47 protein-coding genes and 3 pseudogenes (2 of these 50 cut by a window edge) are annotated in these 57,671 nt (G+C 65.7%); 28 read left to right on the top strand and 22 right to left on the bottom strand.

The window, feature by feature from the left end:
• Nucleotides 1-825, bottom strand: partial view of an MFS transporter gene (locus tag ACT54R_RS03855; protein ID WP_476323873.1) — the 5' portion only. Its footprint begins 546 nt before the window's first position; the window shows 825 of its 1,371 coding nt (coding positions 1-825); it begins with the start codon at nt 823-825; its stop codon lies beyond the left edge, outside the window.
• 335 nt (nt 826-1,160) lie between these two features.
• Here ACT54R_RS03855 and ACT54R_RS03850 point away from each other — a divergent pair, with 335 nt between their 5' ends.
• On the top strand, nt 1,161-1,907 hold the full coding sequence (locus ACT54R_RS03850; protein WP_476326362.1) for a FadR/GntR family transcriptional regulator: 747 nt from the start codon (nt 1,161-1,163) through the stop codon (nt 1,905-1,907).
• A 15-nt stretch (nt 1,908-1,922) separates the two neighbouring features.
• Here the strand turns inward: ACT54R_RS03850 and ACT54R_RS03845 are convergent, their stop codons facing one another.
• The gene (locus ACT54R_RS03845; protein ID WP_476323871.1) at nt 1,923-3,452 is read right to left on the bottom strand and encodes an aldehyde dehydrogenase (NADP(+)); all 1,530 of its coding nucleotides are present in this window, start codon (nt 3,450-3,452) and stop codon (nt 1,923-1,925) included.
• Between the two features lies 1 nt (nt 3,453).
• Complete coding sequence (locus tag ACT54R_RS03840; protein ID WP_476323869.1) at nt 3,454-4,254, bottom strand: NAD-dependent epimerase/dehydratase family protein; 801 nt, start codon at nt 4,252-4,254, stop codon at nt 3,454-3,456.
• Between the two features lie 266 nt (nt 4,255-4,520).
• Here ACT54R_RS03840 and ACT54R_RS03835 point away from each other — a divergent pair, with 266 nt between their 5' ends.
• From ACT54R_RS03835 to ACT54R_RS03800, 8 genes are all read left to right on the top strand, one after another.
• Nucleotides 4,521-5,219 carry a FadR/GntR family transcriptional regulator gene (locus ACT54R_RS03835; RefSeq protein ID WP_476323867.1) on the top strand — a complete coding sequence of 233 codons (699 nt, stop codon included), beginning with the start codon at nt 4,521-4,523 and terminating at the stop codon, nt 5,217-5,219.
• 65 nt (nt 5,220-5,284) lie between these two features.
• Nucleotides 5,285-6,190 (top strand): 5-dehydro-4-deoxyglucarate dehydratase, encoded by a 906-nt coding sequence (kdgD, locus tag ACT54R_RS03830; protein ID WP_476326360.1) that lies wholly within the window; start codon nt 5,285-5,287, stop codon nt 6,188-6,190.
• Nucleotides 6,191-6,199: 9 nt separating this feature from the next.
• Entirely contained in the window at nt 6,200-7,336 is a 1,137-nt protein-coding gene (locus ACT54R_RS03825; RefSeq protein ID WP_476323865.1) for a mandelate racemase/muconate lactonizing enzyme family protein, read from the top strand.
• Between the two features lies 1 nt (nt 7,337).
• Nucleotides 7,338-8,246, top strand: coding sequence for an amidohydrolase family protein (locus tag ACT54R_RS03820; protein WP_476323863.1), 909 nt, complete (start codon nt 7,338-7,340; stop codon nt 8,244-8,246).
• Between the two features lie 49 nt (nt 8,247-8,295).
• Nucleotides 8,296-9,270: a TRAP transporter substrate-binding protein gene (locus tag ACT54R_RS03815; protein WP_168459731.1), complete on the top strand. Its 975-nt coding sequence runs from the start codon at nt 8,296-8,298 to the stop codon at nt 9,268-9,270.
• 88 nt (nt 9,271-9,358) lie between these two features.
• Complete coding sequence (locus ACT54R_RS03810; RefSeq protein ID WP_168459730.1) at nt 9,359-9,907, top strand: TRAP transporter small permease; 549 nt, start codon at nt 9,359-9,361, stop codon at nt 9,905-9,907.
• The gene (locus ACT54R_RS03805) at nt 9,898-11,178 is read left to right on the top strand and encodes a TRAP transporter large permease (RefSeq protein WP_476323860.1); all 1,281 of its coding nucleotides are present in this window, start codon (nt 9,898-9,900) and stop codon (nt 11,176-11,178) included. Before ACT54R_RS03810 ends, ACT54R_RS03805 begins: the two co-directional genes overlap by 10 nt.
• A gap of 52 nt (nt 11,179-11,230) precedes the next feature.
• A complete protein-coding gene (locus tag ACT54R_RS03800; RefSeq protein WP_476323857.1) occupies nt 11,231-11,692 on the top strand; it encodes a nuclear transport factor 2 family protein in 462 nt (153 codons plus the stop codon).
• 278 nt (nt 11,693-11,970) lie between these two features.
• Here ACT54R_RS03800 and ACT54R_RS03795 read toward each other — a convergent pair whose 3' ends face one another.
• Together ACT54R_RS03795 and ACT54R_RS03790 are read right to left on the bottom strand one after the other, a co-directional pair.
• Nucleotides 11,971-13,263, bottom strand: a complete 1,293-nt coding sequence (locus ACT54R_RS03795; RefSeq protein ID WP_168459727.1) for an MFS transporter — start codon at nt 13,261-13,263, stop codon at nt 11,971-11,973.
• Between the two features lie 20 nt (nt 13,264-13,283).
• Nucleotides 13,284-14,051, bottom strand: a complete 768-nt coding sequence (locus ACT54R_RS03790; protein WP_476323853.1) for an IclR family transcriptional regulator — start codon at nt 14,049-14,051, stop codon at nt 13,284-13,286.
• 102 nt (nt 14,052-14,153) lie between these two features.
• Between ACT54R_RS03790 and ACT54R_RS03785 the strand changes: the two genes are divergently transcribed.
• Nucleotides 14,154-15,284 carry an extracellular solute-binding protein gene (locus ACT54R_RS03785; protein ID WP_476323850.1) on the top strand — a complete coding sequence of 377 codons (1,131 nt, stop codon included), beginning with the start codon at nt 14,154-14,156 and terminating at the stop codon, nt 15,282-15,284.
• Nucleotides 15,285-15,692: 408 nt separating this feature from the next.
• On the opposite strand, the gene ACT54R_RS03780 is transcribed toward ACT54R_RS03785, so the two are convergent.
• From ACT54R_RS03780 to ACT54R_RS03765, 4 genes are all read right to left on the bottom strand, one after another.
• Nucleotides 15,693-16,382: a nucleotide-binding domain containing protein gene (locus tag ACT54R_RS03780; RefSeq protein WP_476323847.1), complete on the bottom strand. Its 690-nt coding sequence runs from the start codon at nt 16,380-16,382 to the stop codon at nt 15,693-15,695.
• 372 nt (nt 16,383-16,754) lie between these two features.
• Complete coding sequence (locus ACT54R_RS03775) at nt 16,755-17,561, bottom strand: oxidoreductase (RefSeq protein ID WP_476323844.1); 807 nt, start codon at nt 17,559-17,561, stop codon at nt 16,755-16,757.
• Between the two features lie 46 nt (nt 17,562-17,607).
• A complete protein-coding gene (locus ACT54R_RS03770; protein ID WP_476323841.1) occupies nt 17,608-20,718 on the bottom strand; it encodes an efflux RND transporter permease subunit in 3,111 nt (1,036 codons plus the stop codon).
• Entirely contained in the window at nt 20,715-21,833 is a 1,119-nt protein-coding gene (locus tag ACT54R_RS03765) for an efflux RND transporter periplasmic adaptor subunit (RefSeq protein ID WP_476323838.1), read from the bottom strand. The genes ACT54R_RS03770 and ACT54R_RS03765 overlap by 4 nt, the downstream gene beginning before the upstream one ends.
• Before the next feature lie 85 nt (nt 21,834-21,918).
• Between ACT54R_RS03765 and ACT54R_RS03760 the strand changes: the two genes are divergently transcribed.
• From ACT54R_RS03760 to ACT54R_RS03695, 14 genes and pseudogenes are all read left to right on the top strand, one after another.
• Entirely contained in the window at nt 21,919-22,524 is a 606-nt protein-coding gene (locus ACT54R_RS03760; protein WP_476323835.1) for a TetR/AcrR family transcriptional regulator, read from the top strand.
• Between the two features lie 103 nt (nt 22,525-22,627).
• Nucleotides 22,628-25,096: a 2Fe-2S iron-sulfur cluster-binding protein gene (locus tag ACT54R_RS03755; protein WP_476323832.1), complete on the top strand. Its 2,469-nt coding sequence runs from the start codon at nt 22,628-22,630 to the stop codon at nt 25,094-25,096.
• Entirely contained in the window at nt 25,093-26,127 is a 1,035-nt protein-coding gene (locus ACT54R_RS03750; RefSeq protein ID WP_476323829.1) for an enoyl-CoA hydratase-related protein, read from the top strand. The genes ACT54R_RS03755 and ACT54R_RS03750 overlap by 4 nt, the downstream gene beginning before the upstream one ends.
• 44 nt (nt 26,128-26,171) lie before the next feature.
• Nucleotides 26,172-26,786 (top strand): TetR/AcrR family transcriptional regulator, encoded by a 615-nt coding sequence (locus ACT54R_RS03745; protein ID WP_476323826.1) that lies wholly within the window; start codon nt 26,172-26,174, stop codon nt 26,784-26,786.
• A 172-nt stretch (nt 26,787-26,958) separates the two neighbouring features.
• Nucleotides 26,959-27,126: pseudogene (locus ACT54R_RS03740) on the top strand (transposase); the annotation flags it as partial.
• Nucleotides 27,127-27,136: 10 nt separating this feature from the next.
• Nucleotides 27,137-27,328, top strand: a pseudogene (locus ACT54R_RS03735) (IS5/IS1182 family transposase); the annotation flags it as partial.
• 229 nt (nt 27,329-27,557) lie between these two features.
• Nucleotides 27,558-28,073: an RNA polymerase sigma factor gene (locus tag ACT54R_RS03730; protein ID WP_476323823.1), complete on the top strand. Its 516-nt coding sequence runs from the start codon at nt 27,558-27,560 to the stop codon at nt 28,071-28,073.
• Nucleotides 28,074-28,248: 175 nt separating this feature from the next.
• On the top strand, nt 28,249-29,244 hold the full coding sequence (locus tag ACT54R_RS03725) for a FecR family protein (protein ID WP_476323820.1): 996 nt from the start codon (nt 28,249-28,251) through the stop codon (nt 29,242-29,244).
• Nucleotides 29,245-29,387: 143 nt separating this feature from the next.
• Nucleotides 29,388-31,823, top strand: a complete 2,436-nt coding sequence (locus tag ACT54R_RS03720) for a TonB-dependent siderophore receptor (protein ID WP_476323817.1) — start codon at nt 29,388-29,390, stop codon at nt 31,821-31,823.
• A gap of 3 nt (nt 31,824-31,826) precedes the next feature.
• On the top strand, nt 31,827-32,738 hold the full coding sequence (locus ACT54R_RS03715; protein ID WP_476323814.1) for an ABC transporter substrate-binding protein: 912 nt from the start codon (nt 31,827-31,829) through the stop codon (nt 32,736-32,738).
• Complete coding sequence (fhuB, locus tag ACT54R_RS03710) at nt 32,731-34,746, top strand: Fe(3+)-hydroxamate ABC transporter permease FhuB (protein ID WP_476323811.1); 2,016 nt, start codon at nt 32,731-32,733, stop codon at nt 34,744-34,746. The genes ACT54R_RS03715 and fhuB overlap by 8 nt, the downstream gene beginning before the upstream one ends.
• Nucleotides 34,743-35,444: a siderophore-iron reductase FhuF gene (gene fhuF, locus ACT54R_RS03705; RefSeq protein WP_476323808.1), complete on the top strand. Its 702-nt coding sequence runs from the start codon at nt 34,743-34,745 to the stop codon at nt 35,442-35,444. The genes fhuB and fhuF overlap by 4 nt, the downstream gene beginning before the upstream one ends.
• Nucleotides 35,441-37,081, top strand: a complete 1,641-nt coding sequence (locus ACT54R_RS03700) for a cyclic peptide export ABC transporter (protein ID WP_476323805.1) — start codon at nt 35,441-35,443, stop codon at nt 37,079-37,081. Before fhuF ends, ACT54R_RS03700 begins: the two co-directional genes overlap by 4 nt.
• A complete protein-coding gene (locus tag ACT54R_RS03695; RefSeq protein ID WP_476323802.1) occupies nt 37,081-37,899 on the top strand; it encodes an ABC transporter ATP-binding protein in 819 nt (272 codons plus the stop codon). Before ACT54R_RS03700 ends, ACT54R_RS03695 begins: the two co-directional genes overlap by 1 nt.
• A 133-nt stretch (nt 37,900-38,032) precedes the next feature.
• On the opposite strand, the pseudogene ACT54R_RS03690 reads toward ACT54R_RS03695, so the two are convergent.
• From ACT54R_RS03690 to ACT54R_RS03665, 6 genes and pseudogenes are all read right to left on the bottom strand, one after another.
• Nucleotides 38,033-38,141 (bottom strand): annotated as a pseudogene (locus ACT54R_RS03690) (IS21-like element helper ATPase IstB); the annotation flags it as partial.
• A gap of 9 nt (nt 38,142-38,150) precedes the next feature.
• Nucleotides 38,151-39,638, bottom strand: a complete 1,488-nt coding sequence (locus ACT54R_RS03685; RefSeq protein ID WP_476323799.1) for an aldehyde dehydrogenase family protein — start codon at nt 39,636-39,638, stop codon at nt 38,151-38,153.
• Between the two features lie 91 nt (nt 39,639-39,729).
• Complete coding sequence (locus tag ACT54R_RS03680) at nt 39,730-41,112, bottom strand: MFS transporter (protein ID WP_476323796.1); 1,383 nt, start codon at nt 41,110-41,112, stop codon at nt 39,730-39,732.
• An 89-nt stretch (nt 41,113-41,201) separates the two neighbouring features.
• Nucleotides 41,202-42,149, bottom strand: coding sequence for an amidohydrolase family protein (locus ACT54R_RS03675; RefSeq protein WP_476323793.1), 948 nt, complete (start codon nt 42,147-42,149; stop codon nt 41,202-41,204).
• 84 nt (nt 42,150-42,233) lie between these two features.
• The gene (locus tag ACT54R_RS03670; protein ID WP_476323790.1) at nt 42,234-43,070 is read right to left on the bottom strand and encodes a polysaccharide deacetylase family protein; all 837 of its coding nucleotides are present in this window, start codon (nt 43,068-43,070) and stop codon (nt 42,234-42,236) included.
• 31 nt (nt 43,071-43,101) lie between these two features.
• Nucleotides 43,102-43,983: a fumarylacetoacetate hydrolase family protein gene (locus ACT54R_RS03665; RefSeq protein WP_476323787.1), complete on the bottom strand. Its 882-nt coding sequence runs from the start codon at nt 43,981-43,983 to the stop codon at nt 43,102-43,104.
• A gap of 161 nt (nt 43,984-44,144) precedes the next feature.
• On the opposite strand from ACT54R_RS03665, the gene ACT54R_RS03660 reads away from it, so the two are divergent.
• Nucleotides 44,145-44,816, top strand: a complete 672-nt coding sequence (locus tag ACT54R_RS03660; RefSeq protein ID WP_476323784.1) for a GntR family transcriptional regulator — start codon at nt 44,145-44,147, stop codon at nt 44,814-44,816.
• Nucleotides 44,817-44,941: 125 nt separating this feature from the next.
• Here ACT54R_RS03660 and ACT54R_RS03655 read toward each other — a convergent pair whose 3' ends face one another.
• Both ACT54R_RS03655 and ACT54R_RS03650 read right to left on the bottom strand, forming a co-directional pair.
• A complete protein-coding gene (locus ACT54R_RS03655) occupies nt 44,942-47,416 on the bottom strand; it encodes an arylsulfatase (RefSeq protein WP_476326358.1) in 2,475 nt (824 codons plus the stop codon).
• A 226-nt stretch (nt 47,417-47,642) separates the two neighbouring features.
• Nucleotides 47,643-49,751, bottom strand: coding sequence for a HEAT repeat domain-containing protein (locus tag ACT54R_RS03650; protein WP_476323781.1), 2,109 nt, complete (start codon nt 49,749-49,751; stop codon nt 47,643-47,645).
• 688 nt (nt 49,752-50,439) lie between these two features.
• On the opposite strand from ACT54R_RS03650, the gene ACT54R_RS03645 reads away from it, so the two are divergent.
• Complete coding sequence (locus ACT54R_RS03645) at nt 50,440-51,612, top strand: glycosyltransferase family 4 protein (protein ID WP_476323778.1); 1,173 nt, start codon at nt 50,440-50,442, stop codon at nt 51,610-51,612.
• Nucleotides 51,613-51,835: 223 nt separating this feature from the next.
• Here ACT54R_RS03645 and ACT54R_RS03640 read toward each other — a convergent pair whose 3' ends face one another.
• The 4 genes from ACT54R_RS03640 to ACT54R_RS03625 form a co-directional block, all read right to left on the bottom strand.
• The gene (locus tag ACT54R_RS03640) at nt 51,836-52,288 is read right to left on the bottom strand and encodes a tetratricopeptide repeat protein (protein ID WP_476323775.1); all 453 of its coding nucleotides are present in this window, start codon (nt 52,286-52,288) and stop codon (nt 51,836-51,838) included.
• Nucleotides 52,285-53,070, bottom strand: a complete 786-nt coding sequence (locus ACT54R_RS03635; protein WP_476323772.1) for an ABC transporter ATP-binding protein — start codon at nt 53,068-53,070, stop codon at nt 52,285-52,287. The genes ACT54R_RS03640 and ACT54R_RS03635 overlap by 4 nt, the downstream gene beginning before the upstream one ends.
• 20 nt (nt 53,071-53,090) lie before the next feature.
• Nucleotides 53,091-53,942, bottom strand: a complete 852-nt coding sequence (locus ACT54R_RS03630; RefSeq protein WP_476323769.1) for an ABC transporter permease — start codon at nt 53,940-53,942, stop codon at nt 53,091-53,093.
• Nucleotides 53,943-54,026: 84 nt separating this feature from the next.
• On the bottom strand, nt 54,027-55,130 hold the full coding sequence (locus ACT54R_RS03625; RefSeq protein ID WP_476323766.1) for an ABC transporter substrate-binding protein: 1,104 nt from the start codon (nt 55,128-55,130) through the stop codon (nt 54,027-54,029).
• Between the two features lie 173 nt (nt 55,131-55,303).
• On the opposite strand from ACT54R_RS03625, the gene ACT54R_RS03620 reads away from it, so the two are divergent.
• Both ACT54R_RS03620 and ACT54R_RS03615 read left to right on the top strand, forming a co-directional pair.
• Nucleotides 55,304-56,143, top strand: coding sequence for a transporter substrate-binding domain-containing protein (locus ACT54R_RS03620; protein ID WP_476323763.1), 840 nt, complete (start codon nt 55,304-55,306; stop codon nt 56,141-56,143).
• Nucleotides 56,083-57,213, top strand: a complete 1,131-nt coding sequence (locus ACT54R_RS03615; protein ID WP_476323760.1) for a cytochrome-c peroxidase — start codon at nt 56,083-56,085, stop codon at nt 57,211-57,213. Before ACT54R_RS03620 ends, ACT54R_RS03615 begins: the two co-directional genes overlap by 61 nt.
• Before the next feature lie 3 nt (nt 57,214-57,216).
• Here the strand turns inward: ACT54R_RS03615 and ACT54R_RS03610 are convergent, their stop codons facing one another.
• Nucleotides 57,217-57,671 carry the 3' portion of an ABC transporter ATP-binding protein gene (locus tag ACT54R_RS03610; RefSeq protein WP_476323757.1) on the bottom strand. The gene runs 361 nt beyond the window's last position, so only the last 455 of its 816 coding nucleotides appear in the window; its start codon lies off the right edge, out of view — the gene reads right to left on this strand; the stop codon is at nt 57,217-57,219.

Genomic DNA, 57,671 nt, shown 5'->3' with positions numbered 1-57,671 from the left:
GGTGAGGAAGAAATAGGTAAGAACGTTGACACAGAACTGGAAGATATAGAGGCCTAGCAGCATGCGATTGCCCAGCAATTCCCTGATGCATGCCAAAGTGTTCACTTCCTTTGGCTGCTCGGTCGCGGTCTTGCCGTCCAGTTCGACCAGCGCTCCGCCGGCCCGGATGTAGTCGATCTCAGCCTGGTTGACGCGAGGATGGGCGAGAGGCCCGTAGATCACCCGGCCCCACAGAGTGGCCATGACGAGGCCGAGCGCGCCCATGACATAGAACACCGCCTGCCAGCCGAAGCTGTGCACGATCCACCCCATGATCGGGGCAAAGAAGGCGGTCGCGAAATACTGGGCCGAATTGAAGATGGCCGAGGCGAGCCCGCGTTCGCTTGCGGGAAACCAGGCGGACGTGATGCGGCCATTGCCGGGGAAGGACGGTGCCTCCGCAGCGCCGACGAGGAAGCGCAGCAGGAACAGCACCGTCACCGCGAGGCCGCCGGTGAGGAAACCCACGGCGCCCTGGAACATGGTGAAGAGAGACCAAAGAACGAGGCCGGCACAGTACGTGGTCTTGGAGCCGAAGCGGTCGAGCAGCCATCCGCCGGGAAGCTGCGCCAGGACATAGGACCAGGCGAATGCCGAGAAGATGTATCCCATCTGCACCGGCGAAAGCGCCAGCGCTGACCTGAGGTCGGGCCCCGCAATAGAGATGGTGGCGCGGTCTGCGTAATTGATGGTGGTGACGGCGAAGAGCATGGCGAGAATGCTCCAGCGCACGCGCGTGGGCACAAGTGTCCGCGCCGCCGCCGCTGTCGCGGTAGCGAAATCCATGGCGTTTCCTTTCAGTCCCCGTTCAGCGAATCGCGGATGGCGTGTGGCGTGCGCACCCGCAAATCGACTCGCGCCCGGCCAAGAAGCTGGCGTCGTCGCGTCGCGGGTCAGAACCGGACGCGATGCCAAGCGGATGTCGATATTTGTATTTATAGCATTCAAATCAGCCGGAGTGTCCAGCCATTAAGATACAAATAATACAAATAATTGGCGCCATCGCAGTGGCCCAAGGGGAGGTCTTGCCCCACCCCTTTCGTCGGAGCGCGTCCTGAAGCTAACTGGCGCCGGGGGGACGGTTCTGGCCCGCTGCCAGGAGCTTTGTGGAGTTGGGTCTGATGGCGCGTAAGACTGGTCCCTCGTCGGCCGCGATCGCGCCGACTCCGCTCGCGGGTCGTGCCGGCCGCGCCCAGACGCTGGGGGACCGGCTCTATGACGACATTCTCCAGCTGATCCTGACCTCGAAAATACCCGAGGGAGGCCGGCTGCCCACGGAGGCCCAGTTCTGCCAGATGTTCCAGGTGTCGCGCACCGTGGTCCGCGATGCGCTGTCGCGTCTGAAGATCGACGGCGTCGTCGGCTCGCGGCAAGGGCAGGGAAGCGTCGTCCTGCGCCGGCCCAACGCGGGCGTGTTCGCATTCCCGCTGGTGGGCAGCATCGCCGATATGCAGCGCTTCTTCGAGTTCCGTCAGCTGATCGAGCCGGAGGTTGCGGCGCTCGCCGCCATGCGCCGCACCCACGAGGATCTGGCCCGCATCCGGACCGCCTTCCAGACAGTGGGCCTGGCTCTGGCGCAGGATGAGGGAGGCGTGGAGGCCGATCTCGAATTCCACCTCGCCATCGCCGCCGCCGCCCATAACAAATATCTCGTGTCGTCGATGGAAACGGCGCGCGGCAACTTCGCCCAATGTATCCAGTTCGCCCGGGTCCTCTCGGCCAAGCCGGACGAGCGCCGCGGCGAGCGGCTGCAAGGGGAGCACCGGCGTATCCTCGACGCCATCGAGGCCGCTGACGCGGTTGCCGCCCGCGCGGCCATGACCGAGCATCTCACCCGCACCAGGGACCGGGTTTTTCTGGGCAGTTGAAGCCTCAGGCCGACCTTAGCCGGGCAGGGCGGACCGCAGGTCTTCCGGCAGCAGGGGCTCGGGCAGGTTCTGGTAGCAGACGGGCCGCAGGAAGCGACGGATGGCGAGTGTCCCGACCGAGGTGGCTCCGAAATTGGTGCTCGCCGGATAAGGGCCGCCATGAACCATGGCGTCACACACTTCGACCCCCGTGGGGAAGCCGTTGGCGAGGACCCGGCCGGCCTTGCGCTCCAGAATGGGCAGAAGCCGCCGGGCGAGTTCTGTATCGCCATCGTCCATCTGCAGGGTTGCGGTCAATTGCCCGTCGAATTCGGCGGCCAGGGCGACCATCTCGTCGGCATCGTGCACCCGCACCAGAATGCCGGCGGGGCCGAACACCTCGTGAGCGAGGCTGCGATCAGCGCGGAAATCGGCTGCCGTGACCGAGAACAGGGCCGGAGCAGCGAACCGTCCGTCGGCCTCGGTCTTCACCAGGCACGACACCCCGGCCGCTTCGGCCAGATGATCGCGCCCCCGGCGATAGGTGGCCGCGATCCCTTCGGTGAGCATAGGCTGTGGCGCAATTCCCCCGAGGGTTGTGCTCGCAGCGTCGAGAAAGGCAGCAAGATCCGGCCCCTCTATCGCGATGGCAACGCCGGGATTGGTGCAGAATTGCCCGACGCCCATGGAAAGAGAGACGGCCCAGCCCTCGCCCAGTTCCTGCGCCCTGCTCGAGAGGGCCGCGGGCAGCAGGAACATGGGGTTCACCGATCCCAGCTCGCCGAAGAAGGGGATCGGCTCGGGGCGCGCGGCGCACAGGTCGAACAGGGCGCGACCGGCGCCGAGACTGCCCGTGAAACCGACAGCACGGATGAGCGGATGGCGTACAAGGGCGGTGCCCCCGTCGACCGTGAAGGACTGGATCAGGCCAAAGACGCCTGGGTGCAGATCTTCCGCCGCAGCCGCGGAGGCGATGGCTTCCCCGACGATCTGGCTGGTGCCGGGATGTGCCGGATGGCCTTTCACCACCACCGGGCAGCCGGCCGCCAGTGCGGACGCGGTGTCGCCGCCCGCCACCGAGAAGGCGAGGGGGAAATTCGAGGCTCCGAACACCGCGACTGGCCCGATGGGCCGCTGGATCAGCCGCAGGTCCGGGCGGGGCAGGGGCTTGCGGTCCGGCAGCGCCGGATCATGTCGGCGGTCGAGATAGGCCCCGTCGCGAATGTGACGGGCGAACAGACGCAGCTGGCCCGTGGTGCGCCCGAGCTCGCCGGTGAGGCGCGGGTTCGGCAGGCCGGTCTCTGCCTCGGCGGTGGCGACGATGTCCGCAGCCCGGTCTTCCAGGGCTGCCGCGATGGCATCGAGAAAGCGCGCGCGGGTCTCGCGGCTCGACGGGCCATAGGATGCGAAAGCGGCTTCCGCCGCGCGGCAGGCGGCGTCGATCTCGATCGCCGACGCCGAGTAGAAGCGCTGAGGCGCCCCACTGACGGGGCTGCTCTCGAACACATCGCCGCCTTCGACGCGCGCGCCGGAGATCAGGTGGCCGCCGATGGGGATCATGGTCATCTCACTTGTCCTCGAAAATCGGATCCTGGGTGAACTGGCCACCCTGATAGAGGGCGATGGGCGCATCCGGCGCAGGGCGGGTGAGCGCGGCCTCGATTTCGGGGCGAAACCGCTCGGCATTGTCCTTCGGCTTCCAGCCGAGATAGGCGGCGGCGCTGTTGTCCCACCACGACTGGTCGTTGTTGGAGACGCCCCAGATCACCGGGCAGCCGAGCCGCGGAACGGAGAAGATGCATCCCACGAGGGAGAGGAAATCCTCGCGGGACATCCAGGTGGACAGCATTCGGTAGTTGGTCGGCTTCTCCATGCAGCTGCCGATGCGAACCAGCGCCGTCTCCTGCCCGAACTTGTCAAAATACATGCGGGCCAGTGCCTCGCCGAAGCACTTGGAGACGCCGTAGAGCCCATCGGGCCGGAGTGGTACGGTCGCGTCGAGGTGCTCGTCCTGGCGGTAGAAGCCGATAGTGTGGTTGGAGGAGGCGAACAGAATGCGCGGTCGCCCCTCGGCGCGCGCCGCCTCGTAGAGATTGTAAAGGCCGATGATGTTGGCCCCGACGATCCGGCTGAAGCGGTTCTCCACGGAGATGCCGCCGAGATGGATGATGCCGTCGCATCCGGCCACGAGCGTGTGGACGGCCTCCGCATCGGCGAGGTCGCAGGTGGCACATTCCTCGTGGGCGGCAGCGGGCCCCAGATCGGCAATATCGGAAACGCGCACCGTTTCGGCAAATCGGGAAAGGTGCGGGCGAATGGCGCGGCCGAGCTCTCCCGCGGCGCCGGTCAGAAGCAATCTTTGAAGCATGTGGACCCCAAGCGCGCCCAATTGTGGGCCAACTCATCATACATGTTGAACGAACATGGCCGCCGATGCAACAAAGTTGACGGATGAGTTGTTTTGCGCACCATGTGACGTAACGTCGTGAACTGCGGGAGAGACCATTGGCCCCCATATCCCAGAGAGTCCCCGCGGGCGCCGGAACCGCCCCCGCCGAACGCGCGGGCGCGGAGGGGGGCGCCGTCCCGGCTCGAGCGGGCGCGAGACGTACTCGGGGCGCGAGCGGCTCCCTTGTGGCGCAGATCAGCGAGGCGCTGCGCCAATCCATCCGCGCGGGCGACTATCCGCCCGGTACGAAATTGCCCAGCGAAGCCCAACTGACCCTGGCGCACGGCGTCAGCCGCACCGTCGTGCGTGAAGCCGTGGCGGCGCTGCGGGCAGACGGCCTCGTCGAGCCGCGCCAGGGCGCGGGCGTCTTCGTGCTGGAAGCCTCGGGCTCCCCGCTTCTTTTCCCGCAAATCATTGATGGTGCTCGTGTTTCATCCACCATTGAAATTCTGGAGCTGCGCACCGGCGTGGAGGTGGAGGCGGCAGGTCTTGCGGCAACGCGGCGTTCTCCAGCGCAGGAAGAGGTGATCTTCGAGCGGCATTTCGCTGTCCGCGCGGCGATGGAGGCCGGCCAGTCCACCGTGGAATTCGACCTCGCCCTGCATCTCGCCATTGCGGATGCCACCAACAATCCCCGATTCCGGGAGTTCCTGACGGTGATCGGTCGCGAAGCGATCCCGCGCACCACGCTGGAGGGTGACGGCCAGAGCGTGGAGAGGGCCACCGCCTACATGAAGCTGATCGACGATGAGCATCAGCGAATCGTCTCGGCCATTTCGAGGGGCGACGAAGAGGCGGCGCGAGAAGCGATGCGCGTGCATCTGCGGGGCAGTCAGCAGCGCTATCGGGCACTGCTGCAGACTCGGCGCCAACATATCATATGAGTTGTTGACCCTTTCCCTGGGTACATGTATGACAACTCTGCCAACCGCTTGGCAGAGGAACCATGATGAATCCGCAGGACATCAAGAGCGCGCTCGGGTCGGGTCTCTTGTCGTTTCCCGTCACGCATTTCGACGTGTCCGGCCGCTTCAACCAGGATAGCTACCAGCGCCATATTGCCTGGCTCGCCGGCTACGATGCGCCGGTCCTGTTCGCTGCAGGAGGCACCGGCGAGTTCTTCTCCCTCGCGCCCGGCGAGGTTCCCGGCATCGTCCGTGCCGCCAAGGAGGCCTCTGGCAAGACGGCCATCGTCTCCGGCTGCGGCTTCGGCTCGGAAGTGGGTGTGGAGATCGCCCGCGCGGCCGAGAAGGCCGGCGCCGACGGACTTCTCCTGTTGCCCCATTACCTGATCGATGCGCCGCAGGAGGGCCTGTTTGCCCTCGTGAAGCGGATCTGCGACGCGGTCGGCATCGGCGTCATGGTCTACAACCGCGACAATTCGGTGCTGCAGGTCGATACGCTGGCGCGCCTGTGTGACGCCTGCCCCAACCTCGTGGGTTTCAAGGACGGTACCGGCCAGATCGGGCTCGTACGCCAGATCACCGCCACCATGGGTGATCGCCTGATCTATCTCGGTGGCATGCCCACGGCAGAGCTCTTCGCCGAGGCCTATCTCGGCGCCGGCTTCACCACTTACTCCTCGGCCGTGTTCAATTTCGTGCCGGGCCTTGCGGTGGAGTTCTACAAGGCGCTGCGCGCCGGAGAACGGGCCACCTGCGAACGTATCCTGAGGGACTTCTTCTATCCCTTCATGGACATCCGCAACCGCCGCAAGGGCTATGCGGTCTCCGCCATCAAGGCCGGCGTGCGCCTCCAGGGCTTCGATGCCGGCCCGGTGCGCGCCCCGCTCGCCGACCTGACGGACGAAGAGGAAGGCTTGCTCGCCGCCCTGATCGCCCCTCACAAACGCTGAGCGCGCGCCATGAAGATCGCGGCGGTCCACACCCATCTCCTTGATCATCGGCTCGACGTGCCGTTCGAGAGCGCTTCCATGCGCTTCGACCGGCGCACCCATGTGCTGGTGGAGGTGGTGTGCGACGACGGGACGGTGGGCTGGGGCGAATGCCTCGGTCCCGCCCGGCCCAACGCCGCCATGGTCCAGGCTTATGCGGGTTGGCTCGTCGGCATGAATCCGCTGGAGACCGAGAAGGTCTGGGCGGTTCTCTACAATGCCCTGCGCGACCAGGGACAGCGCGGCATCACCATCACCGCGCTGTCGGGCATCGACATCGCGCTGTGGGACATCAAGGGCAAGCATTTCGGAACCTCGGTGGCGACCCTGCTCGGCGGACGTTTCCGCGAGAACGTGAAGGCCTATGCGACCGGCAGCTTCGTGCGAGACGGCGTGGACCGCATCGCCGACAATGCGCAGGAGATGGCCGGCCATGCGGCGGCCGGCTTCCACGCCGGCAAGATCAAGATCGGTTTTTCCGTCGCCGAGGACTTGAAGGTGCTGCGTGCCGTGCGCGAGGCGGTCGGGCCGGACATGCGGCTGATGGTGGACGCCAACCATGGCTACGACGCCATCGAAGCCTGCGCCTTCGGCCAGCGGGCGGCGGAATACGGAGTCGACTGGTTCGAGGAGCCGGTGGTTCCCGAGCAGCTCTCGGCCTACCGCGCGGTGCGCGCGGGCCAGCCCATCCCGGTGGCCGGCGGCGAGACCTGGCATACGCGCTACGGCATGCGCGAGCCCATCGAGACGCGGGCGGTGGACATCATCCAGCCCGACATCTGCGGCGTCGGCGGCTTCACCGAGGCCAAGCGCGTGGCAGACCTCGCCGCGCTCCATGGCGTGCGTGTGGTGCCCCATGTGTGGGGGACGGCGGTGCAGATCGCCGCCGCCCTGCAGTTCATGGCCGCCATGGTGCCGAACCCGGTGCGGCGCGACCCCATCGAGCCCATCCTGGAATTCGACCGCACCCACAATCCGTTCCGGCAGGCGGTCGTCACCACACCGATCGAGCACGTGAAGGGCGTCGTCGCCATCCCGGATAGCCCCGGTCTCGGCATCGAGATCAACCGTGACGCGCTCGCGGAATTCCGGCCGCTGGAGATCTGACATGCTGGTGCGCAGGCTCTCGGGCCAAAAGCCCGCCCACCGCTTCCCGCCGGGCGCAGTCGATGCGCAGATGCACCTCTATCTAAAGGGCTTTCCGGCTCTTCCGGGCGGCCCGGACCTGCCTGCGGGCGCGCTGCCGGACCCCGACCAGTACCGGCAGGTCATGGACTGGCTCGGCATCGAGCGGGTCATCATCACCCAGGGCAATGCCCACCAGAAGGACAATGCCAATCTCCTCGCCTGCGTCGCCGCGCTGGGGCCGTGCGCGCGGGGCGTCGCGGTGATCGACGCCGATACAAGCGATGCGGAACTCGAGCGGCTCGCGGGCGGCGGCATCGTCGGCGCCCGCATCATGGACCTGCCGGGCGGTGCGGTCGGCCTCGATGCTCTGGAGGCGGTGGACGCGCGCGCCGCGGCCATGGGGTGGATGATGGCGGTGCAGTTCGACGGCACACACATTCTCGACCATCTGTCGCGTCTGTCGGCGCTGAAATCGCGCTGGGTGCTCGATCATCACGGCAAGTTCTTCGGCGGCATTTCGGTGGACGGGCCGGAGCTTAAAGGGATCAAGCGCCTTCTGGACAGTGGCCGCGTCTATTTCAAGTTCGCGGCCTGCTACGAATCCTCCCGTCTGGGTGGCCCCGGATTCGAGGACATCGCCGAGATCGCACGGGCCATCGCCGGCCATGCGCCCGAGCGCATCGTGTGGGGCACAAACTGGCCCCACAATCTCATGAAGACGACTGCCGATTATCCGGACGACGCCCGCCTTGCCGATACCGTGCTCGGCTGGCTGCCGGACGATGGCGTACGGCACCTTGCCCTCGTCGAAAACCCTGAGGCGCTGTTCCGTCTTGGGCCACACCCTGCGGCCCAGCCGAGCCGCCGGGAGACGAGTCGCACTGCCTGAGGGCGCCCGCAGCGCTCGCCAAGAAATTATAATCGTACGGGAGGAAGAGATGAAGCATTCACAGATTTTCGCGGCGGCGGCGCTCGCGTCGCTGGTCGTGCTCGGGCCGCTGTCGGCCGAGGCGCGTCCGTTCCGTTCGGCGGACGTGCAGCCGCCGGACTACCCGACCGTCAAGGCCGTGCAGCACATGAGCGACGAGCTCGCCAAGGAGACCAACGGAAAGATCAGCATCAAGGTCTATCCCAACTCCCAGCTCGGGAGCGAGAAGGACACCATCGAGCAGGTGAAGCTCGGGGCTCTCGACTTCATCCGCATCAATTCCGGCACGCTGAATACCGTCTGCCCGGCCATGACCGTGCCTGTGCTGCCCTTCCTGTTCCGCGACAAGGAGCACATGCGCAAGGTGCTCGACGGCCCCATCGGTGATGAGATCCTTGCCGATTGCGAATCCCACGGCCTGGTCGGCCTCGCCTTCTATGATTCCGGCGCCCGCTCGTTCTATGCCACTACCCCCATTCGCAAGATCGAGGACCTGAAGGGCAAGAAGATCCGCGTGCAGCAGTCGGACATCTGGGTGTCCATGATGAAGCTGCTCGGCGCCAACGCGACGCCCATGCCGGCGGGCGAGGTGTTCACCGGCCTCAAGAGCGGGCTGATCGACGGCGCCGAGAACAACTGGCCGAGCTACGACAACTTCCACCATTATGAGGTGGCGAAGAACTATTCGCTCTCCGAGCACTCCATGGCGCCGGAAGTGCTGCTCATCTCCAAGCGCGTGTACGACAGCTTCACGCCGGAGGAGCGGGCGCAGGTGCGCAAGGCGGCGAAGAACTCGGTGCCCTATATGCGTGAGCTGTGGGACGCGCTTGAGGTCACCTCCCGCCAGAAGGTGGAGAAGGCCGGCGTCGAGGTGATCACCATCGACAAGGCGCCGTTCCAGGCCGCGGTGGCTCCGCTCTACGACCAGTTCGTCACCGACCCCAAGCTCAAGGACATGATCGCGCGGATCAAGGCGGTTCAATAAGCCGCCGCGGCGTTGCGGACGGCGGCATCCCGCGCGGATGCCGCCCGTGCCGACGCCCGGACTTGCGATCTTCCCGGGAGGAACAGCAATGGAAACCCCCTCGCCCGTCAGCGGGCCGACCACGCTCAACCAGACGGGCTGGCTCGGCACCTATTTCGCCTTCCACGCATGGCTCTCGCGGGTGTGCCTGAAACTCGCGGTGGCGGGCCTGCTGCTGATAACCGCCGCGGTGCTCTACCAGATCTTCGGCCGCTACGTGCTGAACGATTCCCCGGCCTGGACCGAGATCTTCGCGCTTGTGCTTGTGCTCTGGGTGACGTGCTTCGCCGCCGCCGTGGGCGTGCGTGACGACCGGCATATCGGCGTGGAATCCATCCTCATGCTGGCGCCGCCGCGCATCCGGCGGCTGGGGCTCATCTTCGTCTATCTCGGCATGATCGTCTTCGGCCTGTGCATGGCCTGGGGCGGGGCGATCCTGAGCGATGAGATGTGGGCCTACGTCAATCCCGGCCTGCCCATCTCCCAGGCCTGGTCATACATCCCGCTCGCCCTCGGCGGGCTCCTCATCGCCCTCTTCGCCGTCGAGCGCATCGTCGCCGCCGTGCTCGGCATCAAGGTGGTCGCGTCATGGCACTGATCGTCCTCGTCGTCACCTTCATCGGCACCCTCCTTCTGGGCATGCCGGTGGTGTTCGCCATCGGCCTCTCCTCCATCGCGACCGTGCTCTATGAAGGACTCCCGCTGGCCGTGGTGTTCCAGCGCATGGCCTCGGGCATGAACGTGTTCGCGTTCCTGACCATTCCTTTCTTCGTCTTCACCGGCGAGCTGATGATGTATGGCGGCGTCGCCCACCGCATCATCCGCTGCTCGAAGGCGCTGGTGGGACACGTGCGCGGCGGGCTCGGCATGACGAATGTGGTGGCCTGCACCATGTTCGGCGGCATCTCCGGCTCACCGGTCGCAGACGTCTCGGCCATGGGCTCCGCCCTCATCCCCCTGATGAAGAAAGAGGGGATCGACCCAGATTACGCGGTGAACGTCACCACCTATTCCTCGCTGGTGGGCGCGTTGATGCCGACCAGCCACAACATGATCATCTATTCTCTGGCGGCGGGAGGTACCGTCTCCATGAGCTCGCTGATCATGGCCGGCGCGGTGCCGGCGGCGATGCTCACCGTGGCGAACCTGCTGGCCGCCTATTTCGTGGCACGCCATCGCGGCTACCCGCGTGGCACCTTCCCCGGCTGGGGCGAGGTGGGCGTGAGCCTCGCCTCGGCGCTGCCCGGCCTGTTCATCGTGGTCATCATCGTCGGCGGCATCCTCTCGGGTGTGTTCACCGCCGCCGAGGCGGGTGCGGTGGCCGTGGGCTATGCGCTCCTCCTGACCGTCTTCATCTACCGCAGCCTCAGCCTCGAGCACTTCTTCATGGCCGCGGCGAAGGCTGCGAAGACCACGGGCATCGTGCTGCTGCTGATCGGCATCTCCACCATGTTCGGCTACCTGATGAGCCTCTATGGCATCGCCGATCTTGTGGGCGACGCCCTGTCCTCGATCTCGACCCGGCCCTGGGTGATCTTCATTCTGGTGAACATTGCCCTGTTCGTGTTCGGCATCTTTCTCGACATGGCCGCGCATATCCTCGTGTGCACGCCGATCTTCCTGCCGATCGTGCAGCAGCTCGGAATGGACCCGGTACAGTTCGGCATCATCGTGCTGCTCAACTGCACCATCGGTCTCAATACGCCTCCGGTCGGCGCGGCCTTCTATCTCGGCTGCGCCATCGGCGAGGTGTCGGTCTCGCAGGTGGTGAAGTCCATCTGGCCGTTCATGCTGGCGCTCTGGGTGACGCTGATGATCGTCACGCTGGTCCCCGAGACCTCCATGCTGGTGCATGACCTGCTGAAGTGAGCCTTCGTCGCGTTCCCAAATCCAATCACCAATAATCGTCAGGGAGGAAACTATGACCGAGAAGACCCTGTCCCGCCGCAGCATCTTCGCCGGCGCCGGTGGATTGCTGCTCGTTGCGGCCCCGCTGGCCTCGGCCTTCGCGCAGGACCCGTCGGCCGAGGTGGCCAATGCGGTCGAGGCTCTGCGCAAGGCCATGTTGGCGGGCGACGGCGCGGCTCTGAAGAGCCTGACTGCCGCCCAACTCACCTATGGCCATTCCAACGGCCGGCTGGAGGACAAGGCGGCTTTCGTCGAGAGCCTCGACGGCAAGAACGCCTTCAAGTCCCTCGACCTGTCCGACCAGACAGTTCAGATCGTCGGTGACACCGCGATCGTGCGCCATACATTCGATGCCGTGAACAATCTGCCGGATGGGAAGACCAGCACCGCGCATATCAAGGTATTGCAGGTGTGGATCAGGGAGGGTGGCAGCTGGAAGCTGCTCGCCCGTCAGTCCGCGCCGCTTCCGGTGTAATCCGGCGTTTGCGGCAGCCGCCGGTGACATAGGCGCGAGCTCGCACCACAGCCCGCCATTCGTATTGACGAGTGGCGGGCTTCGCCGTTCATTGGGACGAGACAATACGCCCTGAGCTGAGGCGCGCGGCATCGATTCCGGACGCCACGAAGTGTCGTGCGGATAACCTCTAATCGCCCAGGTAGGATCATGCGCCTGGATGCTAGCGGGTTACCGCAATCAGCTGAGGGTGGATGTGCGCCTCCCGATCGCGGACCCGCCCAATCGCCTTGTCCGGCTCAGGCTCGGCCGGGATCATCACGCGGTGCCCAGAGGATGGCGACAAGGGTGAGGAGGCTTAGCCCGCAGGCCAGTGCAGCCACGGGCCAGACCGCCCCATTCCACCAGCCCAGCATGGCGGTGGCGAGCAGCGGGAGCGGCCCGAGCACAAGAGCGCCCGTCACCTCGCGAGCAAAGGCAATGGCGCTGTAGCGCACACGCGGAGGGAACATATCCGCGTAGAAGGCCGGCTGCACGCCGAACATGGACCGCGCACCTATGGCGTGGCCAACGACCATGGCGATCACCGCGGTGAAAGGCGTTCCGGCGCCGAGAATCCTGAAATAGACGAGCACATAGAGGGCAGTGAAGGCGGCCCCGGCCACCATGACCGTACGCCGGCCCAGACGATCCGACAGGCTGCCGAACAGGACGCAGGTGAATGCGCCGACGGCGCTCGACACGATCACGCCGGTGAGGATGGTCTCCCGCGGGAAGCCGAGCTGCTGGGTGGCATAGGCCAGCGTGAAAGTCTGGAAGATGTAGGAGAAGTTGGGCGCGATGTTGGCGCCCATGGCAGCGAGCACCGCCCGGGGCTGGGTGCGAAGCAGCTCCACGACGGGCATGCGGCTTTCGCGCCGCTCCTCCTTCAACTTCACGAATTCAGGTGTTTCCGGCACACGCCGGCGTATGAAGACCCCGAGCGCAAGCACGCCGAAGGACAGCAGAAATGGAATGCGCCAGCCCCACGCCAGAAAGGCATCGTTGGGCATGAGCGCGAACAGCGCGAACACGCCGGCTGAAAGTACGGTCGCAACGTCCACCGCCGCAGCGGGAAGGCTGGCGAAGAACCCGCGGTGCGTGCGTGTGGCTTCGGCGGCCATGACGACGGCGCCCGCATATTCCGCCCCGGCTCCGAAGCCCTGCACGATCCGCAGGGCCACCAGCAGGATCGGCGCCCAGATGCCGATGGAATCATAGGTCGGAAGCAGCCCTATGAGCGAGGTGGCGATACCCATCATCAGAAGCGTGATGAGCAGAACAGGCTTGCGGCCGATGCGGTCGCCCATCCAGCCGAACAGGACCCCGCCGATGGGCCGCACCAGGAAGCCCACGGCGTAGGCGGCGAAGGAGGCGATGGTGCCCGCCACCGGATCGAACTGGGGAAAGAATAGCTTATTGAAGATCAGCGCCGCTGCCGTAGCATAGAGGATGAAGTCGTACCACTCGACCACCGTGCCGATGGTGCTGGCGGCAATAGTCGAGGCGAGGCCGGCCTCTCTCCCTGCGGCCTCCTGTACGGGCTTGTGCATGGCGGTTTCCTTCCCGGTTTTCATGTTTGTTCGTTCGTGCCGCCGAGCCGGGCAGCGATATCTCGGGCGGTCTGCCTCAGCGCGACGAGCACGTCGGCTTCGCTGGCGCCGCCCTTGAGCATGGTCATCATGGAGACAGTGACGGCGGCAACGGCGCCGTGGGGGGCGAGGACCGGCACGCCGATGTCCACGATGCCAGTGAAGACGTCGCTCGCCGCACGTTCGCATCCCTCGCCCGCGATGCGCTCGAGCGCGGCGATGAAGGCGCGGTTCTGTTCCGCGTTTAACGGGGGCAGAAGGGAGAGCCAGGCTGCCCGCACCAGGGGTCGCTGGTGGGCAAGCAGGACCCGGCCGGAAACCGTCTCGCGCATGGGCCAGCGGCCGCCGGGGCGGAAAGAAAGGTTGACCGGGCCCGGGCCGTCCACGTCCGCCAGCACGAGCAACTGCCCATTGTCATGCACGGAGAGATGCACCGGCTGGCCGATCTGCTGAGCCAGCAGCCGCATGGCCGGCATCGCGGTGTCCATCAGCCGCCGGATTGGTGGACGCACCTGACTGAGCTCAAACAGGCGCAGCGCGAGAACATAGGTATCGTCCGGTGCCTCCCGGGCGATGTAGCCGCGATGCTCCAGCACCACCAGCGTGCGGAAGATGCTGGACGCGCTGAGGTCCAACGCGCGCGCGATGTCACTCAATGTCAGGCCGTTCTCGGCCTGCGCCAGCATTTCGATGATGTCCAGTCCGCGCTCCAGCGCCGGCACGGCATAACGCCCGGTTGGCGTGCTCATCCCGCAGATCCGCATTTTGGGCGCCCGTTTTTTCAGCGGGCTTGACCAACATATTTTCAGTAATAAAAATCGGTTTCGTCAATATGAAAAACGATGGGTCCGATGATCGAATTGCGCGGCATGACCTGGGACCACGAGCGGGGCCACGCGCCGCTGGTGGCTGCGAGCGCGGCATTCAGCCGGATCGAGCCAGGCGTTTCCATTCGCTGGGACCGCAGGTCGCTGCAGGATTTCGAGCACTTCCCGGTGGATGTTCTGGCGCGCAGCTATGACCTCATCGTCATGGACCATCCCCATGTGGGCCAACTTGCCGATGGTGGCGCCCTGCTGCCGCTGGAGACGTTCGATCGACCGGCGGTGAAAGCCTTGGAAGCAGCAAGCGTCGGCGCGTCTTTTCGCTCCTATCTGTGGGGTGGTCACTTGTGGGCACTCCCCATCGATGCTGCCGCTCAGGTCCAGGCGTATCGGCCGGACCGGGTCGACGGACCTGCGAAGAACTGGGACACGGTGATGAAGCTGGCGGAACGTGGCGAAGTGCTGTGTCCGCTTCGCGCGCCACACGCCCTGATGTGCTTCTTCACGCTCGCGGCCAATGCCGGCACGCCCTGCGCCACCACACCCGGCCCGCTCCTGCCAGAGGAGGCCGGTGTTGAGACGCTGGAGCGGCTGCAGGCGCTCGCCGCCGCAGTCGATCCGCAGTGCCGCCAGCTCGATCCCATCGCCGCGCTCGACCTGCTCGCAAGCGAAAGCCGCTTCACGATCGCCCCGCTAATCTATGGGTATGTCCCCTATGCGCAGCCGGGCTTCCGCCACAAAACACTGCGATTCGCCGACATTCCGGCGCTTGGACCAGCCGGTGTTGCAGGGTCAGCGCTGGGGGGAACCGGCCTTGCCGTGTCGGCCGCGACCGCGGCGCCGGACATTGCGCGACGCTTCGCCTTCTTCGTTGCCTCAGAGGATGTGCAGAAGGGGCTCTATGCCGCCCACTCGGGTCAGCCGGGTCATCGCGCGGCTTGGCTGGCGTCAAGCGTCAACGCAAACGCCGGCAACTTCTACCTCGACACGTTGTCCACCCTGGACGGAGCTTGGCTCCGGCCGCGGCACGCGGGCTACGTTGCCTTCCAAACCTCCGCATCGCTGGTGATAGAGGACTTTCTGGATGCAGTTATCGGCGCATCCGAGGCCTTCCATCGGCTCGACGCCAGCTTCCGCCGCTCCTTTGAACCGTCATAACCAGAACGCATCGGAGTTGAGAAAACGCGCGATCTCCCTCTCCCGTCCAGTCTCGGGAAGTACGCCGCCGTGGACTTGTGGCTTCAACTGCGGCGGTGACCTCAGCTCTCGCGGGCGTGGCGGCAAGCGGAGGAGTCATCCCGTAGCGGCGCGGAACGTGTGGTTAAATAAGACAGGTCGCCGAAGCTCGCCTCGAAAGCGACGGTGCTCACAAGAGGCGCGCCGTTCGGGCCAGAGGTGCACTAGGCGGCATGCGTCGCCTCTAGCCGGCGCTCCAGCACATAGGCCGACAAGGTACTGCCATCGGCTCCGAAGAGCTTCTGGATCGACCGTGGGGCAAGGCCGGTCAGTCGGGCCACCAGAGCAACCTCGGATCCCGTCGGCGGAAATGAACAGCGATCGTGTCCTTCACTGCCGCGAGGCGTCCGCTGCTGGCCCGCCGGAGTTCCTGCGGGAAGAAGACCACTCGCGCGAGATCGCGCATGTGCCCGCCGTCCTGCCGTCGCGCAGCAGGGTTAAGAGATTGTCCGGCCCCATCTGGCCGCCCTTGAGCATCACCTCCAGCCCCTCACGGCGCGGGTCGTCGGCGTGGGTACGCGCGAGCATCACGCCCGGCGCAAGCACGCCGGCGAAGCTCAGCCCCCACAGATCGAGCGCGCTCACGCAGAGGCTCGACGTGTCGCCCCCCGCAATGCCCAGCCGGCGCACCATGGGTGCGCCGTCGACCACGCGGGTGACGAGGCGGCCACAGGCCTTTGCCACATCGAGCTTCGGCTGGCTGTCGGCCTGGATGGGGCCGGTATAGGCCAGCACGGATCGCCCCTGCGCGAGGTGCGCGATACAGGTTGCGGCGACCACCTCAGCCATGCCTGGATCTGCGACCAGCCTTGCCACATTCAGCGCGACGCCAATATAGGGCGCATTCGCCCCACCCGTTGCCTCTCCACCGAGGGCATGGGCGATCTGCCGCGCGGTGACCGGAGACTGGCTCCCCGCGAGGATGAACACTGGCCCCTTCGCCTTGCCGACGGCTGTGTCAGGGCTAACTGCGGGCGCAAGGCCCGTGCGGCGCCACTCGGCGATCACCGCCTCCGCCACGCTGCTTGTCGCCCGCCGCGGCCGAGCAACGGGAAGCTGCCGTCGCCAAACGCCTCGACCAGTTGGACCGACGGATGGCTCGGCTGGAGCGGGACCTCGGCATTTCTGTCGAGACGCTGGCCGTGTTCGTACGGTTCTGGCTGGCCACCACGACGACATTGCCGGAGCCGGCAGCCCAGGCCGCGCGAGCCAAGGCTGGGGGGAGCGGTATGCGGCGTTCGTTGCGGCGCTGGCTCGCGCGGGGGCCGAGGCTGGCGCAAGAGATCTCGGAAGAGGGCAGCAATTCGAGATTAAGACAACGAGTCTCTTACGCCAGAAACCGAAGCCTGCTTGTCCACGAGATACGGACACCTTGCGAAGTATAACCGCCCTTCAGCCAAGGCCGAACGTCTTCCTCAGTCCCTTCTCCACGGGACCGGCGGGCATGAAGCGGCGCAGTTTCGAGAGGAGGGACGCCTCGCCCTTCGGCGTATGGCGCATTTTCCAGCCGTCCAGCGCGGCGCGGACAATCGTGGCGGCAACTGCATCAGGCGCCGGGGCCTTCTGCACGTTCTGCTGGATCGCTCGGGACACCACGCCGCGCTCGTTCTTGTATGCGGGAATAGTGGACGCGGTCTGCGGGGCGTTCAGATCAAGGTTGGTCTTGGTGAAGGACGGCTCGACGAGCGTCACACGGATGCCGAACTGGCGCACTTCGTGATCCAGGGTCTCGGACAGCCCCTCAACGGCATGTTTGGAGGCCGCATACAGCGGCATGTATGGCGCGGGCAGGAAGCCCAGGACCGAGCTGACGTTGACGATGCGCCCGGACTGCTGGTCGCGCATGTATGGCAGGACGGACTTGATCGTGCGCAGGAGGCCGAAGAGATTTGTGTCGAAGAGAGTCTGGGCCTCAGCGATCGACGTCTCCTCGGTCGCGCCAAGAAGTGTCACGCCCGCGCTGTTGACGAGCACGTCGATGCGATTGTCCTGCGCGATGATGGTCTGGATGCAGCGCTGGATCGAGGCCTCGTCGCGCACGTCCATCTCGACGAGCGTAACGCCCGGGATGGCTTGCGCTTTGGCGAGGTTGCGCACGGTTCCATAGACGCGGCAGCCCCGTGCCGCGAACTCCAGCGCGGTGGCGCGACCGATGCCGGATGAGACGCCGGTCACGAGGACGATTTTCTCGGACGACATGATTACTCCTTGGGTGTGCGGCTTGGATTCAGAGCGGCTGGAGCCTTCACTCGGCGGCGATCGCAGCGTGCGGTGCGTGGACAGGCGCGACGTCCGCCTGGGCCTCATCCGGCGTTGCCTTGATGCGGAACCAGGCGGCGTACAGCGCGGGGATGAACAAGAGGATCAGCGCCGTGCCGACGGCGGTGCCGCCGATCAGCGTGTAGGCCATGGACCCCCAGAACACCGAGTGGGTCAGCGGGATGAAGGCGAGCACCGCCGCCAGCGCGGTCAGGATCACCGGCCGCGTCCGCTGGACCGTCGCCTCAATGACGGAATGATAATCGTCCAGCCCGGCGGCCTTGTTCTCCTTGATCTGCTCGGTCAGGATCAGCGTGTTGCGCATGAGGATGCCGGCCAGCCCGATCAATCCCAGGATGGCGTTGAAGCCGAAGGGCTGGTTGAACAGCAGCAACGTCGGCACGACGCCGGCGAGCCCCAGCGGCGCCGTCATCATCACCATGGTCATGGTCGAGAGGCTGCGGACCTGCAGGATGATGACGATGAGCATTGCGGCGATCATCAGCGGGAAGATTTTCACCAAGGCGACATTGGCCTTGAGGGATTCCTCGATGTTGCCGGCCATCTCGATGCGGTAGCCGACGGGTAGCGAGGCGATCAAAGGCTGGAGGGCCTGCATCACCTGCCGGGAGACCTCCGGCGGTTGTGTCGCTTCGTTGACATCGGCGCGGACGGTGATGACGGATGTGCGGTCGCGCCGCTTCAGGATCGGCTCCTCGAAGCGGATCTCGGAGTGGCCCACCTGGTCGAGCGGAACCTGGCGGCCGGCACGGCTCATCAGCGAGAAGTCCGCCAGCCGGGACGGATCGAGCCGATTGTCGCCGGCGCTGCGCGCCACCACCGGCACGTTGCGAATATCCTCGCGCACCTGCGTCACGGTGAGGCCGGTCAGCAGCAATTGCATCTGCTGGGCCGCCTCGGCAGGCGACAGGCCAATGAGGTTGAGCCGGTCCTGGTCGGGAACGAAGCGCAGGACGGGCGCGCGGTTGCCCCAGTCGCGATTGGCCTGCCGGACGTCCGACACGCCGTTCATGAGCGTGAGGGCCTCCTGGGAGATGCGATAGAGTTCCGCCGGATCGGGACCCATGATGCGGAACTCGACCGGGAACGGTGTGTAGGGACCGAACACCAACTGCGTCACCCGCACGGAGGCTTCGGGCGCAAGCCCCCCGGCGATGGCCGTCCGGAGCTCATGCTTGAGCTTTTCCCGCGCCTCGGCGTCCGGCGTCAGCACCACGATCTTGGCGAAGGAGGGATCGGGCAGTTCCGGCGCCATGGCGAAGAAGAAACGCGGTGCGCCCTGACCGATATAGCTCGTGACGATCTTCGCCTCGGACTGCTTTTTCAGCCAGCGCTCCAGCTTTTCCACGGTCGCGGTGGTGGTCTCGATGCTGGTCCCTTCCGGCAGGCGCACTTCTACAAGAACCTCGGGACGATCCGAGGTGGGGAAGAACTGCTGCTTGACCGCTCCCATGCCCATGACGGAGAGCGCCATGGCGACACCCACGATCCCGCAGGTCATGAACTTGTGGCGCACGGCGAACTCGATCAGCGCGCGCAGGCGCCGGTAGTTGGGCGTGTTGTAGATCGCGTGGTGGCCGCCCTCGATCGGCTTTATCGCGGGCAGCATCTTCACCCCGAGATAAGGCGTGAAGACCACGGCGACGATCCACGACACGACGAGCGCGAAGCCCACCACCCAGAAGATGTTGCCGGCATATTCGCCGGCGGCGGACGCGGCGAAGCCGACCGGCATCAGGCCGATGATGGTCACGAGCGTGCCCGACAGCATCGGCGCCGCTGTGTGGCTCCAGGCATAGGCGGCCGCCTTGGTGCGGTCCATGCCCTCTTCCATCTTCACCACCATCACCTCGATGGCGATGATCGCATCATCGACGAGTAGGCCGAGCGCAAGGATCAGGGCGCCCAGGGTGATGCGGTCAAAGAACCGGCCGGTCTCCAGCATGATGAGGAAGACGACGGCCAGCGTCAGCGGCACGGCCAGCGCCACGACGATGCCGACGCGCCAGCCCAAGGCGAGCAGGCTCACGAACAGAACGACGCCAAGGGCCATGACGAACTTCAGCATGAACTCGCCGACGGCCGCGTCGATGTTCACGGCCTGGTCGCTGACCTTGGCGAGCGTCATGCCAAGCGGGAGCGTTTCGGCTATGGCGCTGGAACGCGTCTCCAGTGCCTTGCCGAGCTCGAGGCCGTTCCAGCCCTGCTGCATGACCACGGCGAGCATGATGGCAGGCTCGCCATCATGGCGGATGATGTAGGTTTCAGGGTCCTGATAGCCGCGGCGCACCTCGGCCACATCGGAGAGCTTGAGCGTCCGGCCGCCGGCCACGATCGGTGTGTCCGCGATGGCTTCGATGCTGTCATAGGCGCCATCGAAACGCAGGAACACCTGAGGGCCGCGCGTGTCGATGGAGCCGGCCGGGGTCACGGTGTTCTGGCGCTGGAGCGCGCTGGCGATATCCTGAGCCGAAACGCCGAGCGTAGCGAGCTTGGCATAGGAGAATTCGACGAAGATCTGCTCGGGGCGCTCGCCCAGAATGTTGATTTTCTTGACGCCGGGGACGTGCAGCAGATCCTGCCGGATCACCTCGGCCTGCCGCGCCAGCTGGCGCATGGGCATGCCCTTCGCTTTAAGGGCATACAGGGCGAAACTGACATCGGAGAACTCGTCATTGACGAACGGGCCGAGCACGCCGGGAGGGAGGTTGCGCGCCTCGTCCCCCAGCTTCTTGCGCGCCTGGTAGAACTCCTCCTCGACGGCCGAGGGAGGCGTGTTGTCCTTGAGCGTGACCGTCAGGAAGGCAAAGCCGGGGCGGGCGATGGTCTCGACCCGGTCGTACCAGGTCAGCTCCTGAATGCGCTTTTCCAGCGGCTCGGCGACGAGGTCCTGCATCTCGCGGGCGGTGGCGCCCGGCCAGGCCACGGTGACGGTCAGGGTCTTGATGGTGAAGGACGGGTCTTCCGCCCGACCGAGCTTGACGAAGGCGTAGACGCCCGCAGCCGCCAGAAGAACGATGAAGAAGAGGGTGACGGCCCGTTCGCGTACCGCTAGGGCCGAGAGATTGAAGCTCATTTGGATTTCCCATCGACCAGGGCGGACGTTCTCACGGCCGCGCCGTCCTTCAGGAGATGCGCGCCAAGCGCGACGACTTCCGCGCCCAGTTCGACGCCGGTGACGGTGGCCATTTCTCCGCCCAGGCGCTTGATCTGGACCGGCGTGAAGCTGACGGTGGATGCGTTGCGGTCGAGAACCCAGACGCCGGTGCGGGAGCCGTCGTCCAGAACCGCGCCGATGGGCACGGTCACGGCGGCCTGCCTTTCGGGATTCAGGATGGTGATCGTCACGGTCGAGCCGAGCGGCGCTATGGCGGCGGCACCGTCCAGGACGTAGCGCGCCTCATAGGTTCGCGTCTGGGCGTCGGCGGCGTCCGACATCAGCCGCAGGTGCGCCGTGCTCGGCGCGGTATCACTGCCGTAGACGCTGGCCTTTGCCTGCGATCCCAGCACTGGCCGGATCGTTTCGGGAAGCGCCACGACGGCTTCGCGCGGTCCGGCGTGCGCCAGTTGGATCACGGTCTGGCCTGCCGTCACAACCTGACCCGGCTCGCCGAGGGTGGCGACAACGGTGCCGTCCGCGCCCGCCGTCAGCGTGGAGTAGGTGGCTTCGTTCTCGGCGACATCGGCTTCCGCCAGGGCCGCGTCCAGCTGTGCTTGCGCGGTGTCCAGCGCAGCCTTGGCCTGCTCGTAACGCTGAGGGGTCGCGGCAAGGCCGCCCTTGACCAGCGTGGCGTAGCGCTTTTCGTCTGCGGTTGCCTGGACGACCAGGGCGCGCGCAGCGGCTGCCGCGTTGCGTTTGGCTGTCAGGGCGAGGCGCAGATCGGTGTCGTCGATCCGCATCAGGGGCTGCCCCGCCTTAACCTGCTGGCCGACATCGACCAGCCTCTCAATGATCTTCCCCGGGACGCGGAAACCGAGATTGCTCTGCACCCGCGCCTCGATGCGACCGGTAAAGGCGCGCTCGGCGCCCCTCACCGGAGCGGCCACCGCCACGCGAACAAGCGGAGAGTTCTGCCGGGGGTCGCTCACAGACCCGGCATGGGGCGCGGAAAGCGACAGCACGATCGCGGCACCCACGCCGGCAACCGCCATCACTCCGCCTGCCACTACGAGAACGGGCTTCTTTTTCATGTCCGTAGCCACGTCATATTAGATTGCATTTGACCGCTATATCCGATATAGAAATCGAACGCAATCTAATTAGAGGAGATCAGGCATGCGCGTCAGTCGCATTCAGGCAGAGGAAAACCGGCAGGCCGTGATCACGGTGGCGAGCCGCCTCTTTCGTGAACACGGCTTTGACGGCATCGGGCTCAAGGACCTGATGGCGGGTGCCGGCATGACGCAGGGCGCCTTTTACAAGCAGTTCGAATCAAAGGAGGATCTGGTCGCGCAGGCGTCCCGTCGCGCGTTGCAGGAGGCGCTCGACCGCTGGTCCGCCGCGGCCGCCTCCCGGCCTGAGGATCCGCTCGCCGCCGTCGTCGATTTTTATCTCAGCGAAGGCCACTGCAGCGAAAGGTCCGAAGGTTGTCCCGTTGTCGCGCTCGGCTCGGATGCTGCGCGGCGCGGCACAGATGTGCGTGCGCCGTTTGAGGCGGGCCTCAAAGAATATCTCGCTTTGCTGGGCGGATGGATCGGCGGCTCCGATCGCGGCGAGTCAGAGAGCAAGGCCATGGCTGTTCTTGCAACCATGGTGGGCGCGGTGCTGCTCGCCCGCGCGGTGAACGACCCGCATCTCTCGAAGAGCTTCCTGCAGGCTGCCGCCCAACAGGTGGCGACCATTTCCCCCGCCCCACACGCCCCCTCCGGCAAACACGCATGACAGAGATGCCTTCAGGCGGGCCGGTGCGTCGTCCTCTTTAGAGCCGGCCGCGCCCCGAACGGGGCGCCGGCGACCGCTGCCCAATCCGGGAAATGGAGCTAGCATGAACCTCGATGACCATCCCACGGTCAGGCATCTGCGTGAATCAGGCCGCATCGGCGCCGTGCAGACCGATCCGGCGTCCGTCACCGCAGATGAGTTGCGTGAACTCGCTCGCGCCTGCGGTGCCGATGATGTCGGCATCGTCGAGATCGGCCGAGTCGAGCTGGACCCGCAGCGCGACGAAATACTGAAGAATTACCCGTGGACGCGGTCTCTCTTGAGCTTTGTGGTCAAGATGGCGCGCGAGCCGGTCCGAGGCGCGCCGCGATCGGTTTCCAACCTGGAATTTCACCGCGCCGGCCACGAGGTCAATGAAATCGCGGCGCATATTGTTGCGCGGCTCCAGGATCGTGGCATCCGCGCCGTCAATCCATCGATGGGTTTCCCGATGGAGATGCAGAACAATCCCGGCGCAGCCATCTGGATTGTCTCCCATAAGCCAGTGGCCGTCGCGGCCGGACTTGGCCGAATGGGTATTCACCGCAATCTCATCCATCCGAAGTTTGGCAATTTCGTTTTGCTGGGCACGGTCCTTCTCGACCAGGAAATCCGTGCCGTCGATCAGCCGATCGATTACAATCCTTGCCTCGAATGCAATCTTTGCGTTGCGGTATGCCCTGTCGGCGCGATCAAGACCGATGGCACCTTCAATTTTCAAGCATGCTTCACCCATAACTATCGTGAATTCATGGGCGGATTCAACGATTGGGTCGAGCAGATTGCCGATGCCAAGGATGCGATCGACTACCGCAAACGGGTCAACGAGCCGGAAACGGCCTCGATGTGGCAAAGCCTGACCTACGGCGCAAACTACAAGTCGGCCTACTGCCTCGCCGTGTGCCCCGCCGGCGAGGATGTCATCGGACCCTATCTGGCGGACAAAGCCGCGCATCGCCGCGATATCGTGAAGCCCCTGCAGGAGCGCCCCGAGACGGTCTACGTCGTCGCCGGCACCGACGCCGAAGACGTGGCGCGCCGCAAATGGAAGAACAAGCTCATCAAGCCCGTCGGCAACGGCATGACGCCCCGCACGATTTCGGGGCTCCTGACCTTCATGCCGATTGTCTTCCAGCCTGAACGGTCGCGCGGCCTGGATGCTGTCTTTCATTTCACCTTCACGGGCGCCGAGAGCCGCCAGGCGACCATCACCATCAAGGATCGCAAGATCACCATCAGCGAAGGTCTTGTGGGCAAGGCCGACATCCGCATGACCGCGGACTCCAAGACATGGCTGGGCTTCCTCGCGAAGGAGAAGAACCTGTTCTGGGCGCTTGCCAGGCGAAAAATCCGCATCTCCGGCGACCCGCGGCTGCTGCTCGCCTTTGGCAAATGCTTTCCCTCGCCCGACATCAAGCGCAAGCCGGTGGAAGTCGTGCCCGAGGCATCCCTGATCGTGCCGGCGGTCAGGCCCTATGAAAAGAACGATCCGGCGACCGGGAAAGTCCGCTGGTATGGACAGCTCCGCCTCGATGAAGTGGAGCAGGTCACCCACAATGTGAAGACGTTCCGCTTCATCAATCCAGCGGGAGGCGACATTCCGTTTCGCCATGTCGCCGGCCAATATCTGACGCTCGACATCGCGCCCCACGGGATTGCAACCCGGCGTTCCTACACCATCGCATCGCCGCCCACCTGGCGTGACCGGATCGAGATCACCGTGAAGCGTGAGGAGCGCGGCCTGGTTTCCCGCTGGCTGCACGACGACCTGGAAGTCGGCGCTCTTGTCCATGTGGAAGCGCCCAGCGGCACCTTCGTGTTCTCCGGCCACGAACGGCCAAGCGTCGTGCTCATTGGCGGCGGTGTAGGCATCACGCCGATGATGAGCATCGCACGGTATCTGACCAACACCCAATCGCCCGGTACAATTTACCTGCTGACCAGCTTCCTGACTCCCCAGGATTTCATCTTCAGGCAAGAGATTGAATTTCTGCGGCAGCGCAATCCGCGCCTGCACGTCGCAACAACCATCACCCACACAGAAGGCACAAGCTGGTCCGGCGCGTCTGGTTTCATCGATGCGCAGTTTATCCAGGCCAATGTTCCGGATATCGCGCTGCATCTCGCGCTCATCTGCGGCCCGACGCCCATGATGGACGCCGTCAAGGGGACCTTGCTGGAACTTGGGGTCCCGGCGAGCCAGATCAGGACCGAGGCCTTTGGGACCGACAAGCGCGATCCGACCAAGAAGTCGGGCCCGTCCTCCCACGTCGTTGCCACGGTGTCATTTCTGGAGTCCCACCAGTCCGCCGCTGCCCGGGAAGGCATGTCGCTGCTGGACGTGGCCGACGAGGCGGGGGTGTTCATCGACAGCGCCTGTCGCTCTGGCACGTGCGGAACCTGCATGGTGAAGGTGGCGAGCGGCAGGGTGCGGACGGGAACGGACGAGGCCCTCACGGCCGAGGAAAGGCAGGCAGGCTACGTTCTCGCGTGCCAGGCGACGCCGGACGGACATGTGGAGGTCGTCGCATGAGGGTCCCCCAATTCGGTCCGCGGGTCAAAGAGGCCTGGGTCAACAAGCGGATCAAACTGAAGAAGAAGCGGAGCAAGAAAGAGGAAATGGTCGCGCGCCGTGACATTCTGAAAGCAACGGCGACAATGGCCGCGGTCATCCCTGTCATCAGCGCGTCAACGTCAACGGGCGCGCAGCAGCTTGAGGCACCGGAACATGCCTCCCCGGAAACAGCTTCGGCCACGACCCTCGGGGGGATCGCGCCCGGGCCCGATGTGCGACTGACCATCGAACGCCGGGGGCCGGTCGTGCTGTTCGGCCTCAACCGTCCGCACCTTCAGAACCGGATCGATCCCGAGACGTTCCGTGCTCTGGCCAGGGCGATTTATGACTATGACCGTGACCCGTCACTGCGCGCCGCGGTGCTATTTGGTCACGGCGATTGCTTCTCGCGCGGAATCGACGTCGACGCCTATCGCGCGGTCGCGAATTCCGGCGGGCCTCTGGCGGGGCTGACCGACGTCATCAATCCACTCAATTATGGGGTTCAGCGCACAAAGCCGCTCATCGCCGCCGTCCATGGCGACACCTGGAACCTGGCGCACGAGCTGTTCTTGGCTGCGGACATCCGGGTTGCGGCGGCGGACACGAATTTCGGTCAGGATGAGAATTCCCATGGGCGCTTCCCCGGCGGCGGCTCGACGGTGCGCTTTGTCCGCGAGGCCGGCTGGGGCAATGCCATGCGCTACATGCTGACGGGCGAGCATTGGGGCGCGGCCGATGCACGCCGCATGGGGCTCGTTCAGGATATTGGTGCCACGCCCCAGGACGCGATGCATCTGGCAGCGGCCATTGCGAACAAGGTCGCCGCCTGCGCGCCTCTTGGCATCCGGACGACCCTGATATCTGCGCATCTGGCAATCGATGCCGCCGAGGCCACGGCATTCTCCAAGCTCAGCGCCCAGTATGGCGCGCTCTATCGCTCCCATGACTTCGTCGAGGGTCTTGCCGCCCTGGCCGAAGGGCGGCCGCCCGCGTTCCACGGCGATTGAGGTGGCCTCATGTTTTCCAATGATCCTGGATCACGGAGGTTTCCGTGAATCGTTCGGTCCGAACACGACCCGATCGAAACGAAGTGCGCGCGCGCATCCTGGAGGTGGCTGAGGACCAGTTTCGCCGCACGGGCTATCAAAAGACGTCGGTGGCCGACATCGCCCGCGAACTCGGGATGAGCCCGGCAAATGTCTACCGGTTCTTTCCGTCCAGGGAGGCGATCAACACGTCCATCTACGAGCGGCGGCTGAACGAGATCGCTGCCATTGCACTTGCAATTGCGCGGACAAACGAACGTGCAGGAAAGAAAATCGAGCAATTCCTGAGCTCCATATACCGGAGTAACAAGAAAATGCTCGTCCATGAAAAATACATGCATGATCTGATTGCAGACGCCACAAGAGAGAATTGCGCGGTGATTCATGCGCATTCCGAACGGATGGTCGCAATTCTGGAGGCAATCATACGCCAGGGCATCGAAACGAGCGAGCTCGATGTCCAAGATGCCGCGGAAGCCGCTCGCGCGGTCACGTTCGCTTGCACGCCGCTCTTCCATCCGGTTCTGGTCGAGCAGCATGTCCGGCACAGCGAAGATACTGATACGTGCTTAATCAACCTGATTCCGTTCATACTGAAAGCTCTTGGTAAGATGAGCTAAGAGTCGGCGCGTAAACAGTTGCGCCCTCATTGCGCTCAAGCGCGGGAATTTCAGGGCGGCAAGTCGGCGCGATCCCGGTCATGTTCATCAATGTAAGCTGTCTGGATCATTCCGGCAGCTGGACCAGGCTCAGGAGCTATTAATGCAGGTTGAGGTGTGATTCACTGTCTCCATTGAGGAGGCTTGCACGAGTGATTTGTTCCTGCTGAGCGCGCGGCAGATGGCTTGGATCTCTCCGTTTTTTCCTTTGGCCCATGGCGTGCCGCGGGTTGATGACCGGCGGGTGGCGTGCGGCATCGTCTATGTGATCCGCAACGGTTTGCAGTGGAAGGATGCGCCGAAGGACTGAACCGCCCCGCACGATCTGCAAGCGCACCTTCGTCTTCAGTCCGTGGCTCCACCGCCAAAGGAACCTTGTCGAGCGCTTCTTCAACAGGATCAAGCAAATGCGAGGCCTCGCCAGCCGCTACGACCGGCGCCCCGACAACTTCCTCGCAGCACTCAAGCTCGCCGCCGTCCGCATCTGGATCAATGCATTATGAATCCGCTGCCTAGTTTGACAACATAAAAGCTAGAAGGCCGCAGATCGAGCAATTTCTGAGCACAATGGATTGCTTCCAATTTGACTGCTCTGCGCCTGCCACTCTGGCTTCAGATCGCGAGCCGATGTAAGTTCAACGCGGACGAATGCTTGCCTCATCCTGCCCATCAGAGCCGTACGAGGGAAGGCATCTTGACGACTTTTCGAGCTTGGCTGTGCGTTGAACTCCCATGTCCCTGTCGATCGACGTGATTTTTCTCAACAAGCGCTCTTTGCTAATCAGTCACATTCACCGGCTCGTCGGGTCACGGCAGGTGGCGGAGGAGCTGGCGCACGAAAGCTACCTGCGGGTGGCGAAGGCGCTGCGGGATCGGCCCATCGAGCATGTCCAGGCCTTCCTGTTCCAGACCGCACGCAATCTTGCCGTTGATCACCTGCGGCGCGAGCGCACACGACGTGCGGTCGAGGTCTGCGAAACCGAGGAGGCGCGTCTTTGCGATGTGCCGGACGACGCGGTGTCCACGGAACAGAGGGTCATAGACGTGGAACGACTGCGTCTGTTCGAGAAGGCGCTTTCCGGCCTGCCCAAACGTGCGCAGGAGGCCGTCATACTCAACCGCCTGCACGGCTGGAGCTATCCCCGGATCGCCGCGCACTTGGGGGTTTCGCCGAACACGATCTACAGCGACATCCGCGACGCGATCGCGTCCTGCCTCGACGCATTGGCCGAACGGGAGCCTCCGTGATGCCCGCACGGATGTTCTCCCGGTGGGTTCAATGCGAGTCGTGCCTATTCTAGGCTTCAGGTCATGGCTCGTGAGATCGGCTGTGCGTCTGCGTTCTATCGAGGGTGCCAAGCCAAGGGCTGCATACCTTCATCGTAACTATGTGCCCTCCACGGGCAGGCTTGGGATGTGCCACGTGAACGAGACTTCCTTGGGCAAGGACTCCTCGGGGGACCTCCATGCCGCGGATTCGGTGCGGGAGGCGGCGCTGGATTGGTTCACCCGCCTTGAGGGCCATCCTTCCGATGCCGCGTTGCGTGCCCGCTTCGAGGCCTGGCGACAGGAAGACCCGCGCCATGAGGCCGCCTTGAGCCACATTGCCGAATTGTGGGGGAGCGCCGAGTTCACGGCGGCGGTCGTCCGGCGTGCCTCATCTCTTGCGCCGGCAGCCGTGTCGAAACCGCCACGCCGGGCGCGCCGAGGCTGGCAGGCGGCCGGCATAGCAGCGGCGCTGCTCCTGTTGATCGGCGGGCTTCGTTTGCCAGGGCTCCTGATCCGCCTCAGCGCCGACTATGCCACCGCAGTAGCCGAGCGCCGGACCATCGAACTGCCGGATGGGTCCCGCTTGACCCTCGACGGCGCCAGCGCCGCGGCCATCGACTTCGCCGACGGCCATCGCACGGTGCGCCTGCTGGAAGGCGAGGCCTTCTTTGATGTGGTGCGTGATCCCGCCCGGCCGTTTCGTGCAGTCGGCCGGTTCGGCGCGGTGGAGGTGACGGGCACCGCATTCTCCGTTCGCCTCGGCGCAAGCGAGGACGAGGTGGTGCTGGCCCGCGGCCGAGTGGAGGTGCGGGCGCTGGAGGGCGGAGGCACCCCCTCGCGGCTTGCGCCGGGCGACATGATCTCCGTAGGCCGGGAGGGGCTGTCAGCGGTGCAGAAGGTCGATCCGGAGCGGGCGCTGGCTTGGCTCGACGGGCGCTTGAGCTTCAGCCGTCGCCCGATTGGCGACGTGATCGAGGACGTGCGCCGCTATTACGACGGCCGGATATTCATTTTCGGCAGTGGCATCGCCGCCAGGGAGGTGAGCGGCAGCTACCGCCTCGACGATCCCGCGCTTGTCGTGCGATCGCTCGCCGAGGCGGCGGGCGCCACGGCCACCCATCTGCCCGGCGGCATCATCATCTTAAAATAACGCCGCAGCGCGTCGCCTTGGAATTCTACTAGATCCAATCTTCGACTGAACCCGGCTTTTTGCTGTGAGGTTACCCGCCCCCGCCCGTTCCAGATTCAGGGACGCAATCGCGATCCCGGTCGAGATCGTCGGGTGAGGGTGTTGTGACGAAATCCACGCGGGTGCGCTGCGGGCGCGGACATCTCGGTTTCGCAAGGTTAGGGCAGCTCCTTCTCGCGTCGACGGTGCTCGGTCTCGGCCTGCTCTCCCCGCCCCAGGCGCGAGCACAGACGGCTTCACCGACAGCGGCACAAGGTGTCAACTTCTCGATTCCGGCCCAGCCGCTGGCTCTGGCCTTAGACGCCTTCATCCGCACCACCGGATGGCAGGTCGGCTATTCCTCAGCCCTCGCCGACGGCCGTTCATCCCACCCCGTCTCCGGTGTCCATACGCCGATCGAGGCCTTGCGTGTCATGCTGTCCGGTACGGGCATCGGCATCAGCGCCACGGGACCGAGGACTGCCACCCTCATCTCGCCTGGTAGCCAGCAGGGGGAGCTTAGCGCCATCTCGCTCGGCCTGGTGGAGGTGCGCGCCGAGGACCCGACCCAGCATGTGGACGGCTATCTCGCCACGGTGAGCGCCACCGCCACGGGCATGAACACGCCGATCATCGAGACGCCCCAGTCCATCTCGGTGGTGACGAGCGACCTGATCCGGGACACTGGCGCCGCCACGGTCTCTGAGGCCGTGCAGTACACGCCCAGCGTGAATGCCCAGTCGCCAGCCTTCAGCCGGACCGTGGACGACCTGATGATCCGCGGCTTCAACGTGGCCAACGGCAACTTGGGCATGCTTCGTGACGGCATGAAGTACCAGTCCAATGTCTATGACGGCGGACAGGAGCCCTACGGGCTGGAGCGCATCGAGATCCTGCGTGGCCCCTCGTCCATCCTCTATGGCCAGCTGTCGCCCGGCGGCGTCGTTAATGCCATTTCCAAGCGGCCGACGTTCGACCCGTTCTACGAGGTGAATGCCGAATACGGCAGCTACAACTGGACGCAAATCTCCACCGACATGGGGGGGCAGGCCGTCGGCAATCCGAACCTGGCCTATCGTTTCACCACCCTGTTCCGGGAGGCGGACACCAACATCGACTATGTGGGCGACAACCGCATCTACATCGCGCCCGCCTTCACCTGGAAGAACGATTCCACCTCGCTCACGGTTCTCGCCAACTATCAGCAGATCGCCTCCCGCTTCATCGCGCCCATGCCTTACACCGCGCTCTCCAGCGGGCAGGTGTCCCGGAGTCTGTTCATCGGCAATACGAACTACGACACGTATCAGACCGCGACATCCTCCATCGGCTATCTGTTCGAGCATGAGTTCGATAATGGCATGCGCCTGCGTAATGACACGCGCTATTATCAGGCGGACGTGACCTGGGATTACATGCAGTGGGGCCTCCTGCTCGCCAACGGAACCCTGATCCGCCGCGCAAGTGACCGTCACGATATGTCCACCGGTGTCACCTCCGACACCAGCCTGGAGATGAAATTCGAGATTGGCCCCATCGTACACACGGCCCTTGCCGGCTTCGACTATTATTATCGTGGCTATGATTCTGATCGCTATCGCAGCGGCCTTTATTACAATTTCAACATCTATGATCCTGAGAATTCACAGGTTCCGCCGACCATCAATTACGGCACCAACTACGGTTCCAACAGCACCGGAAATCAGTACGGCCTGTATCTCCAGGACCAGATGAAGATCTGGGAGAAGCTGGTGCTGCTGGTGGGAGGGCGCTACGACTGGGCCCAGTCCGAGAGCACCGCCTATCTCACGAATGTCGTGACGAACCAGGACGATTCTGCCTTCAGCGGTCGCGCTGGCATCGTCTATCTGTTCGACAACGGGCTCGCGCCCTATGTGAGCGTCAGCCAGTCGTTCCAGCCCCAGGTGGGGGCCGATTCCGTCACCGGAGCGGCTTTCCAGCCCAGTAAGGGACTACAATATGAGGCCGGCGTGCGCTACGAGCCGGCGGGCGCGAACCTGATGCTCAGCGCCGCGGTCTACGACATCACCCAGACCAATGTGGTCACGACCGATGCCAGCGGCCTGCAGTACCAGATCGGCGAGGTGGAATCGAAAGGCTTCGAATTCTCCGCCACCGGCAAGTTCGGGGCGCTCAACGTGGTCGCCGCCTATTCCTACACCGACGCCCGTATCACCCAGAGTGTGGACCCGGCCGAAATTGGCCAGCGCGAGGCACTGGTTCCCCTCAACACCATCGCGCTCTGGGCCGACTATGCCCTCGACGACCTCGGTGCCCGCGGGCTCAAGGTTGGGGCCGGCGTGCGCTACCTCACCGACATGAACATGCCGGATATCGGCATCGCCGTGCCGGGCTACACGCTGGTGGATGCCATGGTGAAATACGATCTTGGCGCCTCCAATCCGAACCTCAAGGGGGCCACCCTCGCGCTCAACGGCAAGAACATCTTCAACGCCCAGTACATGACCTGTGCGTCTTCGGATGGCTGCCGCTATGGCGTGCCCACAACCGTCACCGCCACGCTGACGTATCGCTGGTGAGCCATGGCGCGGGGGCTGCAGACCGTGCTCGATCGACGGGCTTTCACCGGAGGGCTGCTCGCGTCGGCCCTCGCCAGCGGCGCCCGCGCCACATCCGGCATCGCGCGGCGGGTGGTGTCGCTGGACCTCATGCTCACCGAGCAACTGCTCACCCTGGGCGTGACGCCCCTCGCCGTCGCCAATATCCCGCTCTACCAGCGCCTCGTGGCAAGGCCGGAGCTGCCCGCAGCCGTCCAGGACGTAGGGCCCCAGCAGGAGCCGAACCGCGAGCTGATCCAGTATCTCGCGCCCGACCTCATCCTCGGGCTGAGCTGGCAGGGTTTTCGCCAGCAGGCGCTGGCGCGCATCGCGCCGGTGGCCTTCCTACCGGCGTCCGGCCAGAACGGACGGCCGTTGGAGGGTGTCCAGGACCTGCTCACCGAGCTCGGGCGGAGGACCGGGCGGGAGGCGGAAGCCGCCGAGGCCAATGGAGCGCTCGACGCACGCCTCGCTGACGCCGGCCAGCGCCTTGCCGGCCGGGCGGCCCGGCCCGTCTATTTCGTCCGCTTCCTCGAGGATGGGCGCCATGTGGCGGTGTTCGGCACGCGCTCTCTCATCGGCGATGTGGCGGCCCGGCTCGGCCTCGCCAACGCCTGGACGGGACGGGGCAATGCCAGCGGCGTCGCCTCCATTGGCATCGCCGACCTCGCGCAGGCGCCCGACGCCGGCCTCATCCATTTCGATCGCGGCGCGGAGACGGTTCGGGCCTTGGCCCGGCTCGCCGCCAGCCCGTTCTGGCAGGCCCTCCCCATGGTGCGCACAGGACGGATCGCAGCCATGCCGGTGATCTATCCGAGCGGCGGCGTCGCGTCCGCCAAGCGCCTCGTGGAGCAGTTGGAGGCGCTCTATCTTGGCGAGGTGCCGCCCCGTGTCTGACGCGCTGGCCGGGCCCGATGCTATGGGGCACTCACGGCCGGGCGCCTTCGGGTCCGCGCTGGGGATGATGCTCCTCGTCTGCGCGGCGGCGCTGCTCGCTTTCGCCTGCGCATGGGAAGTGCCGCCGGCCAGCTGGTGGGCGATGATCTTCGCGCCCAGCCCGTTCGACATGCATCAGCTCATTGTGCGCGAGGCCCTGCTGCCGCGCTTTTCCGTCAGCCTCCTCGCCGGCGCGGCGCTGGGCCTGTCAGGGGCCATGTTCCAGCAGGTGCTGCGTAATCCCCTGGCCGAGCCGGGCACTCTCGGTGTGTTCGCCGGCGCCAAGCTCGCCGTGATGGTGGCCATGCTGTTCGCGCCGCAGTTCCTCGCCTTCGGGCCGGAGGCGGTGGCCCTCGGCGGAGGGGGCGCGAGCTTCCTCGTGGTGGCTGCCATCGGCCTGCGGCAGCGCTTCGCGCCGCTGGTGGTCATCCTGGCCGGCATGGTCATCGGCCTATTCTGCGAAGGCGTATCTCAAGCCTTGCTCCTGTTCTATCACGAGGCGCTCACCGACCTCCTGGTCTGGCAGGCGGGGAGCCTCGCGCAGAACAATTGGGGGCCGACGCGCATGCTGGTCCAGGTGCTGGCCGCCGGTGCGCTGGTCGCCGGCCTGCTCGCCCGCCCGCTCATGGCCTTCGACCTCTCGGACGCGGGCGCTCGCGGCCTCGGCGTCGCGGTGGCGCCGTTCCGCGCCGCGGCCCTGTGCGCGGCGGTCGGCCTCGCGGTGGGGGTGGCAGCGAACGTGGGCGTCATCGCCTTCGTCGGCCTCGCCGGTCCCGCCCTCGCCCGCGCAGCGGGCGCGCGAACGTCCACCGAGCGGCTGTGGATGGCGCCGCTGTTTGGTGCCGGCATACTGGCCCTGACGGACCAGGTCGTCGCAGCAACCTTCGGTTCTCAATTGCCCACCGGCGCCGTCACCGCCGTGCTCGGCGCGCCCCTGCTCCTCTGGCTACTGCGGCGCGTGCGGCCGGGCGCCATGGGACCGGGCATTCTCGCAGCCGTGGGACGGCGACTGGATGACCGGGCGGCGATGGTCGTGATCGCTGGCCTTGTGCTGGGCCTTCTTGCGACCTGCGCGATATCGCTCGTGGCCGGGCGTGTACCGGGAGGCTGGACGCTGGCGTTTGGGCCAGACCTTCAGGCCGTGATGCCATGGCGCGCGCCGCGGGTGGCGGTGGCAGCGGCGGCGGGCGCCCTGTTCGCCCTGTCCGGCCAGATCCTGCAGCGGACGACCGGCAACCCCCTTGCCAGCCCCGAGCTGTTCGGCATCGCCGCTGGCGCGGGGCTCGGGCTGGTGGCAGCCCTCCTGCTCGTGCCGCAGGTAGAAGGAGCGGCGCTGTTCGCGAGCACCAGCATCGGGGCCGGCCTGACGCTCGCCGCCATGATGGCGCTCGGCCGCCGCAGCGGTTTCGCCCCGGCCCATATCCTGCTCGCCGGCATCGCCCTCACGTCCCTGCTTTCTGCGCTCGGGGCGGTCCTGCTGTTCAGCGGAGATCCGCGGGCGCTGGTGCTGGTGGCCTGGCTTTCCGGCTCCACCTATGGCGTTACCGCGGGCGAAGCGGCCGCGGCCTGCGCCGCCGCCCTCGCCAGCCTGGCCGTTCTGCCGCTGATGCGGCGATGGCTCGCGATCCTGCCGCTCGGCCCGGACCTCAGCCGCAGCCTCGGCGTCCGCCTTGGGCCGAGCCGGCTGCTCCTGCTGGGACTGGCCGCCATGGCCACCGCCATCGGCACGCTCGTCACCGGCCCGCTCTCCTTCGCCGGCCTGATGGCGCCGCACATGGCGCGCCTTCTCGGCTTCCGCGGAGTGCTGACGCAGAGCTATGGCGCAGCCCTGATCGGTGCCGCCCTCATGGTCTGCGCCGACTTTTTGGGACGCACGCTGGCCTTTCCCTGGCAGATGCCTGCCGGCCTCGTGGCGAGCCTCCTCGGCGGCGGCTATTTCCTTCTCCTCCTGGCACGGCGGGTTCCATGATCGCGGAACTCTCACCACTCTTCCGCGGCCCCCTCGCGCCCTATGCTGAGACGCTGCGACTTGCCGCGGACGACGCTTCGGACCGACCCGGAACGGAACTGGCGGATCCGTCGGCGCTGAAGCCCCATCTGGACCGCTTCGCGCAGCGCTACGCCACGCCGGAACCCCGGGCGGTCGGTTCCCTGTGGCTGAAGCACCATATCGCGGCGGTGCTCACCCCCGTGCTGGCCGCCAACCTGCTGCTCGGCCGGCAGATGCCGGTGGCGCTCGACCACATCGGCTTCCTGCCGGGGGCGGACGGCGTCGTCGTGGCGCTGGTTCTGCCCCATGCGGGCGAAATGGCCATCCACACGGATTCCTTTTCCCGGTTCCAAACCCTGCTGGAGGGGCACATCGCGCCCGTGGTCAGGGCAGCGGCCAAGGCGAGCGGCGCCACGCCGAAGGTGCTCTGGGGCAACGTGGGCAACTGGTTCGATATGCTGACCAGCGAGGCGGCGTCCATGGGCGCGGCGGGGGCCGGTGACGCCCTTACCCTTTTGGCCGAGGCGCGCAAACCGGACGGCACGCGCAACCCCCTCTTCGCGCCGGTGCGCCACGCGCCCGAAGGCCGTCGCCGCAAGGTCTGCTGCCTGCGCTACCTGATCCCCGAGCTTGATCTGTGTGACACGTGCCCCCTGCCTGAGGCGGTGCGGCCATGAGCGCGTGGCAACCGGCGACGCCGCTCACCTTCGCGGGCCTTATCGCCCCCTATCGGGGACGCATGATCCTCGCCACCCTGGCCGGCCTCGCTGGAGGCGCGGCCATGGCGGGCGTCTTGGCCGCGGTCAATGGCGCGCTGGCCGGGCCGGTCACGTGGGGCAGCCTCGCGCTGCTTCTCGGCCTCGGGATGGTAGCCCTTGGCGGCACCATGGCGGCGGACCTGACGTCCACTTTCGTGGGCCAGAGGATGGTTGCGGGACTGCGCGCGCACCTCGCCCGGCTGATTCTCGCCGCGCCCCTGGCTGAACTGGAGCGTTTCCGCAGCCATCGGCTGATCCCGATCCTGGTGTCGGACATCGCCATTCTCAGCGAGATGACGTCCGTGCTGCCGCCGCTGGCGGTGGCGCTGGTCGTCGTCTCGGGCTGCCTTTCCTATCTCGCCATGCTGTCGCCGCTCCTCTTCGGCCTCACCTTCGTGGTGCTCGCGGCCGGCACGGCGCTCCAGCTCTGGGCGCGCATCCGAGGCGTGCGGCTCTATGTGGCCGCCCGCGATGCCGAGGACGACCTGCACAGGCATTTCCGCACCCTGGTCGACGGCGCCAAGGAACTGCAACAGCACCGTGGCCGGCGAGCGCGGCTGCTTTCGGACGGGTTCGTCGCGACCGCCGAGCGCATCCGCATGCTGCTGGCCAGCGCAATGGCGATCCTTATTGCCTGCCGCACCCTCGGCTCCGGCCTGCTGATCCTGCTGGTGGCTCTGGTGGTGGGGCTTGCCGCGAACCAAGACGATGCTGGCACGGCCCGCGGCTTCGTCCTCGTCCTCCTGTTCATGAAGGGGCCGCTCGACCAGTTGCTGAACCACTTGCCTGCGGCCAGCCGGTCACACATCGCATGGGGCCGCATCCGTCGCCTTGCCGCCCGTTTCCGGGGCCATCGCGACAGCGCCGGGACAATTGGGGGCGCATTGCCGCCGCTCAGGGAACTCTGCCTCGAAGGGGTGAAATTCCAACACTGGGAGGGGGAGGCCGCCTTCCATCTCGGCCCCGTCGATCTCACCATCGTCGCGGGCGAGACGGTGTTCATCGTCGGCGCCAACGGCGCCGGCAAGACAACGCTGATCAAGCTGCTGCTGGGCCTCTACGCCCCCACCGCCGGCCGCGTGAGCTGGAACGGCCGGACCGTGAGCGAAGCGGAGCGTGACGACTACAGGCAGATGTTCGCCGCGGTGCTCTCCGACTATTTCCTGTTCGACGGCCCCGCCGAGGGCTCCGCCGCAACGGCCCTCGGCCTACTGGACCGGCTCGGTCTTGCCCATAAGGTGACGCTGGAGGGCACCAACTGGTCCACGCTTGACCTTTCCACCGGCCAGCGCAAGCGTCTCGCCTTGGTGGACGCTTGGCTTCAGGCGCGTCCTGTGATGGTGTTTGACGAATGGGCGGCAGACCAAGACCCCACCTTCCGCCGGCTCTTCTACGAGGAGATCCTGCCTGAGCTGAAGCACGAAGGGCGGACCCTGATCGTCATCTCCCACGACGATCGTTATTTCCACGCAGCGGACCGCTTGCTGGTGCTGGACGGCGGCCGTCTTGACATCCGTTCCGTGCCCACGATGCCTGTCAAGGAGGCCACCCCGTGATGCTCCAGCCATCCCATCCCGACGCGCCGCCCCCGAGACCTAAGTCGCCCCTGTTCGCGCTGAAGGGAGCGGGCTTCGCGGTCAATGGACGGGCGCTTCTTGCGCCCCTGGATCTGGAATTGAGGGCCGGGCAGGTCACGGGCCTCATCGGTCACAACGGGTCTGGCAAGTCGACGCTGCTGAAGCTGCTGGCGCGGCAGGAAACACCCACCTCCGGCGCCATCCGCTTCGAAGCGAGGCTCCTGCCGGAATGGAGCGCGCGTGCCTTGGCGCGGCGCCTCGGCCATCTGCCGCAACAGCCGCCGGCCGCGCCAGGCTTGCGCGTGCGTGAGCTGGTGGCGCTCGGGCGCTATCCCTGGCACGGGGCGCTCGGGCGGTTTGGCGCCGCGGACAGGAACAAGGTGGAAGAGGCTATGGCCGCCACCGGCGTGGCCAATCTTGCGGGGCGCGACGTGGATACGCTCTCGGGTGGAGAGCGCCAGCGCGCCTTCATCGCGATGCTGATTGCCCAGGACGCCCCGAGCCTGTTGCTGGATGAGCCCACCTCCGCCCTCGACATCGCCCACCAGATGGAGGTGCTCACCTTGGTTCGCACGCTCTGCGACACAAGGGGCATGAGCATCCTCGTGGTGCTTCACGACATTAACTTGGCCGCCCGCTTTTGCGACGAGATACTTGCCCTGCGCGCCGGCCATCTCGTCGCCCGCGGCACTCCAACGGAACTGATGGAGGCGGAGACGCTGGAGCGAATCTATAGCATCCACATGGCTGTCAGCCCCGCCACGCACCCCGCTCGGCCCATGGCGTTCGTCCCCTGATGCCCGGGCGGTAACAGCCCTGATGTCCGGGCGGTAACAACTTTGCTATACAGTGCGTTGGAGTGCCGCTTGCGGGCCTTGAGCCTAACAAGTGCGTTCACGCTCTCGCTGACAAACTCGCGCGTCAAAATCTGGTTTCGTCGAACCCGAAGTCGTCGAGGTCCATGGCCAGGCAGCTTGGCGATGGTGATCTGGTATTTGATGGAGCGGGCCTGTTTTTCGGAGATCTCTGCCGAGGGCAGAACCGCCGTTCAGATTTTCACGGCGATATCGTCGAGCGCGCTCCATTGGGGCACGTCGCCGAAGCCGGTGGGGATGCGCAGGGCCTTCACATAGGTGAATTCGTTCAGCGTCATGGCCGCCCGCTCGCGCCCGTAGCCGCTGGACTTGGTGCCGCCGAAGGGGGTGCCGTTGCCGCCGCGGTTGTAGTTGTTGATGAAGACGATTCCCGCCTCCACCCCTCGGGCCACCCGGTTCGCGCGAGCTTGATCGCGTGAATAAACTCCGGCCACCAGCGCGAAGTCGGTGGAGTTGGCGATGGCGATGGCCTCCTCCTCGGTGCGGAAACTCATCAGCGCGGTGACGGGACCGAAGATTTCCTCCTGCGCGATGCGCATATGCGGCGCCACGCCGGTGAAGACGGTAGGCTGGACGAAATAGCCGTTCCGCAGCCGCTCTTCCTGCGGCAGCGGGGCCTGGGCGAGGATGGTGGCGCCTTCCTCCAGGCCGATCCGGATATAGTCCAGAACCTTTTGCTGCTGGGGCTTCGAGATGAGCGGGCCCACATGGACCTTCGGGTCCGTTCCCTCGCCCAGCCGGAGCCGGCGGACGAAGGCGGCGAAGTGCTTGGCGAAGGCGTCGTGGATGTCGGCGTGAACGAGGATGCGCGAGCCGGCGGTGCAGGCCTCGCCCTTGTTGAAGAAGGCCGCATCGACCGCATCTCGCACGGCGCGGTCCAGATCCGCATCCTCGAACACGATGAAGGGGTTCTTGCCCCCGAGTTCCAGTAGCACCGGGACGTGCCGCTCCGCCGCCGCCTTGAGCACCGCCGTGCCGGTGGAGGGGGCGCCGGTGAAGGAAATCTTGCGGATCAGCGGATGTGCGGTGAGTGCCCGGCCGGTGGCCCCGGGGCCGGGTACGACATGGACGAGATCGGGCGGCAGCACCGCATTGATGATCTCGACGATGCGCATGATGGTGAGGGGCGCCTGCTCGCCCGGCTTCAGCACGATGGTGTTTCCGGCCGCCAGCGCCGGCGCGATCTTCGCGCCGGTATGGATGGGCGGCCAGTTGAAGGGGATGATGCCCGCGACCACGCCAAAGGGCTCGCGCACCGTGACCGAATAGACGTTGCCCATGTCCAGCGTCTCGCCGCTCATCTTGTCGGCGAGGCTGCCGAAATAGGCGAAGGCGTGGATCAGGGCGGAGACGTCGAAGGCCTTGGCGTCACGGACCGGCTTGCCGTTCTCGCGGCAGAGCAGTTCGGAAAGTTCGTCGGCATGTTCGGAGAGCTTGCGGCTGGCCTGGAGAAGGGCGAGCCCGCGCTCGCGCGCAGGGACGCGTCGCCAGCCGAGAAAGGCTGCGTGGGCCGACCTCACCGCAGCGTCCACTTCCGCCACTCCGCCGCCCTGCACGACGGCGAAGATCTCGCCGGTGGCGGGATTGTCGACGGGAAAGCGGTCCTCGGCGTTCGTCGAGGACCAGCGGGTGGTGACGAGATCGAGCGGTGTTCTTCCCATGGCGGGTCTTCCTCATCGGTGGCCATGCCCGAAGGAAGCCGGACACGGCAGTGCACCGGCCAGCCCCATCACGGGCTGGCCGGTGCCGGTTTCAGCGGGAAATGTCTTCGAGCGACCGGTTGGTGGTCTCGATGGCCAGAGCCGAGACGACGATGCCTGCGACGATGGCGACCGCGGCGAAGACGAGGAACACCATGCCGATACCATCGGCGACGAAGAATCCCACGATCAGCGGGCCGACCATGGAGGCCAGCCGCAGCCAGGCGGTGCCGAGGGCGGTGCCGATGGCCCGGGCGCGGGTCGGGTAGATCTCCGGCGTGTAGAGATAGATGCCGAGGACCGACAGGCCCGCAAAGTAATAAGCGATGCCGCTGAGCACCACGAACTGGGGCACCGACGTGAGACCCACGTACCAGATGGAGAGGAGCGCTGCCGCGGCCCCGAACAGGGCGACCATGAACAGCCTGCGCCGTCCGATCCGGTCGATGACGAAGCCCGCCGTCAGTCCGCCGGCCAGCTGCATCAGGCTGCCGATGGTGCCGAAGCGCAGCGCGGTTTCGAGCGGCAGGTTGAACACGCTCCGGTACAGGGTCGGCAGCCAGGTGCCGAGGCCGTAGGTGATGAGGAAGGTGGAGAACCAGATCACCCACACCACCACCGTGCGCTTGATGTAGTCGGGGCCGACCAGGTCACGCCAGGACGACCTGCGCGGGTCCGCGGGCACCCATTCGGTGGGCGGGGCGAGCTTCTGGCCGGTGGAGGCCTCGATCTCGCTCTCGATGCGCGCCATGGCGGCCTTCGCGTCGGCCACCCGGTTGCGGCTCGCGAGCCAGCGGGGCGATTCCGGCAGCACGAAGCCGAGGCTCACGCCGATGATGATCGGCAGGACGCCGATGAAGAACATCGCCTGCCAGCCGAGATGCGGCACCACGAAGGAGCCGATCAGGCCGGATGCGAACAGCCCGAAGGTGAAGACGCATTCGTAGAGGATGAAGAATCGTCCGCGCTTGTGCGCCTTGGCGATCTCGCTGATGTAAACCGCTGCGATCGGCACCTGCGCGCCGAGGCCGAGGCCCTGGATGGTGCGGAAGACGAGGAGCGTCTCGTAGTCCGAGGCGAACGCGCAGGCGAGGCTCATCGCCGACATGATGCAGATGGCGCCGATCATGGTCGGCAGGCGGCCGAAGCGTTCGGCGCACATGCCGGCCACGAGCGCGCCGACAAGCTGACCGAGATAGCCGGTCGAGATGAGAAAGCCGACTTGCGGCCCGCTGAGCTTCCACAGCGGCCGCAGCACCGGCAGCACCTGTGCGATGGTGAGCGCGTCGAACGCATCGAAGAAGGTCGCCGTACCGATCAGGATGCGGGCCTTCAGGTGCCAGCGCGAGAACGGCAAGCGCTCGATGCGCGCGGCGACGTCGCGGATCACCTCCGCATGCGCGCTGTCGGACGTGCCCATACTGATGTTCGTCATCCAATCACCTCCCCCGGCATTGCTTTGATCCGTGTTCTTGATGAGGGAGCGTACCGATGGCCGGCACGCGTCCTCGCCGCGGCCGGTCTTCACGCCAGCTTCAGCAGCCTCTTGGCGTTGCCGCCGAAAATCTTCGCCTTGTCGGCGTCACCCAGCTCGAACGCCCGCAGCCAGTCCACGCCCGGCGCGTTCTCCACGAAGGGCCAGTCGATGGAGAACAGGATGCGGTCCACGCCCATCTCCGCGATGCAGCAGGCAAGCGCGGGGTCGGAGAAGAAGCCGCTCGTCGTCACGTGGAAATGGTCGGTGAACAGCTTGCGGAAAGTCTTCGTCGGCGTGTCGCGGCTCAGGGCCTCGTCGATGCGGGCCATGAGGAACGGGATCCCCTCGCCGAGGTGCCCGAGAATGAACTGGAGACGGGGAAACGCCTCCAGCGCCCCCGACAGGACGAGGCGCATGGCATGGGTGCCGGTCTCGATGGTGAAGCCCCACGCGGCCGTGGCGAAGGTCGGGTGGGTCTCGGCATATTTCCCCATGTAGGCCTGCCGCACCGCAGCCATCGGCAGGGCGGGATGGATATAGAGAGGCACATCCAGTGCCTCGGCGCGTTCCAGGATCGGCCGGAAGCGGGCATCGTCCAGAAAGAGCCCGTCCGTCGTCCCGTGGATCATGGCGCCCTTGAATCCCAGCTCCAGCACGGCCCGTTCCAGTTCCCGCGCGGCGGCCTCTGGAACGGCCGTGGGCAGCGAGGCGAAGGCCGCGAAGCGGGCCGGATGCGCTCCCACCACCTCGGCGAGCCGATCGTTGGCGCGCCGGGCAACGTCAGCCGCTGACGGCGCCGGAACCCGTTGAAGCCCGGGCGGCGCATGGGAGAGCACCTGGATGTCGACGCCAGCCTCGTCCATTTCACGCAGGCGCTGGGCACCGAGATCGCGCATGCGGGTGGCGAGGCTCCCGCCGGCGCCGCCGGCAATGGCGTACACCTCCGCATCGAGATAGTGCTCCTCGATGGCAACGACCGGCCTTGGCGCCGCCATGGCGCGCCTCCTGCTGCTCGGATGCGTGTCGAAAGCTCTGGCCCGCCATCCCCCGCGCCGGCCGTGCCGGCGCAGGGGCGTGGCTCAGGCACACAGAGCGGCGAGTTCGGCGTGGGTGGTCAGACGCGCAAGCGCCTCGTAGCGGCGGGCGAGGCGCAGCGACTCGATCAGCTCGATGATCCCGTAGGGCCGGCCGAACACGTGCGCGTGCACGGTGATGTCCAGGCAACAGGGGCGCTTGGGGGCGTCCGGCCACTGCGAGAGCAGGCGTTCCAGGATCTGGGTGAAGGCACGCGGCTCGTTGCCGTAGCGGATGTAGAGCGGCATGTCGTTCACCTCCATGGTGAACGGGACACCGACGACGCTGCCCCGCAGGGTTTCCAGCTTGTAGGGCACGTCCGTGTCGAAGATATCGGAATGCCAGGCGAAGCCCTGTTCCGCCAGCAAGGCGGAGGTGACGGCGCTGGGGGTGCAGCGCGGGCTGATCCAGCCCGCCGGACGGCGGCTGGAAGTCGCCTCGATGGTGGAGATGCAGCGCAGGAGGTCGGCGCGCTCCTCGGCCTCGGTCTGGTAGGCCGGCACGATGTTCTGCGCCCAGGCATGGGCGGCGATGTCGTGCCCGGCGGCGACGATGGCCTTCATCAGGTCGGGGTAGCGCTCGGCGAGGATGCCGCTGACGTAGAACACCGCCTTCACGTCGGCAGCGGCGAGCGCGTCGAGGATGCGCCATGTGCCGACCTTGGGGCCGTAGTCCGCCCAGGAGCGGCCCTGCAGGTCGAGCACGCCGGCCTTGAGCGGGTTGCCCATGGGGCCGATGCCCGGCGCGGAATCGTCGCTCCAGGCTTCGAGCATCACGCTGACCGAAAGGGCGAGCGGACGGTCCAGGGGCCAGGCGACGGGGGTGGAGGTTGCTGCGGTCATGCGGCGCGCCCTTTCAAGTGTCGCGGTTCGTTCAGCCGATACGGTTCTGGATCGTGCCGATGCCCTCGATGTGGCAGGTCACGAGATCACCCCGCTGAAGCGGGTGGGGCGGCGTCATGGCATAGCCGACACCGGAGGGCGTGCCGGTGGCGATGATGTCGCCAGCTTCCAGCGTCATCCCGCGCGACAGGTCCTCGATGATGCGGGGCAGGTCGAAGATCATCTGCGAGGTGTTGGCGGCCTGACGGCGCTCGCCGTTCACCTCCAGCCACAGGTCGAGCTTCTGCGGATCGGCGATGGCGTCGTCGGTGACGATGCAGGGGCCGATGGGGCAGCTGCCGTCGAGGCCCTTGCCCTTGAACCATTGGTCGTGGCGCCGCTGCAGGTCGCGACCGGTGATGTCATTGAGCACCGTGTAGCCGAAGACGTACTTGCGCCAGTCGGCAGCCGGAATATCGCGGCCGTCGCGGCCGATCACGATGGCAAGCTCGATTTCGTAGTCGAGCAGGTTGGTGATGCCCTCGTGCAGAGGGATGGTGTCTCCGGTGGCGATGACGGTCGTCGGCGGCTTGGAGAAGAACTGCGGAAATTCCGGCAGCTTCAGGTCCAGCCCGCGCGCCTTGTAGCCCTCCGTGACGTGATCGATGTAGTTGCGGCCGACGCAGAAGATGTTCTTGGCCGGGCGCGGGATCGGCGCCAGAAGCGTGACGTCTTCCAGCGGGACGAGACCAAGCGCCCCCCGTGCGGCCTCGGCCAGAGCCTTCGCGGCATCGACGGCGCCTGCGCGGATCAGCGAGAGCATGCTCTCGAATTCAGGCTTGCCGGTCGCCGTGAGGTCGAACACGGCGTCATCGAGCACCACACCCAGGTGCTGATCGACGGACGGCTTGCAAACAAAGGTGACCAGTTTCATCGGCAGTTCTCCTACCGTCAAAAAATATCGATTTTCTGAGGTGGTCAACTTAAATATCGATTTTTTGATTGTGCGCTGCAATATTATCGATCATTCAGGCTTTACGAAGCGGCTATGATCATCCAAGATTCGTGGGCGAAGAACGGAGCGCGGCACTGTTGATGACGAAGAGCGCAACCCTGGCCAGCGAGGCCTATGGACGGCTGCGGAGCGATATCATCGACGGGGCGATCAAGCCGGGCGCCAAGCTCAAGATTCGCACCATCTGCGATCAGTATGGCATCGGTGCCAGCCCGGTCCGCGAGGCGCTGAACCGGCTCGCCAGCGAGGGACTGCTCGATCATCGCGACCAGCGCGGGTTCCGGGTCCACTCGGTCACACTCCAGGACCTCGACGAGCTGATCCTTGCGCGATGCTGGGCCAACGAGGTCGGGCTGCGCAATTCGATCCGCAGCGGGGGGCTCGCCTGGGAAGAGGGCGTGACCGCGGCGCTCCAGCGGCTGGAAGCCATTCCGCGCTATCTCTCCGACGACACGACCGAGCGCAATCCCGCATGGGAGCAGGCCCACGGCGCCTTCCATGCGTCGCTGGTGGCAGCCTCCGGATCGTCCTGGATAAACGATTTCTGTGCGCAGCTGTATGTCGCGGCGCAACGCTACCGTCATGCGGCGCGGACCGTCCCGCGTGCCGGCCGCAACGAGCAGGATGAGCATCGGGCCATCGCGCAGGCCGCCATCGCCCGGCGCGAGAACGAGGCCGTCGAACTGCTGATGGAGCATTTCCGGCTGACCGCGCGGCTGGTCCGCGCGGCCCTTCGCCAGGATGGCATGTAGACGTCTGTTACGTCGGAGCCGAGCAGGCGGCCGGTCCACGCCGCAGCAGTCGAGCCATATGGGCGCATACTCTGCACCCGCATGGGATCCTGAGTTCGGTTGAACCTCTTCCCTTCTTCCCGGATCTATTTCGCCGTTGGCGCGACGCCCGGTGCCGGGCGCTCGACGTCTCGGCTGGTCGCCTGCTTCATCCAGGCATTGATCGAGTCCAGCGAGACCGAGCCTGCCCCGAGATCGATGGCGATGGAGCCGATCTTTCCAGTGAACAGGGCCGGGACCTGATAGTCCGCGTCGTCCACCGGCGTGCCGGTGTCCTGGCCCACGTCAAAGGTCTCGTCCCAGGCGAAGGTGAATGGGGTCGTATGGGGCAGGGTCAGCTTCGCGGCTTCCTTGCCGTCCACGGAGAGAACGCCCGTTCCGCCGTGCCCGAACGGGATCTCGCCCTGCTGGTCCAGCGTGAAGTCGAACACCAGCGTGTGCCGCCCGCCGGAAAGCGCCTGGGCCGTCTGCCATTTCGGCCGCTTCAGGTCGAGCAGGTTCATGGTGAAGGTCGGCTTGCCGTCCTTCAGATAGAGGCCCCAGCCGGCGAAGCGGCCGCCCTGGGTGACCAGCACACCGCTGCCGCCGTCCGCCGGAACCGTGATGTCGGCGGTGATGCGGAACGAGCGGTTGAGGATGCTCGGCGCGGCATTGGCCTGGGTGCAGCAGGAGGGGCCGGTATAGACGAAGCGGGTGCGCCCGGCCGCCGGCCCGGGACGCGGATTGATCATAGCGGTGGCCGAATTGTTCAACGGAAAGACCTGGTTCTTCTGGCCCTCCATGATGAACAGTTCCTGCATTGCCTTCAGCTTTTGCGGCTGGGCCTTGGCGAGGTCGTGCACCTGCGTCGGGTCGTCGGCGAGCTTGTAAAGCTCCCAGGCATAGCCGTTCATCACGTCGGCCGGGCGCGGATCGGTGATCTTGGCCCACGGCGGCACCGGCGGGGTTGTGCTGGCGATCCAGCCCTCGTTGTAGATGGCGCGATTACCGAGGATCTCGAAATATTGGGTCTTTCGCGTCGAAGGCAGCGAGGCGTTCTGTGCCGGCAGCGTATAGGCCATGGAGACGCCGTCCATGGGCCGCTGGGCAATGCCGTTGACGAAGTTGGGCTGGGGAATGCCGACGAGATCGAGGATCGTCGGGGCGATGTCGATGACGTGGTGGAACTGCCAGCGGATGCCGCCATGGTCCTTGATCTTCGCCGGCCACGAGACGGCCATGCCGTTGCGGGTGCCGCCGAAATGCGAGGCCACCTGCTTGGTCCAGCGATAGGGCGTGTCGAAGGCCCAGGTCCAGCCCACCGCCATGTGGTTGTATGTCTTGTCGGTGCCCCACACGTCGTACCAGGGCATCTGCTCTTCGGCATTGAGCGCGACGCCGTTGAAATACATCACCTCGTTGGGCGTGCCGTTGACCGAGCCTTCCGCGCTCGAGCCGTTGTCGCCGCTGATGTAGATGATGAGCGTGTTGTCGAGCTGGCCGAGCTGCTTCACCTCGTCGATGACGCGCCCGATCTCGTGATCGGTATAGGCAAGGTAGGCGGCATAGACGTTGGCCTGCCGGATGAAGAGCTTCTTCTCCACGTCGGTGAGTTCGGTCCAGCGCTTCAGCATGTCGGCAGGCCAGGCCGGGAGTTCGGCGTTGGCGGGAATGACGCCGAGCTTCTTCTGGTTGGCGAAGATGCGCTCGCGCAGCTTCTCCCAGCCCTCGTCAAACAGGTGCATCTGCTCGATCTTGTCCACCCACTCCTTGGTTGGGTGGTGAGGCGCGTGGGTGCCTCCGGGCGCGTAATGGATGAACCAGGGCCGGGTGGGCGCGATCTCCACGTTTCGGCGGATGTAGTCGATGGCGTCATCCGCCATGGCCGTGGTCAGGTTCCAGCCGGGATGGCCGTCATAGGGATGGATGGGCGTCGTGTTGCGGAACAGGTTGCCCGGCTGCCACTGGCTCGTGTCGCCGCCGACGAAGCCGTAGAAATAGTCGAAGCCGAGCCCGATGGGCCAGTTGGTGAAGGGGCCGGCGGTGCTCGCCTCCCACGGCGGCACGTTGTGATCCTTGCCGAACCAGGCCGTGGCATAGCCGTTCTGCTTGAGAATGGCGCCGATGGTGGCGGTCTCGGCCGGAATGATCGCGTTGTAGCCGGGATAGCCGGTGGAGAGCTCGCTGATGTCGCCGAAGCCGACGTGGTGATGGTTCCGACCCGTCAGCAGCGCCGCGCGCGTCGGCGAGCACAAGGCGGTGGTGTGGAAGGTGGTGTAGCGCAGGCCCTCGTTCGCCACTTCGTCCAGCGTCGGCGTCGGGATCACGCCGCCGAAGGTGGAGGGGGCGGAAAAGCCCACGTCGTCGGTGAGGATGAGCAGTACGTTCGGCGCCGCGGCAGGCGGCATCACCTGCGGCGGCCAAGCCTGGGTGCTGTCCACGGCATTGGGAAGGATGCGGCCGGAGAAGGCTGGAGACGGCGCGGGCAGCTGAAGGCCCGGCAGGGTCATCACTGCATCCGGTGACCCCGGCGCTCCGCGAATATCCTGGGCCCGAACCTCTGCCGTCAGCGGAAGGACCATCGCGATGGCGATGCACCGCAAGTAGAACGACCGGGACATGACGCCCCTCCCTTTGCAGGCAATGGTTGTTGCGCGCCGGACCTCTCACGGAGCGAGCGGTAAAATATGCCCCCTGCACCGCGCGCTCTTTGACCTTGATCATTGCGCGCGGCTCCGGACGCTTCCTGCGGCGAAGTCGGAGCGGTTCTGGCGCGCGCGGTATCGAGGACCTCGTTGCGGACGCCTGTCAGCGTGCGCCGAGCCGTGCGGCAAGGCGTGCCACTTCGGCATTGTCCGGCTGAAGGCCGGCCAGGCGAGCGGCCAATTCGCGGGCGCGGCCCATGTCTCCCGCCCCCAGCGCGGCATTGAGGACAAGCCCGATCAGGGATGGATCGTTCGGGCTCTGCTCCAGCCCCTGCCGGGCCACGTCCAGAGCCTCGGACTGGCGGCCAAGCGATTGCAGGGCGATCGCCTCCACATAGGCGTAGCGCGCTTCGGCCGGCGCCAGCGCGCGGGCGGCCGCGAGCGCCGCGAGCGCCGCGTCGTACCGCTTCTGCCGTACGAGAGCGAGCCCGAGCGCGTGGTCGAGGGCGGCATCGTTCCGCAACGCGAGCCCCTCGCGCAGCGCTGCCTCGGCCTCGGCCTCGCGCCTCTGTCGCCGATAGAGGTCCGCGAGGTTGATGCGCAGGGGTGCGAAGGTGGGGTCCAGCCTCAGGCCGGCGTGAAACTCCGCCTCAGCCTTGGTTGCATCGCCCCGGCGCAGGAGGAAGTTGCCGAGATTGGCCCGCGCATCTGCCCGGTCGGCATTCAGCCTCTGGGCGGCCTCGTATTCGCTGAACGCGGCAAGGAGGCGGCTGCGCTCGGGCTCGCTCACCTCATCCGGCGGAACATCGGCGAGCCGGTCTGCGGCCTCCATCCGTACCGCAGCGGACGGGTCCACGAGGAGCGGCGCGGCCCTGCGCCAGCGCTCCTCGCGCGGCAGGCCGGCCGCGGTTCGCAGCCCCGCCACACGGACCATGGGATCGGGATCGGCGAGGGCCGCCCGAGCCGCCGCTTCGCTTGTCCGCGCGGGGAACTGCGCCAGCGCGCTCACGGCGGTGGCCCGAACGAGGCCCGGCACGTCCCGATCTCCCGCCAGTGCGACAAGGGTCGCACGGGCCTCGGCTGCCCCAAGGCGCGCAGCATGAAGCGCAGGCCCCCAGCTCTGGAAGCCCTTGCGCTCCGGCCCATGCCAGCGCGCGACCGCCTCGGCGGCCCAGCTCGCCGGCTTGTCGGTGTGACAGTCGGTGCAGGCATTGGGCGTGCCGAGCGCGACGGAGAGATCCGGGCGCGGAATGCGGAAGGAATGGTCGTGGCGCGTGTCGATCACCATGTAGGTGCGCTTCGGCATATGGCAGCCGATGCAATCCGGCGCGCCCGGCCCCGGCGCGTGGCCGGTGTGGCTCTGGACCGCGAAGCGCTCGGGCAGATGACACTGACTGCACACGGCCGCGCCCGCCGCCTTCAGGGCCGCGGTGTGGGGATCGTGGCAATCGGTGCAGGCGACGCCACGTCTGTACATCAGGCTCTGCTTGAAGGCGTGATCGTTGAACACCTCGTCCTGGTTCTGCCCGTCCGCCTCGAACAGTCCCTGCTCCAGCAAGACAGGCATGTGGGTCTGCGTCAGTGGCTGGCCGGGCTGCCAGCTTTCGGAGAAGGCGCCGCGCCGGGCATGGCAGCGCGCACATGTCTCCACAACGTCCCCCGCCGCGCGCTCGACACCCTGGGTCGGGCTGCCGGTCTTCGTGTCGGGGGTCCAGTCGACGCTCGACCGGAGCGCGGCGGCACTGGCAAATCCCGCATGAGGCGTCGCCGGATCGCGCGGGCCCTTCGCCCAGGCGATATGGCCTGCCCCGGCGCCGTGGCAGCTCTCGCAGCCGACGCTGATTTCGGAGAAGCGTGTATCGAAGCGGTCGGCCAAAGCATCGTAGGCCTTGCGCAGCGCCGTGGAATGGCATTCCGCGCACATGTGGTTCCAGTTCTGCTGCGGGCCGGTCCAGAACAGCGGGTCGCCCGGCATGGGCGCCTCCTCGCCATAAAGGTGGAACCACCGCTGGCCACCCTCGGACGCGGGGCGCGTATCATAGGCGAAGGGCAGCGCCTGCACCCGCCCATCCGGGATGGCAACCAGATATTGCTGAAGCGGATCGAGCCCGAAGGTATAGGCAATGGGGTAGACCGTCCGCTTCCCGTCCGAACCGGCGATCTCCACCCGATAGCCCGTGCCCTCCCGGAAGAAGCGGGCACTCGCCGGCCCATGGCCGACCTCCGCCCCATCGAAGCGGCCCTTGACGGTCGCTTCCGTCGGAAGGGTCATGGCGCCGGAATGCTGGGAGGTCAGCCAAGCCTTGGCCTCGGCCGCATGGCAGCCCTCGCATGCCGCCGAACCGACATATCCTTCCGGCGCCTGCGGCGTTAACGCTCCGATGCCGCCGGATGAAAGTTCGGCAGGTGCGGCCAAGGCCCCCGTTTGCTTGTCGCGGTCGGTCCTCACCGCCGCGACGAAAGAGATCATCGAGGCCGTGAGGAGGCCAGCCAACACGACCGACAGGATGCTCCTGAGCCGCATCCTCTTCTACCTTCCACGGCATATGGCCAGCAATGAAGACCAGGCGTTGGTTCGTCCTCGCTGCCCCATGGGGCACGACCTCATCTCTAGCGCACTCATCTCTCCATTGCATCAGCCGGAATATGGCCGCGAATGGCGGCCATCGCGGTGAGGAAACTTGTCGCGAAAATCCTGACTTCTAAGCGTTGCAAAGGTTTCGGCCTTTGCAACGCGGGCAGCCTGAAATGCCTGGTTGCGGACATCCAGGCTGGCAACAGGCTCCCGGTGTCGGCGATAGGCAGTGACGCGCCCTACAGCTTATGCGCGAGTTTCCGGTTGAAACCTCAGCACAAACCCGCCAATCTGCACTTAAAGGTTACACGCGGAGGAGCACTGTCTCGTACGCGAAGCTGTCTTAATTTCGTGCGATAAATTCGTTTTTTATTTGGAGAAATAAATGCATCAAAAAATTTTGTTGAATTGGCAAGCCAATAATTATTTTGGCTGGGGGCTGCTGGGGTTGAACATTTTCCAACATTGGGCGATCGATCCAGATGTGCAGCCATTAATGGGCCGGCCGATCGGACCGGCCGATGTTCAGGCCATGGATCCCCTGCGCATGTTCGCAATGGGTCCCGCCGTGATCAGATCCAATACATTTCTGGCTGGCCTAATCGCCGACAAGACCGGCGCCGCTGCAAAGGACCTCATCGTGGTGAATGGGTTCGGCAATCGGTTCGTCGCGGCAGCGGCGCCTCACTTCAAAGGACGGCGAACAATCGCTCGGTGTGTGGTGGAGGATACGCGTGTAGACAACGCTCGTCAGTTGTTGGCGAGCCACGACGATGTGCTGTGTGCTTCAAACTGGAGTGCAGATATTTTAAGGGCGACGAGCGGAAAGCCGGTGAAGATGATCTATGAGGGGGTAGATGCTTCACAGTTCTTCCCTGGCCGAAAATCCGGGGTTCTCGATCCCGGTAAATTTTACATATTTTCTGGTGGAAAGATCGAGTTTCGAAAAGGACACGATCTGGTACTGTTGGCATTTCGCGAGTTTGCGGCGCGCCACAAAGAGGCCGTTCTGGTCGCTGCTTGGCATTCTCCGTGGCCACAGGGCTCTGTGGGCTTCCAGGGCAAGTTGAAATCCCCGCTTCGAATGGATGCCAGAGGCGTGCTGGACGTGAAGAGATGGGTTGCCGAGAATGGGATCGCCGGCAGTCAGTTTTTGGAATTGCCACCGATGCCTAACCCATTGATCCCAGCAATTTTACGCGAAATGGATTGCGCGATACAAGTGTCACGATGCGAGGCGGCCACAAATCTCCCCGCGAAAGAGGCAATGGCTTGCGGGATTCCGGTAATTCTCGCCAATAACACGGGCGTCCGCGACTTGGTTGGAAATAACAATTGTTTCGCTCTGAGCGTTCAGGGTCCCGTCGCGTCGAAATCAGTCGGCACGGAAGGTTGGGGAGAAAGTAGCGTTGAGGAAATTGTCTCTGCCCTAGAGATTTTATTTACAGATAGCGAAGCCCGAAAGGAAATTGGTGCCCGTGGGGCTCAGTGGATCATAAATGAAGGGCGCACGTGGATTCACCATTCGGCCGCCCTGAAGTCATATATTCTCACTTAGATTTTTGTATTTATGGCGAATTCGGGGGTCAGTCTTTTTTAAAAGCTCCACCGCCCCTATTCTTGAATTGGCGGAGTGCGCGCCTTTGCAACCGAACGCATAATTCCTGACTTCTACACGCCGCAAACGTGTCGGCCTTTCAACCCGGGCAGCCTGAATTGGCCCAAAGCAGCCTGCCCGCGTCTGCCCTACGGCTTCTTCCCAGGCGGCTGATCGAAAACCTTCAGGGCTTGCGTCCCGCAGCGATCAGGGCCTTGCGCAGCTTCTCGTGTTCCTCGCAGCCTGACGGAAAACACAGGAGGCGCAGGAGCTCGAGGTTCTTTTCGGCGTTCTTGAAGTCGCCGACGGCGATGAACAATTCCCCCTGATATTCGATCGCCGGCCGGTGGACCGGATCGTAAAACAGGGCCTCCTTGTACCAGCGCGCCGCCACATCGTAGCGCTTGAGATTGCGGTTGGCGTAGCCGAGCAGATTGTAGAGATCGGCGTGGCGCACTGTGGCGGTGAGCGGTTCGAGCAGGGCGAGTGCCCGCTCGTAGTCGCCAGCATAGAGGGCAGCGCGGCTTTCCGAGAGGTCCGGCAGATCCGTTGAGGGGGCGGTGTCCATCGCCCCCGCCGGGCTGGCGGCTGCGAGCAGCGCGAGCAGGGCGCCGGCCAGGCGGGCGCGCGGGCTCATGCCGCGTGGGAGGCAGGCTTGCCGCCATCCTCTCCCATGGCGGCGAGGATGCGCCGCTTCAGGGCCACGAACGTGCCGTCGGCCCGGTCGCGGGGGAAGGGGAGGTCGATGTCCAGCGTCTCCACGATGCGACCGGGCTTTGCCGCCATCACCACCACCTTGTTGCTGAGGAAGACCGCCTCTTCCACGTCGTGGGTGACGAGGATCATGGTGACGCCCTCCACCTCCCAGATGCGCTGGATCTCGTCCTGCAGATGGATACGGGTGAGGGCGTCGAGGGCTCCCAGCGGCTCGTCCAGCAGCAGGATTTCCGGGCGGCTGGCGAGGCCGCGGGCGATGGCGGCGCGCTGTGCCATGCCGCCGGACAGCTCGTGCGGATAGGCCTTCTCGAAGCCGGAGAGGCCGACAAGCGCGATGTGCTCGCGCACCGCCAGGTCCTTCTCCGCCCGCGTCCAGCCGGAATTCTCGAGGCTGAGACCGATGTTCTGCTCCAGCGTCAGCCAGGGCAGCAGGCGATGATCCTGGAAGACGATGCCGCGGCTGAGCGCCGTGCCGACGATGCGCTTGCCGTTCAGCTCGATCTCGCCTTTGTAGTCGTCATCGAGGCCGACGATGAGCCGCAGCAGGGTGGACTTGCCGCAGCCCGAAGGGCCGACGATGGTCACGAAGGCGCCGGGCTCCACGTCGAGATTGACGCGTGACAGCACGTTCACCAGCGGGCGGCCAGGGAGGGAATAGGTCTTCGAGACGTTGCGGATGCTGAGATGTCCGGGCGTGGCCATGGTCTTTTCCTTTGTCCGCTTCAGCCGTCGTAGCCCTGCTTCCACTTCAGCACGCGCTTCTGCGCGAGGAACATGGAGCGGTCGATGGCGAAGCCCACGAGGCCGATGATGACCATGCAGACGAGCAACTGGTCGGTGAGCAGCAAGCCCTGGGCGCGGAAGATGAGGAAGCCGAGGCCTTCGAGACCGGATAGCCCCTCCGCCACCACCACGAGAGCCCAGGCGAGGCCCGCCGCATAGCGCAGCGACACCATGATGGACGGCATGGCGGCGGGCAGGATCACCTTGCGGATCAGCTGCCAGCGGGTGAGCGTGAGCACCTTGGCAAGCTCGATGTAGTTCTTTTCCACGTTGCGGATGCCCTGCAGGGTATTCAGGAACACCGGGAAGAAGACGGACTTGGCAATGACCAGGATCTTCGCCGGCGCTCCGATGCCGAGCCACAGAACGATCAGCGGCAGCCAGGCGATGCCGGGAATGTGGCGGATGGTATCGAAGGTGGGACCGAAGAATTCCTCCACCTTGCGCGACAGCCCGGCGGCGATGCCGAGCAGGAGCGCGGCGGCCGATCCGTAGATGAAAGCCTGCCCGACGATATTGATGGAGGCGAGGAAGTCGAAGGCCAGCTTCTGCTTGGTCAGCATCTTCCAGAAGGCCGTCACCACCGTGACCGGCGCGGGCAGGAAGACAGGATCGATCCATCTGTAGGTCGCTGCGGTCTGCCACAGGACGAAGATCAAGAAGGGCAGGATAAAGCCGGTGAGATTGGGCAGTCTCAGGCCGCGCCGACCGGGCTCGTCGGCGTGCGTGGGGAGGTCGACGGTGGCCGCCTCGACCGCCGCGGCCTCGATGGTGTCGGATGTGTGGGACATGCTGGAGCGTCCGGCTGTGCGCGGGAGGGGAAGGACGACACCGCCGGGCTCGCGTCCCGGCGGTGGAGATCAGGCCGGGACCGATCAGTTGTAGATGGAGTATTCACCGCCGGCGAAGAAGCGTCCGTCGATGAAGGCGTCGATCTGCGCTTCGGTCAGGCCGCGCTCGGCGAGAATGTCGTCGCCATTGGCCACGTACCAGGCCTGGAACGTCTTGATGGCGTTACGGGCCCGGTCGGCGTTGGGCTCGCCCGCCATGAATTCCCACTCGCCCGCATGGCTGATCTGGAACTTGGCGACCTCCACGGGGACTCGCGTCTTGTCGGCGACGATCTGCGCCGCCTCGTCCACGTGGTCGTAGGTCCATTCGCGGGTGCGCTCGCGGGCCGACAGGAAGGCTTTGACCACCTGCGGGTACTTGTTCACGAAATCGCGCCGGGCGAAGTAGGTCACGCGGCCGGCGTTGTTCACGTAGACGCCGTCATCGGGCGAGCGGCCGATCACCTTGAGCTTGCCGGAGAGCCAGGCCCCAGCGAAGGCGCCGGCCGCGAGATGCGCCGTGGTGGCATCGGTGGCGCCGGTGAGCACGGACGTTATCGCCACCGCCGAATTGTCGATGGAGGTGTAGCGGATGCGCCCCTGCTTGTCGCGGGAATCGAACGGCAGGCCAGCTTTAGTGGTCATTTCGAACGGCGAGGACCAGTAGCAGGAGATGCGGCTGGAGCCGAACTTCTTGCCGTCGAGATCGGCCACCGAATTGATCTTGTCATTGTCGGCGCGGGCGAGGATGGGCGCGCGATAGCGGTTGGAGGGCTCTGAGGCCCAGATCACCACGCCATCAAGACCGTTCGCCCGATGCACCGTGGCGGGATAGATCATGCGTTGGGCGATGGCAATGGCACCGTTGTTCACCGCCGCCGATTCCGCGCCCACGAGGTCGGCACCGCCGGAGGCGATCAGGTTCACCTTCTTCACGCCGATGCGGTCGAACTCATCCTTGAAGATGCCCTTCTCCTGCGCGATCACCGTCCAGGGCGTCAGCTGGAGATTGATTGCGGTCAGCGGCTCATCCGCGCGTGCGGCCGGGCTGCCGCTGGAGAGCGCCGTCGCCAGAAGGGCGGAGGCGGCAAGCGCCGAGACGGTGAGGGCGCGTCCGGTCCGGGAAGTCGGCAGGGATGGGCGGAGCATGGATTTTCTCCCGAAGGATGGTGGGCGGAGCAGCGCCGGCCAACAGCCCGGCTTGCAATTTCGATATAATCGAGTGATTTTATAGAAAATATCAAGCGCCGATTTCGCCGCCGGCGCCGCCCGCCGTCTTTCGGTGGCGGTTCTTTCAATGGTGTCAGGGGATTAGAAAACTCATGGCCCGGCTCCACCGGCCCCCTCTCTTTTTCGCGGCCATGGTCGTGGCTGCTTTGGCTGGCTCGATTGGTGCCGCCCTCCTTGTGGTCATCCCCAAGGGCGCAGATGCGCACGCGAATACCGGCGCCAGCGCCTCGCTGCGCATCGGCGTCAGCTGGCTGCCACCCCCGGAAACGCCCGACATGCGGCTCTATGCCGAGGAGGGCTTCGATCTGGACCTCGCGTCCGAGATCGCTGATGGGCTCGGGGTCCGGCCGGTCCTCGTTCTCGTGGGGGCGGATGAGGCCGCGCGGGCGCTGGCTTCGAGGAAGGTCGATGTTGTGCTGGCGCGTCTCGGCACGGCGGACGAGCTCCGGCGGCGAATGAGGGTCGTGGAAACGGGCTTCGAGTCGGGTTTGAGCATCGCCATGCGTTCGGACCGTCCGCTCTCGTCCTGGGATGAGCTGAAGGGGCGGGTGGTCTGCGCCTCGGAGGCCAACCAGCACGGCCGCGATCTCGCCCAGCGCCTCGGTGCGACGGTGAAAATCGAGCGTGCTCCGGCGCTTGCGCTGATGCGTGTGCGCACCGGAGACTGCGACGCCGCCATCCACGACCGGGTGCTGCTCGATCCGTTGTTCACCAAGCTCTCGTGGCAGAAATTCTCCGCCACCCTCCCGGCCGTTGAGCCGACGTCACTGGTGGTGGCCGTGGCACCTGGAAATGCCGATCTGGCTCGGGCAATTGCCGGGGTGCTCAAGCAGGGGACGAGCCCGGAGCGCTGGCGGCAGCGGCGGGAGAAATGGGCGTCCACTGTCTCGTTCGAGGTCTATCGCGACCAGGTGGCGGCGGACTGCCATTGAAGCTTGCTCGCGTCCTCCAGCCGGCGTTGCTCGCGGCGCTAAGCCTTGCGGGTATTGGCTTTTCGCACGCGGGTGAGCACGGCCGAGATCTGCGGGCGGCCTATTCCGGGCCGCCCGGTTCATGGCCGCGGGCAGAGGTTGATGCCGATGTGGCCTTTGTGGAGATGGGGGTGCCGCCCCCGCCTCAGCCGTCCGGACCGGCAGCGCTGCTGGGGGCAAAGGTCTTCGCTGATCCGAGGCTGTCAGAGGACGGGCAGGTCGCCTGCGCCTCCTGCCACGATCCGGGACATGGATTCAGCGTGCCGGAGCGGGTCGGGCGGGGGATCGGCGGCGCGAAGGGGCGGAGAAATCCGCCGTCATTGCAATTGGTTGCGACACGGAGCCTGTTCGATTGGGATGGCCGGGGCAGCGACCTCTCCGCCCGCGTTCTCGCGCCTTTGAGCGACCCCTCCGAGATGGGGCGGGACCTGAATTCAGCCCTCGCCCGCATCGCCCGGACCGAGCTGGAGGGGGAGTTCCGGGCCGTCTTCGGAGCTGAGGGGCTGACCGCGTGGACCCTGGCGGAAGCCCTGATTGCCTACCTGATTACTATCGACATCCCCACCCGGTTCGACCTGTTCGTCAGCGGCGATCACACTGCCCTGAACGACACCGAACTTGCCGGCCTGCACCTCTTCCGCACCAAGGCGAGATGCGTGAATTGTCATTTCGGGCCAACGCTTTCCGATGGCCTGTTCCACAATCTGCGGCTCTCCTTCTTCGGCGAGCCGGCGCAGGATCTCGGGCGGTTCGAGGCGACTGACAGTCGAGACGATGTCGGTCGGTTCAGGACCCCGTTTCTACGGCATGTCGGTGCCAGTCAGCCGTATTTCCACAACGGACTGTTTCCGACCCTCGCCGGCGTGGTCAATTTCTATGATCGCGGAGGTGGCGAGGTATGGGCGCGGAACGCGGAGGAGGCGGCCCGTCCCCTCTACCGGGACGCCGCCCGCCTCTCGCCCCACATCCGTCCCCTCGGCCTGACCGATGCGGAGAAGGCGGCGCTGGTCGCCTTCCTCGGTGCCCTGTGATTGTCACCGCGCCCGCCCTTCGCCCAGGGAGACGCCGAGCAGTTCCAGCACCCGGTCACGCAGGGCGACGAAGGCCGGGCTGGAGCGATCGGCCCGGGCCTCCTCAGGCACCTCCAGCACGGCGGCGATGCGGCCGGGGCGGGGGTGGAGGACCACGACGCGATGGCCGAGGAACACCGCCTCGTCCACATCGTGAGTGACAAGCAGCGCAGTGGCGCCCTCGTGGGCGACGATGCGCTTCAGCTCGCCCTGCAGGCGCAGGCGGGTGAGGGCGTCGAGGGCGCCCAGAGGCTCGTCCAGCAGCAGGAAGCGGGGGCGGTTCGCCAGCGCCCGGGCGATGGCGACGCGCTGGGCCATGCCGCCGGAGAGCTGGGCCGGATAGGCCTTGGCGAAGGCCTCCAGCCCCACCAGCTCCAGATGCTCCGCCACCGACCGCCGCCGGGCGGCCGCGTCCTGCC

It is taken from the genome of Xanthobacter sp. DMC47 (assembly GCF_056313845.1).
The sequence above is the reverse complement of the archived record's forward strand: the minus strand, read 5'-3'. Positions and strand labels throughout refer to the sequence as shown.

Excerpts from the sequence above, each read along its gene's own strand:
- ACT54R_RS03655 (WP_476326358.1), bottom strand. The coding sequence starts at position 47,416 with ATGGTCCTTCCGCTGACGGCAGAGGTTCGGGCCCAGGATATTCGCGGA.
- ACT54R_RS03750 (WP_476323829.1), top strand. The coding sequence starts at position 25,093 with ATGAGGGTCCCCCAATTCGGTCCGCGGGTCAAAGAGGCCTGGGTCAAC.
- ACT54R_RS03645 (WP_476323778.1), top strand. The coding sequence starts at position 50,440 with ATGCATCAAAAAATTTTGTTGAATTGGCAAGCCAATAATTATTTTGGC.
- ACT54R_RS03770 (WP_476323841.1), bottom strand. The coding sequence starts at position 20,718 with ATGAGCTTCAATCTCTCGGCCCTAGCGGTACGCGAACGGGCCGTCACC.
- ACT54R_RS03775 (WP_476323844.1), bottom strand. The coding sequence starts at position 17,561 with ATGTCGTCCGAGAAAATCGTCCTCGTGACCGGCGTCTCATCCGGCATC.
- ACT54R_RS03825 (WP_476323865.1), top strand. The coding sequence starts at position 6,200 with ATGAAGATCGCGGCGGTCCACACCCATCTCCTTGATCATCGGCTCGAC.
- ACT54R_RS03650 (WP_476323781.1), bottom strand. The coding sequence starts at position 49,751 with ATGACCCTTCCGACGGAAGCGACCGTCAAGGGCCGCTTCGATGGGGCG.
- ACT54R_RS03670 (WP_476323790.1), bottom strand. The coding sequence starts at position 43,070 with ATGACCGCAGCAACCTCCACCCCCGTCGCCTGGCCCCTGGACCGTCCG.
- ACT54R_RS03665 (WP_476323787.1), bottom strand. The coding sequence starts at position 43,983 with ATGAAACTGGTCACCTTTGTTTGCAAGCCGTCCGTCGATCAGCACCTG.
- fhuF (WP_476323808.1), top strand. The coding sequence starts at position 34,743 with ATGATCGCGGAACTCTCACCACTCTTCCGCGGCCCCCTCGCGCCCTAT.
- ACT54R_RS03700 (WP_476323805.1), top strand. The coding sequence starts at position 35,441 with ATGAGCGCGTGGCAACCGGCGACGCCGCTCACCTTCGCGGGCCTTATC.
- ACT54R_RS03640 (WP_476323775.1), bottom strand. The coding sequence starts at position 52,288 with ATGAGCCCGCGCGCCCGCCTGGCCGGCGCCCTGCTCGCGCTGCTCGCA.
- ACT54R_RS03675 (WP_476323793.1), bottom strand. The coding sequence starts at position 42,149 with ATGGCGGCGCCAAGGCCGGTCGTTGCCATCGAGGAGCACTATCTCGAT.
- kdgD (WP_476326360.1), top strand. The coding sequence starts at position 5,285 with ATGAATCCGCAGGACATCAAGAGCGCGCTCGGGTCGGGTCTCTTGTCG.
- ACT54R_RS03760 (WP_476323835.1), top strand. The coding sequence starts at position 21,919 with ATGCGCGTCAGTCGCATTCAGGCAGAGGAAAACCGGCAGGCCGTGATC.
- ACT54R_RS03625 (WP_476323766.1), bottom strand. The coding sequence starts at position 55,130 with ATGCTCCGCCCATCCCTGCCGACTTCCCGGACCGGACGCGCCCTCACC.
- ACT54R_RS03810 (WP_168459730.1), top strand. The coding sequence starts at position 9,359 with ATGGAAACCCCCTCGCCCGTCAGCGGGCCGACCACGCTCAACCAGACG.
- ACT54R_RS03820 (WP_476323863.1), top strand. The coding sequence starts at position 7,338 with ATGCTGGTGCGCAGGCTCTCGGGCCAAAAGCCCGCCCACCGCTTCCCG.
- ACT54R_RS03800 (WP_476323857.1), top strand. The coding sequence starts at position 11,231 with ATGACCGAGAAGACCCTGTCCCGCCGCAGCATCTTCGCCGGCGCCGGT.
- ACT54R_RS03815 (WP_168459731.1), top strand. The coding sequence starts at position 8,296 with ATGAAGCATTCACAGATTTTCGCGGCGGCGGCGCTCGCGTCGCTGGTC.
- ACT54R_RS03695 (WP_476323802.1), top strand. The coding sequence starts at position 37,081 with ATGCTCCAGCCATCCCATCCCGACGCGCCGCCCCCGAGACCTAAGTCG.
- ACT54R_RS03845 (WP_476323871.1), bottom strand. The coding sequence starts at position 3,452 with ATGACCATGATCCCCATCGGCGGCCACCTGATCTCCGGCGCGCGCGTC.
- ACT54R_RS03850 (WP_476326362.1), top strand. The coding sequence starts at position 1,161 with ATGGCGCGTAAGACTGGTCCCTCGTCGGCCGCGATCGCGCCGACTCCG.
- ACT54R_RS03785 (WP_476323850.1), top strand. The coding sequence starts at position 14,154 with ATGATCGAATTGCGCGGCATGACCTGGGACCACGAGCGGGGCCACGCG.
- ACT54R_RS03765 (WP_476323838.1), bottom strand. The coding sequence starts at position 21,833 with ATGAAAAAGAAGCCCGTTCTCGTAGTGGCAGGCGGAGTGATGGCGGTT.
- ACT54R_RS03730 (WP_476323823.1), top strand. The coding sequence starts at position 27,558 with ATGTCCCTGTCGATCGACGTGATTTTTCTCAACAAGCGCTCTTTGCTA.
- ACT54R_RS03755 (WP_476323832.1), top strand. The coding sequence starts at position 22,628 with ATGAACCTCGATGACCATCCCACGGTCAGGCATCTGCGTGAATCAGGC.
- ACT54R_RS03685 (WP_476323799.1), bottom strand. The coding sequence starts at position 39,638 with ATGGGAAGAACACCGCTCGATCTCGTCACCACCCGCTGGTCCTCGACG.
- ACT54R_RS03635 (WP_476323772.1), bottom strand. The coding sequence starts at position 53,070 with ATGGCCACGCCCGGACATCTCAGCATCCGCAACGTCTCGAAGACCTAT.
- ACT54R_RS03660 (WP_476323784.1), top strand. The coding sequence starts at position 44,145 with ATGACGAAGAGCGCAACCCTGGCCAGCGAGGCCTATGGACGGCTGCGG.
- ACT54R_RS03795 (WP_168459727.1), bottom strand. The coding sequence starts at position 13,263 with ATGCACAAGCCCGTACAGGAGGCCGCAGGGAGAGAGGCCGGCCTCGCC.
- ACT54R_RS03805 (WP_476323860.1), top strand. The coding sequence starts at position 9,898 with ATGGCACTGATCGTCCTCGTCGTCACCTTCATCGGCACCCTCCTTCTG.
- ACT54R_RS03715 (WP_476323814.1), top strand. The coding sequence starts at position 31,827 with ATGGCGCGGGGGCTGCAGACCGTGCTCGATCGACGGGCTTTCACCGGA.
- ACT54R_RS03790 (WP_476323853.1), bottom strand. The coding sequence starts at position 14,051 with ATGAGCACGCCAACCGGGCGTTATGCCGTGCCGGCGCTGGAGCGCGGA.
- ACT54R_RS03620 (WP_476323763.1), top strand. The coding sequence starts at position 55,304 with ATGGCCCGGCTCCACCGGCCCCCTCTCTTTTTCGCGGCCATGGTCGTG.
- ACT54R_RS03840 (WP_476323869.1), bottom strand. The coding sequence starts at position 4,254 with ATGCTTCAAAGATTGCTTCTGACCGGCGCCGCGGGAGAGCTCGGCCGC.
- ACT54R_RS03615 (WP_476323760.1), top strand. The coding sequence starts at position 56,083 with ATGGGCGTCCACTGTCTCGTTCGAGGTCTATCGCGACCAGGTGGCGGC.
- ACT54R_RS03680 (WP_476323796.1), bottom strand. The coding sequence starts at position 41,112 with ATGACGAACATCAGTATGGGCACGTCCGACAGCGCGCATGCGGAGGTG.
- ACT54R_RS03630 (WP_476323769.1), bottom strand. The coding sequence starts at position 53,942 with ATGTCCCACACATCCGACACCATCGAGGCCGCGGCGGTCGAGGCGGCC.